Source organism: Bacillus sp. JJ675 (assembly GCF_036963165.1).
Taxonomy (GTDB): domain Bacteria; phylum Bacillota; class Bacilli; order Bacillales; family Bacillaceae; genus Bacillus; species Bacillus glycinifermentans.
This window is the reverse complement of sequence record NZ_JBALMR010000084.1, coordinates 20,535-78,205: the sequence shown is the minus strand read 5'-3', so window position 1 is coordinate 78,205 and position 57,671 is coordinate 20,535. Positions and strand designations below refer to the sequence as shown.

Genomic DNA, 57,671 nt, shown 5'->3' with positions numbered 1-57,671 from the left:
CCGAACAGCGGCACCTTGCCGAGAATGTTTTGGATCATGGCAATCGCTTCAGGTACGTCCTTCGGATCCCCAGGTCCGTTTGACAGCATGACGCCGTCAGGCTTGAGCTGCATGATTTCTTCAGCGGTTACATGGTGGGGGACGACGATACAATCGCATTTGCGCTTGTTCAATTCCCTTAAGATGCCATGTTTCATGCCGAAATCAACAAGCACGATCCGCTTGCCTCTTCCAGGGCTCGGATAGGCGGTTTTCGTTGACACTTGACTGACCTGATCCCGCGGAAGCTCCGTTTCTTTCATTTTTCTGATCAAAGCGTCCGCGTCCTCATCAGGACCGGCGAACATCCCTTTCAGCGTCCCTGCCGTACGGATCATTCTCGTCAGCTTTCTCGTATCGATTCCCGACAAGCCCGGAATGTTCTTCATTTTCAAATAGTCATCCAGCGTATATGCCGAACGCCAGTTTGAAGGAAGTTGACATAACTCTTTTACTATAAACCCTTTGACATAAGGTGTAATCGATTCAAAATCGTCTCTGTTGATGCCGTAGTTTCCGATCAGAGGATAGGTTAATGTGACAATCTGCCCGCAGTAGGAAGGGTCTGAGAGAATTTCCTGATAGCCCGTCATCCCCGTGTTGAACACGACTTCCCCCATTGTGTTCTCCAGGCTGCCGAAGGCCTTCCCTTCAAATATCGTTCCGTTTTCAAGCACTAGACGTCTTTTCATTTTACGAGTCTCCCCTCTTTGTAAGCGACTTTTCCGGCAGCCATCGTCAATACAGGCCAGCCGAAGCAGTTGATGCCGTCAAACGGCGTATTTTTTCCTTTGGAAAGAAAGCGGTTTTTATCGATTTTGTCTTCTTTTTCAAGATCGATCAGCGTGATGTCCGCCGGTCGTCCGGCTTCAAGCCTTCCGTATGGCAGTCCGAATGCTTCACAAGGCTTAACCGTCATATAATCGACAAGCTGTTTTAATGTCCAGGCACCGTTTTTGACAAAGTGCGTGTACAGAAGCGGAAAAGCCGTTTCCAAGCCGACGATTCCAAACGGGGCGAGGCTCATCGTCTGCTGTTTTTCCGCTTCCGTATGCGGGGCATGGTCTGTTGCGATAAAATCGATCGTTCCATCGAGAAGCCCTTCCAAAAGCGCTTCCCTGTCTTCTTTGCTTCTGAGAGGCGGATTCATTTTGTAATTCGTATCAAGCCCCGGTATATCTGTGTCGCAAAGCAGCAAATGGTGCGGCGTTACTTCCGCAGTGACGCGGATTCCGGCCTTTTTAGCGTCGCGGACGGCCCTGACCGATTCCTTCGTGCTGATATGGCAGACGTGATAATGGCAGCCTGCCGCTTCCGCCAGCAGCACGTCTCTTGCAATATGAACCGCTTCACAGATCGAAGGAATTCCGTTTAGACCGTGTTTTTTTGCAAATTCCCCGTCGTGCACGCTTCCCCCGTAGATCAGCGAATTGTCTTCACAGTGGGCGACGATCGCTTTGTTGATCGAGGCCGCCTTTTTCATCGCCTCAAACATCATTCCGGCAGTTTGGACGCCGACTCCGTCGTCTGTAAAGGCGAATGCGCCTGCTTCGGACAATTCGTCGAAATCGGTCATGTCTTTGCCGGTCTGTCTGACCGTAATCGAGGCGTACGGAAGGACCCTGACAGATGCCGTTTCCTGAATGCGATTTGTCAGCCAATCCATTTGTTCTTTCGTATCAGGGACAGGTCGTGTGTTCGGCATCGCAGCTACCGTCGTGAAACCGCCTCTTGCCGCTGCTTGTGCACCCGTTTCAATCGTCTCCTTTTTCTCTCCGCCCGGCTCTCTGAAATGGACGTGAAGGTCGATGAGTCCGGGAGAGACGAACAGTCCTTCAGCATCAATGACCGATTCGCCCGGTTCGGCCTCAAGGGTGCCGATCTCGCTTATGACTTCCCCTTCTATCCTGATGTCACGCTTTATTTTTTCGCCGTTTTCATCCAGCATGAAGCCGTTTTTAATTAAATAAGACATAAGCCTGATCTCCCCTTTTTTCGTTTTCGCGTTTCTCAAGCGCTCTTTTTAAAACCGCCATTCTGATGTAGACCCCGTTTTCCATTTGTTTAAAAATCCTTGATTGCGCCGATTCCACAAGCGCGCTGTCGATTTCGACGCCGCGATTGACCGGGGCCGGGTGCATAATGATCGCGTCCTTTTTCAAACGCTTCGCCCGCTCCAGCGACAATCCGAATGTTTGCAAAAACCCGCGATCGGCCGTTTTCGTCTGATGGCGCTCGTGCTGAATCCGAAGCAGCATCACGACGTCTGAATTGGCGACCGCTTCGTCCGCCGGCACATAAGTCCCGTACGGATTATCCGCATCCCGCCACTCGTCCGGTCCTGAGAAAAGAACCGCGGCCCCGAGCCTTGAGAGCACTTCGGCGTTCGAGCGTGCCACTCTGCTGTGCTTGATGTCGCCGTGAATCGATACGGTCAGTCCGTCAAATTTGCCGAATTCCTCGTGAATCGTCATTAAGTCGAGCAGAGATTGCGTCGGATGCTGGCCGCAGCCGTCTCCGGCATTGATTACCGGAATGCCGACACGCCCGACCAATTCCTTGTAATAATCATCCTCCGAGTGCCTGATCACGCAAACATCTGCGCCGATGGATTCAAGCGTTCGTACCGTATCGTACAATGACTCCCCTTTTTGAACGCTTGTCGATACACCGTCCAGATTCAAAACATTCATGCCGAGCTTCTTCTCTGCGACTTCAAAGCTGAAGCGCGTCCGTGTACTCGGCTCAAAGAACAAGTTGGCAGCAAACTTTCCGGAGAGAACGCGATCAGATTTGCCTTTTTTCAGCGCTTCCGCCTCTTCAATCAGACCGAAAATCTCCTCAAGACTCAGCTCGTTCATTGCGGTCAAATGTTTCAATGTTTACCCCTCCGCTTTCATTGAATGTTTTTATAAAAAAACCCCAAGCCGTATGGCTTGGGGTATAGTGAATCAGAGAATGCGCTTATGCACTTCCCTTTCAACAACCCTTTCAAGCCTCTCTGGACTTCATTTAAAAGGTCTTCCGTATGCGTTTTTTAAGCTTCTGTCCCACCCTGATCTTCTTTTGATTCCGGCAGAACAAGGTTTAAGATCACGCCGACGATTGCGGCAAGCGCCATGCTGGACAGCTCAAATCCGGAGATTTTGATGAATGCGCCGCCGACCCCGATGACGAGAATGACGGATGAAATGATCAAGTTTCGTTTGTTTTCCAAATCGATTTTATTGTCAATCAGCATGCGGAGCCCGCTTGATGCGATGATGCCGAAGAGCAGGAAGGACACGCCTCCCATGACGGCTGAAGGAACCGAGCTGATCAGCGCGGAAATTTTGCCGACGAAACCGAAGCACAATGCAATGACGGCGGCTCCGCCGATGACGAACACGCTGAAGACCCTCGTGATCGCCAAAACGCCGATGTTTTCTCCGTATGTCGTTGTCGGCGGCCCGCCGATGCAAGAAGCGATCATCGTCGCGACGCTGTCTCCTAAGATGGAGCGATGGAGCCCGGGCTTCTTAATGAAATCCCGGCCGACGACTTTGCTTAGAACCATCTGGTGTCCGATATGCTCGGACATGGTTACGAATGCGACGGGCACCATGGCCAGTCCGATGACGGCAGCTGCGGTGGTCGGCGTATAATCAACAAACGGCAGAACGAAATCCGGAACCGCGAACCATTTGGCATCCGCCACCATTTGAAAGTCGACGATTCCTTGCGTGAGGGCGAACAAGTATCCGCAGATGATTCCTATAAGTACCGGTATCAGGCTGAAAAAACCGCGCAGGAAGATTGCGCATACGATCGTCACGGCAAGCGTAAACCCGGCTACGCCGAAGTGTTTTGCGCTGTATACGAGCGTTTCGGCATTCGGATTTTCGTACATCGCCATATTAACCGCCGTGCTCGCCAGTCCGAGCCCGATGACGATGATGACCGGTCCGATGACAATCGGCGGCAGAAGCTTCATCAGCCAGCCCGTGCCGAGCCGCTGAATGAATAAGGCGATCAGCCCGTAGACAATCCCGGCCATAAACGCGCCGATCATGGCTGCTCCAGGGCCGCCGGCAGCTTTAGCCGCAAGGATCGGGGCGATAAACGCGAACGATGATCCTAAGTAAGCGGGAATCTGTCCTTTTGTAATCAACAGGTATGCGAGTGTCCCGAGTCCGCTCGTAATCAGCGCGACACCCGGGCTCAAGCCGACCAGTTTCGGCACGAGGATGGTCGATCCGAACATGGCGAACAAATGCTGAAGACTGAATGAAAGCCAATTCAGCGGTTTTGGCACTTCTCTTACATCTAAGTTAACGTTTTTCTGACTCATAATTTTTCCTCCTGATGATCGACTCATTTTCTATGATGTCTTAAATCCGGTAAAGATAACGACCATTAAAAAAGCCTCTTTGCATATGCGCAAAGAGGCAGACCAAAATCGTCACTGCTATGAAGTGACTGTCCCGTCTAATCCCTCTTTGCAAACTCTCTGGAATGCACTTAAAAAAGGATATAATCATTCATTTTTTATAAATCGCCGCAAGGTCGCGGCCGTCAACTTCTTCGAGCTGAACCATGACCTTTTCGGATTTTGAAGTCGGAATGTTTTTTCCGATGAAGTCAGCCCTGATCGGCAGCTCCCTATGACCTCGGTCAACGAGGACGGCGAGCTGTATTGCAGAAGGCCGTCCGACGTCTACTAGCGCGTCCATCGCCGCTCTGACCGTCCGTCCCGTGTAGAGGACATCATCGACGACGATCACCTTTTGATCGGTAATGTCAACCGGAATATCCGCGCCTTTGACCAGCGGTTCCTCATTGGCCGTTTTTTTGGACAGATCGTCTCTGTACAGCGTAATGTCGAGTTCTCCGACGGTCACTTTGTTTCCTTCAATTTGTTCGATTCGTTCGGCAAGGCGCTTTGCCAAATAAATCCCTCTCGTCTTGATTCCGACGAGGATGCAGTTGTTCATTCCCTTGTTTCGTTCGATCATTTCGTGGGCGATTCTTGTCAGCGCCCTTCTGATCGCCTGTTCGTCAAGTACAACAGCCTTTTCCTGTCCTTCCATGACAGATGCACCTCATCTCTTGATAAAAGGATAAAACAAAAACCCCTTCTGGCAGGCAGAGAGGGGTCTTTAAAGCGAATATACCCATTCACTTGTCCGATATCCTTCTCAGCCTCTCTGGACTGTGTTAAAGAATCTGTTCTAACTTCGTTTATTATTTCAAAAAAGAAATCGTCTGTCAATGATTATTTCGAAGTTTGTCGAGAAGATTTTTCATATCGTCTGGCAGGGGCGCCTTAAATTCGATATATTCCCCTGTCCGAGGATGATCAAATCCTAAAACACCGGCATGCAGAGCCTGTCCGTTGAAATCGATCGTTTTCTTCGGTCCGTATTTCGGGTCTCCGGCAAGCGGAAAGCCGATGTATTTCATATGCACCCGAATCTGATGGGTTCTTCCAGTCTCCAGCCGGCATTCAACCACGGTAAAATCGTCAAACCGCTCTTTCACTTCAAAATGAGTCACCGCATGCTTTCCGTTTTCCCTTGTGACCGTCATGCTCTGCCGGTCTTTTTTATCTCTTCCGATCGGCGCATCGATCGTTCCGTGGTCATGGGGAATAACCCCATGAACGAGCGCCGTATAGATTCTTGTCACCGTCTTATTGACAAGCTGGGATACAAGGGACTCATGGGCCATATCGTTTTTGGCAACCATCAAAAGCCCTGACGTATCTTTATCAATCCGGTGGACGATCCCCGGACGCATGACGCCGTTGATGCCTGACAGATCATCGCAATGCGCCATCAAGCCGTTGACAAGCGTTCCCGTCAGATGGCCGGGAGCCGGATGGACGACCATCCCGCGCGGTTTGTTGACGACAAGGACATCCTGGTCTTCATAATAAATATCGAGATCCATCGGTTCAGCCAAAACGTCGAGCGGTTCAGGGTCAGGGACATCGACTTTCACGACATCGCCCGGCTGAACTTTGTAGTTTGCTTTGACAGCCTTTTCGTTCACATGAACGCGGTCTTCTTTAATCCACTGCTGAACTTGTGTCCGCGACCAGTCCGATTCCATCGCGGTCAAGTATTTATCAATCCGTTCGCCTTTGTGGCCGTTTTGAACGGTCATCTCGTATTGCTCCATGTTACAGCTCCTTCTTCTTCTTTCCGTCTAACAGCATTTGCACAAACAAAAGCAGGACGCCGATGCATAAAGACGAATCGGCAACATTAAAAATCGGATAATGATAGTTGACGATCGTTACATGTATAAAATCGACAACCTCTTGTCTGAACACGCGGTCGATAAAATTGCCGATTGCACCGCCGAGCATCAAACCGAGCGAGATGCCGAGCAGTTTTTGCCCTTTTGCATGCTTTTGGATGTAGTAGATGATGCCGATTATCACAACCGTTGTAATGATGTAAAAAAACCACATCTGACCGGCGAGAATTCCCCATGCCGCGCCGGTATTCCGATGTGACGTGATCTGCAGGAAGCTGCCGATGACCGGAATGCTTTCCCCGTATACCATGTTGCTCACGACAAGCCATTTCGTTAATTGATCGATGCCGATAATAAACAATGCAAGTATGTAATAAGGCACAAACCGTTCCTCCAGTTTCTGTTTCTCTTCATTTAAGCATTTTATCAAGAAAAAGAAAAGGAGTAAAGGAATAATCATTGACATCCTTAAAAGAGGGCGGACCGCCTGCCCTCTTTCCAACATTACGAATAAAGCGCCTCATCGTACGTTTCATCTGTTTCAGCCCAAATAGGAAGCGTCTTTTTCTCAAACTGGATATGGTACAAAAAGTCATCCGCCGTCCTTGCCGTCGGCAAAACGGCCATCTTTGAATACGGGATCACCTTTCCTGTTTCTTCGCAAATCCCATACGTTCCGTTTTCTATTTTTGAAAGGGCTAAAAGCACATCCTGGAGTTCTTCTTTCACATGGTATATAAGAGTCGCCTGCTGATAGGACCGGTTTACCTGAGAACCTTGCTGAAAAAATGAATACTCAAACAACCGTGATTCAAGTTCCTGCTTCATTTGAAGAAGTTCGTCTTGTATGTTTGCCAGCTGATCGTTCACTCCTGCATCAACTCCTGCTTTTATCGTTGTGCTTTTAGTGTTACCGACAATGCAGATCTCAAAGCCCATAAGATTTTTCCTGACGTTCAAAACAGTGTCAGGTTTGGGAAAGCGCCGCTGTTTTGCCGGCAAAAAAAAGCGGCCCGGATGTCCGAACCGCTTTGGGTAATGTTAATAATACGTTTTGACGATCTCTGCACAGCGAGGGCAAAGCTCAGGATGGTCAGGATCATGGCCGATTTCTTTAGAAACCATGCGGCACCGTTCGCAAGTCTCGCCTTCCGCCTGTTTAACGACGATTTTACCCGTCTCAAACGTTTGCGCATCTTCCGGAACTTCCGTTTCGGCGATGGTCAATTCGGAAACGATGAAGAGCTGTTTCAAATCTTCGTTGATCGAAGAAAGCAGCGCCCTTGACTGTTCAGTTGGATACAGCGTCAGGCTTGCAACGGAAGATTTTCCGATCACCTTTTCGTTCCGCGCTGTTTCAAGCGCCTTTAACACATCGTCGCGAAGGTTCATGAAGCGGTCGAATTTCTCTTCCGTCTCTTTCGCATTCGGGATTTCTTTCGTTTCAGGCATATCGGTAAGCTGCACGCTTTTTTCCGTTACAAATGTGAAGTGGCTCCACATTTCTTCTGCCGTATGCGGCAGGATCGGCGTAACGAGCTTAACGAGTGCGACCAATGTTTCGTAGAACACGGTCTGCATTGAGCGGCGGTCTTTTTGATCAGCATGCTCAATATAGACGACATCTTTAGCGAAATCCATATAGAACGAGCTGAGCTCGATCGCGCAGAAGTTGTGGATCGTATGGTAGATCACGGCAAATTCGTATTCTTCGTACGCTTTTTTGACTTTTTCGATGACGTTGTTCAGCTTGATCAGCATGTACTGATCCACTTCACGGAGATCCTTTACAGGAACCGCATCTTTTGCCGGATCAAAATCGGCAATGTTCCCGTGAAGGAAGCGGAACGTGTTGCGGATTTTCCGGTACACTTCAGCGACTTGCTTCAAAATCGCGTCAGATACGCGGACGTCTGCTTGATAGTCTACAGATGCCACCCACAGCCTCAAAATATCGGCGCCGAACTGGTTCATGATTTTAGCCGGAACGACGACATTGCCGAGCGACTTGCTCATTTTGCGACCTTCTCCGTCGAGCGCAAATCCGTGAGACAGGACGCCTTTATACGGCGCTTTTCCGGTTACGGCGACCGCTGTTGAAACCGATGAGTTGAACCAGCCGCGGTATTGGTCAGAGCCTTCAAGATATAAGTCGGCAGGCCTTACCAGTTCTTCCCGTTCTACTAACACGGCCTGGTGGGATGAACCTGAATCAAACCAGACATCCATGATATCCTGCTCTTTCGTGAACTTGCCATTCGGGCTTCCAGGGTGTGTAAAGCCTTCAGGAAGCAGCTCATTCGCCTCTTTTTCAAACCAAATGTTTGATCCGTGCTCCCTGAACAATTCAGAAACGTGTTCGATCGTTTCATCGGTAATGATCGGTTCACCGTTTTCGGCGTAGAATACCGGAATCGGCACGCCCCATGCGCGCTGTCTTGAAATACACCAGTCGCCGCGATCGCGAATCATATTGTAAAGGCGCGTTTCGCCCCATTCAGGCATCCATTTTGTTTCCTTAACGGCTTCAAGCAGCTCGTCTCTAAAGTCTTTGATTGACGCAAACCATTGCGCAGTCGCGCGGAAAATCGTCGGTTTTTTCGTTCTCCAGTCGTGCGGATAAGAGTGGGTGATGAAATCAAGCTTCATCAAAGCGCCGTTTTCTTCAAGCTTTTCCGTAATCGCCTTGTTGGCCTGATCGTAAAACAGTCCTTCAAATCCCGGCGCCTCGCTTGTCATGTTTCCTTTCTCATCGACAGGGCACAAAACGTCAAGGCCGTATTTCTGGCCGATGATAAAGTCGTCTTCCCCGTGTCCGGGAGCGGTATGAACGCACCCTGTACCGGCGTCTGTCGTCACGTGCTCGCCGAGCATGACGAGCGAGTCTCTGCCGTATAACGGATGGATGGCTGTGATGTGTTCCAAATCTTTTCCTTTTACCGTCTTGACGACTTCCGGATTTTCAAAGCCGAGCGTTTGTGCCGTGCTGTCGACCAATGCGCTTGCGATGACATAGCGTGAGCCGCCTGAAGCGACGACGCTGTATTCCAAATCCGGATGCACGGCGATTCCAAGGTTTGCCGGGATCGTCCAAGGCGTTGTCGTCCAGATGATGAATTTTTCGCCGTTTGTCAAAACGCCTTTTCCGTCTTTTACGTCAAACGCAACATAGATCGACGGTGAGCGTTTGTCGTAATATTCGATTTCCGCTTCAGCCAAAGCGGATTCGCTTGAAGGGGACCAGTAAACAGGCTTTAAGCCTTTGTAAATATAGCCTTTTTTCGCCATTTCGCCGAACACTTTAATTTGCTGCGCTTCAAACTCAGGTTTTAGCGTCACATACGGATTTTTCCAATCCCCTCTGACGCCGAGGCGCTTAAATTGCGCTTTTTGGCCTTCGATCTGCTGCCACGCATACTCTTCGCAAAGCTTGCGGAATTCGGCTACAGACATTTCTTTGCGCTTTACTTTTTTGTTTTTCGTAAGGGCTGTTTCAATCGGCAGCCCGTGAGTGTCCCAGCCGGGCACATATGGCGCATGATAGCCGTTCATCGATTTGGAACGGACGATGATATCCTTCATGATTTTATTGAGGGCATGCCCCATATGGATGTCGCCGTTCGCATACGGAGGTCCGTCATGCAGGACAAACAGCGGTCTGCCTTCCGTCCGTTGCTGAACGAGGCGGTAGATGTCCATGTCCTCCCATTTTTCCTGAATCTCAGGCTCCCGCTTCGGCAGGTTTCCCCTCATTGGAAAATCCGTCTTCGGCATCAAGAGCGTATCTTTGTAATCCATTCCCATTCCTCCAAACCATTTTTCTAAAACAAAAAAAGCCTTTTCATCCCATAAGGGACGAGAAGGCTTTGATCTCGCGGTACCACCCTTTTAGATAAGCCCGGTTTCGGCTTATCCGCTCAAACATCGTAACGTGATGGGACGTCCTTTCCTACTGCAAGGTTCAGAAAGGAAACTTGAGGGCTGATTCGCAAAAACTCCGGCAATCCCGGGCTCACACCGCCCCCGGGTCGCTTCGATTGCTTTATTGGAATTGATGCCGATCCCTCTCAAACGTTTTTCATCTCGATTTTATGAACGTATTATATGCGAATTGGCACAAACATGTCAAGATTGAACGGAAAATCTATTCCCTTTCATCCATGACAGCGTCCACTTCGTATTCGAGCAAATGATCCCAATCATCGTTTTTCAGAAGGTCAAGCTGTGCTTCGATCAGCATTTGGAAGCGGGTTCTGAATACTTTTGACTGTTTTTTCAGCTCTTCGATTTCCATGGCGATCTTTCTCGATTTGGACAATGCTTCATTGATGATCCGGTCTGCGTTCTTCTCAGCTTCGCGGACGATGAGCTTCGCTTCTTTTTCAGAGCTGCGCTTTACGTCCTCTGCTGCTTCCTGTGCGACAAGAATCGATTTATTCAACGTCTCTTCAATCGTTGAAAAGTGTCCGAGACGCTCATCAAGCTCATTTACCTTTGCTTCAAGCTCAGTTTTTTTGCGGAGAACGATTTCGTAGTCTTTTCTCACCTGGTTCAGAAATTCGTTCACTTCGTCTTCATCATAGCCGCGGAACGCTTTGGTAAATGTCTTATTATGAATATCATTTGGCGTCAAAGGCATTCTGCCCACCTCCATTATTTTTCTGTATGTACAAACGTCCTATTCAACATTATAAAGCAAAATTCGACCGGACGGAGAAAAAAACTGTAAAACGGCTTATTTTTGTTTTGCAAACGTTACTCTCCACTTGCCCTTTTTCGTTTTCCCGTCAATGCTTTTCAGCGTGAAACGGCCGAATCCGCGGACAGACAGCATGTCCCCTTCCGCGAGCGAATAAGAAGGATCATCGACCACCTTCCAGTTCACTTTCACAAGACCGTTTTTGACAAGCGTCTGCGCTTTTTGCCGGGATTGTCTGCTCACCGACGAGCAAAGTGCATCAAGCCTCAAGGATGAAACTGTGTCATCTCTTATTTCGACATCTTGTTCAGGGACTTTAATCTTTGAAAGCGGAATTTTTTCAAGAGACACCTTCACCCTCCCGACATGAGTCAGCTGGGAAAAAACGAAATCGGCAACTTCCTCTGAACAAATAAACTGCCGCGTTTCTCCCGAAAAGATGAGGTCGCCGAATTTTTGCCTTTTCAGCCCGATCCCCATCAGCGACCCGAGAAGCTCGCGATGCTCAATCGAAGCAAACTTCTCCGGATACGCCACTTCCCAGGCCTGAAGCTGAAAGTCTTCCGCATCAGGCTCTATATATTCCGGATAAAGCACGGCACGTTTCCGCTCTGCTTCGGGATAGCCGCCGCAAAAAGCCAGCTTGACTTCGTCCGACCGGCCGATGACGGATGTTACGATGACCTGTTCCCGAGGATCGAGAAAATCGGACAGCTTCATCCGGTATTGTTCTGTCACGATTCTTTTCCATTCGAGCACCTGGTCGATGAATGGCTCTTCGTCTTTTCTGAAATGCTGGTAAATATCGCTCATCGTCTTCCCTTTCTATGTAAAGAGGCCCGGCTTTTAAAGGCCAAGCCCAAAGCTTGCCCGCTCATCCCGATGGCGGCGCTCAAGATGCTGCAAGTCTTAATTCCGCAGTCCTTACTGGACAAGCGCTTAAATCGAAGAAAGCATCCTGAAAACCGCAGCAAGCCCAGTTTTTGCAAAATTCAGGACGAAAATCGCCACGATCGGAGAAATGTCAATCATGCCGATCGGCGGAATGATTTTTCTGAACGGCTCAAGATACGGTTCGCATAAAGATGCCAGCACCCTGCCGATCGATGTTTCCCGGGCGTTCGGCACCCAGGACATAAAGATGTAAATGATCAGCGCAAAGGAATAAACGGTCAAAAGCGAGCTTAAAATGTTATAAAGTAGGATCATCTGCGATTTACCACCTCTGATGTTCTTCTTCTATGAGCTCGGAAATCGTGCCGGATACATCGACGTTTTCAGGCGTGCATAAAAAGATGTCAGATCCGATCCGCTGAATATCGCCGCCGAGGGCGTAGACCGTTCCGCTTAAGAAATCGACGATTCTTTTGGCCTGGTCGTGCTGAATGCGCTGCAAGTTGACGACGACGGAGCGGCGGTTTTTCACGTGGTCTGCTATTTCCTGGGCTTCCGCGTACACCCGAGGCTCACTTAACACTACTTTAGAAGATTTTTGCACGCTTTGCAAACTTACGACATTCTGCTTCCCAGCCGCTTTTGACTGGTAGGCGGTTCTGTCTTTTGATTCCTCTTCTTCAGGGATTTCCTCCCTGTCTGTTTCAATATATTCGTATTCATATTCCTCATCATCCAAGGAAAAAAAGTTTTTGAACTTGTTTTTAAGACTCATGATTGTCCACCTCCAGTTTCATTTCCGACTAAGGAAGATCCGATTCTGACGAATGTCGCGCCTTCCTCGGCAGCGATTGTAAAATCATTCGACATTCCCATCGACAGCTCGCTGCAAGGCGCGTTCCATTGATCCAGCTTCCGAACCTCGTCGCGCAGCTCTCTCAGCTGGCGAAAACAGTTTCTGATTTCCGCCTCGTCGTCCGTATACGGCGCCATCGTCATCAGCCCGACGATTCTGATGTTTTCATACGCGGACAGTTTTTTCACAAAAGGAAGAACCTCTTCTTTCGCCATGCCGTGTTTTGAAGGCTCAAGGGACGTATTGACCTGCACGAAACAGTCAACCGGTTTTCCCGCCCTTTTTTGGATTTCATCCGCAAGCGAAAGCCTGTCCAAAGAATGAATATATGAAACGTGATCGATAACCGCTTTTACTTTTCTCGTTTGCAGCGTTCCGATAAAATGCCATACCGGACCGTCGTCCTTCAGCATCTCATGCTTATGAAGCAGCCCGGAATCCCGGTTTTCACCCAAATGCTTGATCCCTGCATCAAGCGCCTCCCGCGCTCTCTCGGGCGAGACGTATTTGGTAACAGCGATGATGGATACCTCGCCGGGCGATCTTCCCGCCCTTTTACACGCTTCGTCTATTCTATCCTGTATATGTCGTAGATTGCTTTTTACATCCACCTGTTAGCTATACCTCCTTTAACCCGATGAAGGACATCATCCGTCCCGTCTTTCCCCGGTCTCTGCGGTGGGAGAAAAACAGGGAACGCTCGCAGCTTGTGCACAGCGAACTGACTTTAATTTGCGCGTCGGGAATTCCCGCATGTATAAGAAGCTGCCTGTTCACTTCTTTCAGTTCCAGGCTGTACTCCCCTTCTTCAGCCGGCAAAAAAGCTTTGTCTACCTCTTGAAGCGGAAGCTGTTTCACTTTGTTGATGACACGGTCGTCCACCGTATAACAGCAAGCGCCGATCGAAGGGCCGATCACGGCTTGGATATCCCCTGGATTAGACCCTTCACGGGTGACCCAGGTTTCAACCATTTTCCCGGCAATTCCCTTGACGGTTCCTTTCCATCCCGCGTGGGCGACACCGGCAAGCGAGCGCACAGGGTCGTAAAAATAAACAGGAACGCAATCTGCAAAACAGAGCGCTAAAAATAGATTTTTCTCGTTTGTATACAGCCCGTCTGTTGCCTCTAAAGCCGTGTCATATTGGAAAGCGCCTCTGCCTTCATGTTCGCGCGTCACTTTTTGAATGCGGTCTTCGTGCGTCTGGTCCGCAAACACCCAGTTACGCAGATCTGTTTGCAGAAAGCCGGCAATCTTTTTTCGGTTCTTTTCGACATGCCGTTCATCATCCTGAACGTGCAGCCCTGTATTTAATGATTGAAAAGGCGGCTTACTTTCCCCGCCGTTTTTTGTCGTAAATCCCGCTGTAATCGCTCCGCCGGCTTCCGCCGGCTGATCCCAATCCTCGATCAAAAGCAATGACGGAGCATCAAGACGAAAGGGTTTATATGTACTCATGCTGATCAGCCTTTCGACAAACGTCTTATTCTTACATCATATCGCTCCTATTTTAACACAACTTTCCGCTTTCGTTTAGTTTCGTTTCAAAAAACTAAACGAAATGTATTTTTTGAAATATGATTAGCTTAAACGAACTAAAATGACGTCTTCCCCAATTTTAACTATATTTCGCCACGGAATGACAATCTCCTCTTCTTTTCCGAAAAATCCGAATACTTTCCCCGTTCCCCCGATCACGATCGCCTGGATTTTCCCTGTTGTAACATTGATGTCAATGTCGCCGATGCTGCCGAGCTTTTTTCCGTTTGATACATTGACAACATCCTTCACCTGGAATTCGGAAATGTTCATCATCTTTTTTAAGCGCGCCTCCCTTATCATCAGCTGTCCTTTTCTATTTATATGAAAGGCAGTCTCTTATTTAGACTGCCTTTTCGGTTACTTTATTCAGCTTTTTTTCCGCCGATTAAAATATCAAGGTGAACGGTAATGGAAGCCGATTCTTTTTTTGCAAAGGATGCGATTCGTTCCTTCTCTGCGTTCCAGGATAAAGGCGTCATTTTGATGAGCGGCAGGAGCTGCTGCCGGTCTAAAACAGTGCGGTAAATAGTCCGTCCTGTCTTTCAGGTCAAAGTGCGCGCGGAATCGGTCTGCCGGGTCGGACCGGGACGGCTTTTCCGGGGCATCGTAGAAGGCTTCCCTTAATTCCTTCAGATGGCCGCCCTTTGGAATCGCTTTGATGACGATGCCGTCGTCTGATAACAGCCTCTTAAATTCCGCATAATTGGAAGGCGACAAAATATTGAGGATCACATCGATTGAACGGTTCCGAAACGGGGCGTTTGCCAGATCGGCGACACACCAAATCGCCTCTCTTTCATGCTTGGCCGCCGCCAAAATCCCCGTTTTCGACAAATCCATTCCGACGCCAAGAAGGGACAGCCCTGAGCGCGATTGAAGTTTTTCGGTAATTCTCGCCAAATGAGAGCCTTCTCCGCAGCCTGCATCAAGGATTGTAACGGTTTTGCCGGACGGCAGGCCTGCTTGTTTCATCCGGTCTGTGACCATTCTTTCGAGCGGTTCAAAAAAGCCGCCGGCGGCTATTGCTCTCCTTGCTTCAAACAAATCTTTGTCATATTTGACAGCGGAAGAATGCTGCACGACATTCAAATACCCCGCTTTTGCAATGTCAAATGTATGCCTGTTTCTGCAAATTAAACTTTTTAAATCGATAACGGTCATATCTGCGGCGCAAAGCGGGCATTGAAACATCATCTCATGCCTCTTCATAAGCGCTGCGCTTTTCAACTTCTTATTCATCATGCTGCACCTCATTCATTCGTTTGTTAGATAAATGAAAAAGACATAGACAAATAAACCCGCTCCATCGGATTGTTAAAAAACCGACAGTGTGGGTGCCGTTCTCTTGTCTATACCTTTCATTATCTGTAACGAATGAATTGGATGATCATGATGGTGAACTCCTTTATTAATGACGTTCTTCTATATCTTAACAGGTCATTGCCGATCTGGAAAGCGGCATTTGTTTGATACAGACTCAGAGAAGGCGGCTTCCGCTTTCATCAGCCGCCGTTCCTTGAATCTATCCGTTCACATTGGCGGGCTTTTTCTTTGATAAATACGGCCTGCCATCCGTCCAGACGGCTTTTACAGGCGTTTCAAAGAAGGCTGATAAAACATCGTCACACATCATTTCTCCCGTTTTCCCTTTAGCAAATACTTCCCCTTTTTTTAGCAGCAGCGTTTTGCCGAAAACCGGAAGAATTTCTTCGGCGTGGTGAGTGACATACAGCATCGATGGCGCGCCTTCTTTTTTCGCTATGCTTTCGATCGTTTCCAGCACCTGTTCCCTTGCGATGAAATCAAGGCCTGTGACAGGCTCATCAAGAATCAGGAGCTCGGGGTCGGACATTAGCGCCCGTGAGATCAGCACTTTTTGCTTTTCTCCCTGTGACAGCGTTTCATACCTTCTGTCCGCATAATCGATCGACCCGAATTCTTCCAAAAAGGAAATGGCTTTTTCCCTGATGTCCTGTGTCGGTGTCTGGTACAGTCCGATCGAAGCAAATGCGCCGCTGAGGACGATTTCAAAGGCTGAGTCCTCAGGGTAGAGCTTTTGCTGCAATACTGCTGAGACAAGCCCGATCTTGCGGCGGAGCTTTTCGCCGAGCTCCGATTTGCCGAACTCATGCCCGAGTACGTTCACCCTCCCTGCTGTAGGAAAATAGTATGCGCACAGCATATTGAGCAAAGCCGTTTTGCCGGCGCCGTTTAAACCGTACAGCGCCCAGTGCTCTCCACCCTTTACGGTCCAGTCCACCCCCTTTAGTATCCATTTTCCGTTTCGCTTTAATGACGCTTGTTCAAGCTGTAAAACCATGGTTATGCCCCTCTCTAATTATGTAAATATTCTGATAAATGAAAATATAATTCTTTTATTATAGCTTATAAAGACGGCAATGTGAATGATCATTTTCCTCTTGTGAACGTGTAAAAGCCGCAGGGTGTCTGCGGCTTTAATGGATATTCTTATTCATTTGTTTAATTGCTGCTTTTTCGAGCCGTGATACCTGGGCCTGGGAAATTCCGATCTCCTCGGCGACTTCCATTTGCGTCTTCCCTTGAAAGAAGCGCTTTCTGAGGATCATTTTTTCGCGCTCATTGAGCCGTCTCATGCCCTCTTTTAAAGCAAGCTCTTCAATCCATTGCGAATCTTTGTTCCGCTCATCGCTGATTTGATCCATTACATAGATCGGATCTCCTCCATCATTATAGATCGGCTCAAACAGCGATACGGGATCCTGAATGGCATCAAGGGCAAAGACGATTTCTTCGTGAGGGACTTCCAGTACTTTGGCGATTTCTTCGGCTGTCGGCTCCCTGCTTGTCTCACTGATGAGACGCTCCCTGACCTGAAGCGCTTTGTACGCGATATCCCTGAGTGACCGCGATACGCGGATCGGATTGTTGTCGCGCAAATATCTGCGGATTTCTCCAATGATCATCGGTACAGCGTATGTTGAAAACTTAACATTGTGGCTCAGATCAAAATTATCAATTGATTTCATTAGTCCGATACAGCCGACTTGAAATAAGTCATCAACATATTCTCCTCTGTTGTTAAACCTTTGAATGACGCTTAAGACAAGGCGCAAATTGCCGTTAACAAGCTTTTCTCTTGCTGAGCGGTCTCCTTCTTCCTGCATTTGCTTGAATAACTTTCTCATCTCTTCATTCTTGAGCACGGGCAGTTTTGATGTATCAACCCCGCAGATTTCAACTTTATTTCTCGACACTTTTTTCCCTCCCTACAGGAGCTGCTGTACAAAGTTCAGTATCTCCTCGGGTGGGAAAAATATGCATCGCGAATTCCCAAAAATAAGCAGGCGATCAGACAAACCCTTTGCTGCCAAAGCTTCAATTTTTTTAAAAAAATTACACCATTTTGTTGAATTCTTTCCTCAATCTTTTGATGATCCTTTTTTCAAGCCGGGAAATATACGATTGCGAAATACCGAGCATATCCGCCACATCTTTTTGCGTTTTTTCTTCTCCTCCGACAAGGCCAAATCGCAGCTCCATGATTTGCTTTTCCCTGTCGTTCAGCTGCTCGAGCGCTTTTTTCAGCAGCTTTTTGTCGACGTTTGCTTCGATATCTTTGGTGATGATGTCGTTTTCCGTGCCGAGTACATCCGAAAGCAAAAGTTCGTTTCCGTCCCAGTCGATGTTCAGCGGTTCATCAAATGATACTTCCGAACGGATTTTATTGTTCCGCCGCAAGTACATTAATATTTCGTTTTCTATGCACCTTGAAGCATATGTAGCCAGCTTGATTTTCTTCTCGGGGTTAAACGTGTTCACCGCCTTGATGAGGCCGATCGTGCCGATCGAAATTAAATCCTCGATGTTGATGCCCGTATTTTCAAATTTTCTGGCGATATATACGACAAGCCGCAAATTGCGTTCGATCAAAATTGCCCGCGCCGCCTGATCGCCGTCAGGCAGCTTATGGAGAAGCACCTGTTCCTCGTCTTTCGATAATGGAGGCGGCAGTGCTTCGCTTCCTCCGATATAGTAAATTTCATCGCTTTTTAAACCGAGCTTCATTAAAAGTTTATACCATAAATAGGTCAGCCTTAATTTTAGTTTTTTCATTTTCCTCCCCCTTCTAAATAAGCGTCCCCGGGAGTATGATAGTGTAACGGGGCCCGAGGTTTTACGAAACGCGTTTGACAGGATGGCCGGACATCATTTTCGGGTGGACGATCGCATCGAATTCATCGTCGGCCGAAAGCGGCGACGTATTGATGCCGATCAGGCATTTGGGCGCTTCAAGAACCTCCTTTTTCGTATAAATGAGCACATGATCCGGCTTTACACACAGCAAAAACTGATGCTGATGGCCGACGCCTCTGTATGGGATCAAGCGGATTCGGCCGAAGTGCGGAAACCGGTCATCGAGCAGGCCGACGGCGTCAAGCGGGCTGTTTTCCAAGATGACCGTGCTTGCTTCTTCGCCAAGCATGCTTTTCAGCTTTCCGATATTGACAATCATGACAGGCGTTTTTGTAATCGGGTCGTAGAGCTGGTTGCCGGAATCGATCAGTCCATGAAAATGAAGCGTATGCCCCTCGACATCCACCTCCAGCAAAACGCGTTCTTCGTATTGGATCTTTTTCGCCTCCACGTCCTCAAAACGCTTTTTGGAAAACAGCCAGACAGCCGGAAATCCCGCAGCAACAAACAGCCAGCTGACAGGGTCGCCAAATCCGGACCAATTGGTCATAAAGACGCCGTTTTCCAAGATCGAGTCCGTCTCCATCAAAGAATGAACTCCGATGATTCCCCCTCCCATTAAAAAAGTGACAAAATAAAAAGAAAACAAATGCTGCAAAAAAAAGCGAAACCGTTTAAACCCGAAAGTCGAAAGAACGATTACGATGGAAAAAGACAGCTTGCCGGCCGGATGGAGGACATACGGCGAAAAAGGAGTAAACATGAACAGAACGATGCTTGACGCGATAAGCGCTCCTAAGATCAGCCTCCGCTTTTTAACCCTCCGCTTCAGCATAAATGCGGTCAACAGTAAAAGCAGCAAGTCAAAACAAAAATTCAACAGCCAAATCGCATCCAAATAAACTTCCACATCCGTCCCCTTTCGGTTCGTATTCTCTTTCCTGCATAGTTGTTTTCATAAGTATAAATCAAGCCCAAAGGGAAAGTCTGTCAATTAATGTTGCGCAGATGGTACATTTTTTGAGAAATTCATACCGAATTTGTCGATGACAAAAAGAAGAAGCGCTGTCGTCATCCGACAGCGCTTCACATTTAATTTAAGGTTTTTCATTTATATACAGCTTGCCCTTTGCCGTTTTTCTTGCTTCATTCCCGTAATCATCGCGGACGATGACTTCGATTTCCGCTCCCTTTGCTTTTGAAGCCGAGGTGGCGGTCCAATAGCCTTCATACTTGCCCTTCGACACTTCTCTCAGCGGAAGTTCAGTCACGTTTTGCGCGGCTGTTTTTACGTTGGTCAGCGGCATCCTGATGACAAACACGGCATCCAAATCGGCGCTGCTTTCAAACTCGATTTTTACAGTTTCTCCCGTTTTCAGCTGCCGATCTTCATCCGGCTTTAAATTTGCAATGTTCGGCGCTTCAAAGTTTACATCGATCGTCCGTTTTTTGGTCGTTTTATTTCCCGCCGTGTCAGCCGCTGTCACTTTGATTTCGTTTTTCCCGTTGTCCAGGAGAATCCGGGCCGAATATTGGCCGTTTTCAACTGTTGCTTTTTTGCCGTTCACTTTCACCGAATCCAAATTATCGTCTGAGACGGTGCCTTTTACAGTTACGGTTTCTTTGTTAAGCTTCGATCCGTCTTCAGGCGAATCAATGGAAAGCCGCGGTTTTGTCTGGTCAAGTATGATCCGCACCGGAGATGAGGCATCCGTCGTTCCCGAAGCCGCGGAAGCTTTGGCGGTTATGACGTTTTCCCCTTTTTGAAGCTCGATTTCTGTTGAAAATGTACCGTCTCCTGTTGTTTCTGCAGTTCCGATTTCTTCCTTGCCGTTAAACAGATGCACGGTCGTTGTCGGAGAAGACGTTCCTTCGATGACGACTTTTTTCTGATTGGTGACCAGTCCGTCTTTCGGCGATGTGATAACCGGGACTGATACCTCGTAGTCGACGAGGGCACGGATCATGAAATTGCCTTGTTCTGCAGGCGTTTTCGACCAGGCGCCGTCCGTAAATTGAAAGCTCCGTCCAGAGTATTCCCCGTCTTCGTCAGTGGCGAGGCCAGGGGAATGATCCATATCGTTCGTTTGGACATATACGAGATAAAAATCCTTCCCGACGATAATGCCCTCTTCGCTCAGATCAACCTCGGTCCAATCGCCGTTCCGCAGCGCTTCACCCTTGAACGGGCCGGCGATTTTTTTGCCCGGAGATCCTTTGTCGCCTGACGCATCATAGACTTCGACCGCAAAATCGGTGCCGCCCGGATCCGGAAAATCGGCTCCCCAAAATTTAAATCTACCGCCTTTCAGCATCGCTTTTTCCTGTCCTTTGTCGAGCGTCATTTTGACGGCGAACGCATTGCCTTTGTCATAAAAAGCATAAGCGTTTTCTGCGGTTCCGTCATCATAGCCGATTTCTCCCGGATAGCCGAGATAAGGGTCGAGCTCAATGTCTTTTGTGACATCGCCTTTTAAGTCAACCGTAAATTCGCTGCTGTAATACCCTTTCGCCCCGACTTTTACCGTGTAGGAATTTTCGTAGGCCGTTATTGAATACTTGCCGTTTTCATCGGTTTGCACCGGTTTGACGGCCGCATCTTCAAGGATGTACAACTTTGCGTTTCGAACGGGTTCTCCGGTTTTTTTGTTTTTCACAGTCCCCGTGATCGTGCCTTTTTTCAATTCCTTCAGCACGAAGTCGGCGGCTGTCGTCTTATCAGCCTCAATGGTTACGGTTTGAGCGCTTGACTCATATCCGTACGCCTCGGCTTTCATCGTATACGTTCCCGGCGAATGAGCCATGCTGTATGATCCGTCAGCTTGGCTTGAGTATGTCGATTTTCCCGTTTCGAGCACGCTCACCTTTGCCCTGAGCGGAAGCACAGCCGGTAACGCTTTTCCGTTCTGCTGCCCGCGCACGATGGCATCAGCAGGTTTCGCTTTTTTCGGATCGATCGTCTGCTTTTTCGAATTTCTGTCCTTCATGCCCGCTGAACGTTTTTCAACGCCTAAGCGGCTTTTCTTGCCGACGCCTTTCGGTTCCTTGATGAGTTCGACATCATCGATGTAAAGGCCGTCTTTTGAAATGCTGTCGTCAGATTGAAGGTTAAACATGATTTTGATCTTCTGCCCCGCGTATTGTGACAGATCGATTTCTTCATCCATCCAATCAGGCGTCACGCCATTGAATTGAATGACCTGCACCCATTCTTCTTTACCTTCAGGCTGTATGAAAACGAAGCCGTAGTCAAAGTCCTCTTCAAATTCATGCCAGTACTTAAAATGAAGAAACAGCTTTTGATTTTTTGGCACGTAGACCGGAGGCATCAAAAGATTCATATTGGCTGAATCGTCATACGGCCCTGTCAAGTTTGTCGCGTATACCTGCTTGCCTGAGGCGGCTGATTTCGGACCTGACTCCGGGACTCCCTGCTGCCACGAGTTTTTTTCGCCGTAGCTTGACCATCCGAGCGCAGGCTTTTCAAAATCTTGTTTATAGCCGGTTGACACCGCCGGGGATATCGGTACTTCATATACGTCAGATTCCGTTTGATTTCCGCCGAAGTCCGTAACGATCCACTTATAGGTGAGGACTTTTCCTTCCAAAGAAGGAATGACCGCTTCATACGAACCTTTTTTATGGTCGCCGCTGATTCGCTTCGCATCTACCGTCTTCCAATCGGAAGAATCCGTTTTATAGCTCAGTTTGACCGAGATGATGCTGACGTCATCTTCTGCTTCAGCCGTAAACGGAATATCGGCGCCTGCAAATACCTCTTTTTGCGCTTCATGGCTTACGGACGGCGGCTTTTGGTCTTCCCCTTCTTTTCCGACTTTGCCTTCGGCTTTGCCGAGTCCTACCGTGACGGCTGATACCGCTTCATACGCATTGACGAGCCCGTGGCCGTACCCGTTGTTCGGTGATTCGGTAAATTTGCTGTCAGTCAAAGGTGTTGCCGTATCCATTAAAATCTGCTCAATTTCATCGACGGAAAGCGATGAATCTGCTTGTTTTAAAAGTGCTGCAACCGCCGAGACATGCGGCCCGGCCATTGAAGTGCCGTCCCAGCCGTCTTGATATCCGCTTCCCGGAACCGATGAACGAATGTTTACGCCGGGGGCGGTGATTTCGGGTTTTGTCTCATCATAAGGGGACGGACCAAGCAAAGAAAAGTCGCCCAGTTTCTTGTTGATGTCTGTCGCACCCGTTGCAAACGCCTCCGGATAGTTTGCCGGGTTTGCGATTGAAGCCGGGCCTCCCGGGTTAAAGAAATCGACATTGCCTGCGGAAAATTCAGGGAAAATGTCGGCGGCTCTCCACGCTTTAACCATGTCCCTGTACCATTCATCAAGACCGGCATTGCCTGCCCAGGAATTATTGACGACATCCGGAGCCATTTCAGGGTGCGGATTCCCGTCTTTGTCCTTAGGCGCCAAAATCCATTCCCCCGCCTCGAGGAGATCCTCATCTGTTCCGCCATCCTCGGAAAAAGCTTTCACCGCAATCCAGGCGCAACTCCGATCTGATTTTTGCCGCCGGGCTCTGAGCCGACCATTGTGCCTGTTACATGCGTTCCATGCTCAAGGTCGTCGTAAGGCTCTGATCTTCCGGCTGTTGCGTCAAACCAGTTGAATTCGTGATCTGGACTGTCAGGATGCGCCGGATCGTATCCGCGGTACTTTTCTTTAAGCGCCGGGTGATCCCACTGAACGCCCGTATCGATGGAAGCGACGACGGTTCCACTTCCGTCATACCCTGCCTCCCATGCTTTCGGAGCGCCGATTTGATCAATGTTCCATTCGATACCGTCACTGGCCTGGACCGATTTTTTGCTGACGGACTTGTTGACCGGTTTAATCAGGTGCCTCGTTTCATTCGGAAGCACTTTTTCGACTTCCGGAAAGGAAGCCACCTGCTCCATCACGTCTTTTGTCGCCTTGACCGCCATTCCGTTCACGATGTAAAATGAGCGAATATCTTTTGCTTTGCCTTTTTTCGCTTGCTTTTTTAAATAGCTTTGAAGATGGCTTTGCGTCTCATCCGCTTTGATTCTTAATGACGAAACAATTGCTGAGCGTTTTTGATATTCCGCTTTCACCGAGCTCAAAGATTTCGATTTTGCTTTCTTTTCCGCCTGTTTCGCGACTTTTTGCGTGTCGACTTGATCTTTCATTTTAATCAAAAACGTGACTTGATCTTCTTTTTTGAATTGTTTGACAAGAGATGACGAAATTTTTTTCTTGGTGGAAGCATTTTGTTTTGCTTGTTCTTTGTAAGAAGTGAGCGGTGATGCCGATTCTGCGGCAGAAGCGGCGGGCATCAGCATAGATGCGGCCAGAAGCCCGCTTAACATGGAGCAGAAGGCCTTCTTTTTCAGCTTTCTTTTCAAATGAAATCCCCCTTTTTCAATTAAAATGCGTAAAAGCAGACATCCCCCTCTCGTTTGTAATGTTTTGTCTGACCGGGTTGTTCATTTAAATATAGTAAATATTGGTTTATTTTTTTGTCGTTATTTGTCATGGCTTTTTAAAATTAGTTAAAAAAAGACAAAACCGGTAAAAGGTTTTGTCTTTTTTGAGAAGATATTTATTTCTTGGCCTCTTTGAACGCTTTTAGCGCATCGACCAATCCGTATCCATACCCGTTGTTTGGCGAACTTTTAAACGTTTTGTCCGTCAGAGGCTTCGCCGTTTTCCGCAAAATGCGCTCGATTTCATCAACGGTGATGTTCGGATCGGCTTGCCTCATTAATGCAACAACGCCTGAAACATGCGGAGTTGCCATCGATGTGCCGTCCATCGTTGCGTATCTGTGTCCCGGATAAGCTGAGCGGATGCTCACGCCGGGAGCGGAAAGGTCCGGTTTGACTTCATCGTATGGAGATGGCCCCTGCAATGAAAAATCGGCTAAAGCATTCGTACTGTCAACCGCTCCGATTGCAAAAGATTCCGGATAGTTGGAAGGATTTTCGACAGATCCAGGTCCGCCCGGCTCGGTTTCGCTCACATTCCCAGCTGCAAATACCGGGAAAATATCCGCCGCACGCCAAGCCTTCACCATGTCGCGATACCATTCATTAAGCCCGCGTTCGCCGGCCCAGGAATTATTGACGACATCCGGAGCTTTTTCAGGGTGCGGTTTCCCTTTTGCATCTTTCGGCGCCAAAATCCATTCGCCCGCTTCTAAAAGGTCTTTTTCACTTCCGCCCTCTTGTGAAAAAGCTTTGACAGCGATCCATTTCGCAGTAGGTGCAACACCGATCTGGTTTTTTCCGCCTGATTCTGATCCGACCATCGTTCCGGTCACGTGTGTGCCGTGGCCGAGATCGTCGTATGGCGTTTTTTTATTGCTTGTGGCGTCAAACCAGTTATATTCGTTGTTCGGGCTGTTCGGCTTTGAAGGATTATATCCGCGGTATTTTTTCTTTAATGCCGGATGATCCCATTCAACGCCGGTATCGATCGATGCGACGACAGTTCCTTTGCCTTTATACCGTTTTTTCCAGACATCAGGTGCATGCACTTGCTTGATGTTTGCCGCTGCCTCGGAAGATGAAGCTTTCGACGTTGTATCGATTGCGGCTTTTTCCGTTTCGCTCAATTTGATCGTTTGATTTGGAAGCACCTTCTCCACTTCTGGAAACGCCGCTATTTTTTCCATCACTTCTTTTGTGGCCGTCACCGCCATTCCATTTACGATATAAAATGATTCCACCTGCGATGCGGCACCTTTTTTCGTTTGTGTCTGCAAATACGTTTTCAAGTCTTTTTGCGTGTTTTCGGCTTTTGTCTTTAAAGAGGTGAGAACCGCCGAACGTTTGAGCTCTTTTACCCTTTTCTTAGTCATAATGCTCGCCTTGGCATTCGTCTCTGCCACTCGTGCGGTATGCTGCGGATTGGCCTGATCTTTCATTTTAATTAAAAATGTGACCTTTTCGTTTGATTCAAAGTCCTTGTAAAGAGAGTCTGATATTTTATTATGTCCTTTCACGTCTTTCCCCGCTGTGCCGCCGTCGGCTTGAACAGCCCCGGGCACCAGCAGTGCACCGATAATTGCCGCGCACGTCAATGTGCGATATATTGGCTTTTTCTTCAACTGGCATCCTCCTTTTACATTGCGAATCTAGTCGCGATTTGCCGCTTCTTGCATTTCTATGTCTAGAAAAAAGAAGGCATCTATAATGTAAAAGAAAAAGCTCGTAGATTTTGTCGGTTTTTGTCACCGTGCTGCAATTGATCGATAAATTGATACTTTTTACGCATCCGCATTTTTACGGTATAGTCCGCCGTACTTGCCGGCGTCGCGTGATTTTAGGCAGAAAGGCAGTGTTGAGCGGCAAGCCTTTTGTTCTGGTTGTTTCGGGGGAATTCAATGGAGTTTCAATTTTAAAAGGCTGCTGAACGGATCAGCAGCCTCTCGTTTATTCATTAGCGTTTATTGCGGTTTCTCAAGAAAGTCGGGATGTCAAGCGTATCCTCAGCAGGCTGGGATTGGCTGCGGTGAGGCATGCTGACCTGTTCGTCGCGCTTCGGTTCGCGCTTCGGAGCTGGCTGATGCTGTTTAAAGCCTTGGTTTAAAGGTCTGTTCTGCGGCTTTGCTGAATCCGGCTCCTGTTCGATAAACCCGGTCGCAATAACGGTTACGACAATCTCGTCTTTTAAGTTTTCATTGATGACAGATCCGAAGATCATGTTGACGTCCTGATCTGACGCAGCAGCGACGATATCAGCTGCTTCCTGCACTTCATACAGGCTCAGGTTCGTTCCGCCCGTAATGTTCATGAGGACGCCTTGTGCGCCGTCAATCGCCGTTTCAAGAAGCGGGCTGGAAACGGCTTTTTTAGCGGCTTCGGCAGCGCGGTTTTCGCCTGTGGCGATACCGATACCCATCAGTGCAGATCCCTTGTTTGACATGATCGTTTTGACATCGGCGAAGTCAAGGTTGATCAGTCCCGGTGTTGCAATCAGGTCTGAAATGCCCTGAACACCTTGGCGCAGGACGTTATCCGCTTCGCGGAACGCTTCAAGCATCGGTGTATTTTTATCAACGATCTCAAGAAGTCTGTCATTCGGGATGACAATCAATGTGTCGACAGATTCCTTCATTGCCGAAATGCCGCCTGCAGCTTGAAGCTGTCTTTTTCTTCCTTCAAACGTAAACGGTCTTGTCACGACGCCGACAGTCAGAGCGCCGAGGTCTTTGGCGATTTGAGCGATAACCGGTGCGGCTCCTGTTCCTGTTCCTCCGCCCATTCCGGCTGTAACGAACACCATGTCAGCGCCTTTTAACGCTTCTTCGATCTGTTCTTTGCTTTCCTCTGCCGCTTTTTTGCCGACTTCCGGATTGGCACCGGCGCCGAGGCCGCGCGTCAGCTTCGCGCCGATCTGCATTTTCGTTTCCGCTTTTGAAAGGTTAAGGGCTTGAGCATCGGTGTTGACCGCGATAAACTCGACTCCCTGAACGTCATTTTCGATCATCCGATTGACGGCATTGTTTCCGCCGCCACCTACTCCAATTACTTTAATCGATGCTAAGCCGTCTATATTTGTTTCAAACTCTAACATGCTATATCCTCCTAATCCGTCGAATGACTAATCTCTATTCCCAAAAGAAGTTAAATATTTTCTTCATTTTGCTTTGCTTTTTCTCAGGTTGAGCCTGCTGCTTGGATTTTGGCTTCGGACGCTGCTGCACTTCTTTCTGGTGAGTTGCCGCGACTTCCTGAACCGCTTCCGCCGGCATTTTAAAGCCTACTTTTCTGCCTTGGATTTTTGCGTTCCGGTATGCGAATTGGATGAGCCCGACCCCTGTCATGTATTGGGGCTCCCTCACGCCGATATAATTCGGGCTAGCCACTCTGACGTTGTTTTGAAGAACTTCCTGTGCGAGGCTGAGGACACCCGGCATTCCCGCCTGTCCGCCCGTAAGGACGAACCCGCCGGGCAATTCTTTAATCCCCATGCTCCGAAGCTCTTCCGCCACAAACAAAAAGATTTCCTCGAGCCTGGCTTCGATGATGTCAGCCACTTCCCGCTGGGTAAACGTCTGTTTTTGGTCTGTCCCGATCACGGCGACCTCGAATGCTTCCTCGTCTGACGCCTCTTCGTAGAAAGCATGTCCAAACTGTTTTTTCACCCTCTCAGCCTCATCCGTAGACGTGCGGAGACCGATCGAAATGTCCTTCGTAATGTTTTCGCCCCCGAGCGGAACGACGCGGGTTGCGAGCAGATGGCCGTTTTCAAATACGGCAACCGTCGTCGAGCCGCCGCCGATATCGATTAAAGCCACCCCGAGGTTTTTTTCGTCCTTCGATAAAGCGACAGATCCGGCAGCCAGCGGCTGCAGGCATATATCCGTAATTTCAATTCCCGCCCGTTCCACGCAGCGGAGCAGGTTATGTAGAATCGTTTTTGAACCGGTGATCAGCGAGCCTTCAACTTCAAGGCGGACGCCGAGCATCTTCTTCGGATCCGTTATGTCGCCTCTTCCGTCAACGATAAATTGCCGCGGAATCACATCGACAATCAGCTGTTCTGGAGGGATGGAAACGACTTGGGCCGCCTCCATGACCCGGCGTACATCTTCAACGTGTATCTCCTTGTTTTCGCTTGAAACCGCCACAACCCCGTTCGTATCCTGGATATGGATGTAGTTGCCGTTAACGCCGACAATGGCGTGTCTCAGCGGAAAACCTATCATTCTTTCAGCTTGTTCAAACGCTTTTTTTATAGAATGAACCGTTTCATCTATATCAACGATTGATCCTTTTTTCAGCCCCTCTGAGGGAACATTTCCGACTCCGATAATGTTAAGCGATTCATCTGACATTTCACCGACGATCACTTTTATATTGGACGTACCGATGTCTAGACTGACGTAAAGTTCATTGTTGTTCATTCTATGGCACCTCCTCACATTTCAGTCAATTCTATTCTATTATTTGCCGAACAACAATACAATGAATCTGGTTTTACAAGTGTGTAACAATAAATAACGAACCAACACGCTTCTGTTTAGTTTTTAGGATTACTGTGAATATTCGTTATATCCTATGTATATCCTCTTTTAAATCCGATTTTTTTTATTTTTTTCTCCTTGTGGCCGTCCATTTGGCGAGCAATATTCTTCTGATGACCGCTATGTTTTGAAACAGTCTGACGCCAAATGCGAACATGCCGACTAAATACAAGTCTACACCAAGATGAACGCCCAGAAAAGCCAAACTTATCGCGAGAATGATGTTAAAAAAAAAGCCCGACACAAAAACTAGTTCATCGTATACACATTGTAAATGGGCCCTTATTCCCCCGATCAGCGTATCAAGCGATGCGAGAATGGCTAAAGACAAATAATTCGAGTACTCTTCCGGAATTGTTAAGTTCGTGCTGAACCCGATGGCAATTCCGAGCAAAAGCCCTAAAACCGGAAGCCACATTAGGAATTCTCTCCTTTTGATTTTTCGAGCGGTTTCAATGGTGCCACTTGCATTTGACCGTCGTAAGCCTTGATTTTGATGCGTTTTTCAGGTCTGTTGATTTGCAAATCCAGATTTTCTCCCGCAAACAGATCTTGAAGGGATGAAGCATTCATTCGGCTATATAGTTTATCGGCGTCTTTCCCAATGACTTTTACTGTTATCGGATAGTTGTCCAATGGATAACCGTCTATTTTCGTCGTTCCATTGATGTCTCTGATCACGGTCGTATTGACAACCCTCCTGTCATTGATGGAAATGTCCTCCGCCTCATACATGTTTAATTCATTGATCAGCTTTTTCAAAAGATCAGGGGGCGGGTTTTTGAGGGGCTCTCCCGTTAATTCATCGGAGAACAGCCGGGAGATCGTGATCGTGATGCCGCTGCCGGTGACATCGGTGAAGCCGGCCTGTTTTTTTAAGTGCTGAAGGGTGTCATTCAGCGCTTTTGTCCGCGAATGGTCTTCCTCCCGGCTGTACGTGCCGAGCATGTTTTCGTATTTGTCGATTTCGCCGATCAATTCAAGCTGCTTTTTCTGTTCCTTTTTTAAATCCTCGCGAAGCTGCCAAATATCCCTTGTGTCGCGGACTTCGGGCTCCTTCAAGGAATTAAACTGTACGGCCAGCATGATCCCGAATATGAGCATCAAAGCGCTTAAACTGACGGAACGATCGTGTTTTTTCAAGATCCGCCCACCAACTTTTCTTCTTCATTCTCCTTGTTTCAAAAGAGGCTCCATCTCGATTTTATCTTTTTTCTCGATGCTGACTGAAACATGGTCCCGGGTCAGCTGGTCGACGATGCCTCCCTCTATGTTTAGCGCAGAGAACAGCACGTCTGCCTCCCCGATGGCCGAAACGACAAACGGAGCCGGATGCTGGGTGCCGTCAACCGTGATGACCGGTCCGTTGCAGGAAATATAGGAATGATGCGTCACGCGCTGTCCGTTAATCGATACAGCGGCCGCGCCTGAGATCCACAATTCATTCAGCAGGCGGAAAATGTGGCTTTCATGAACAATATAATTGTTTACATTCTCCCCTTCCGGCACATATGATGAATCTTTCAGCGTGACTTCAATGCCTTTTCCCTGAACGCCGATTTCGCCGACAAACATTCTGTATCTTTCAACATCTTCAACAATGTTGTAGTATTCCTTTTTCTCGTTTTTGAGCGATGCCTCTGTTTTTTGTACTTCCTGCTGTTTCTTGTATAATTCCTTTTCCAGCGCTTTGTTCTGCTTTTCCTCCGTTATCAGCCGGTCGCGGAGGGAATATTCCGTTTTCCAGTCTTCTGCGGCTTCTCCGCGGCCTTTGTTTTCTTTTGTGAACTGGTAGGAAAAAGACAAAAGGAAACCCAATACGAGCATGGCAAGTGAGAGGTTGACCGTATGTCTCTTCAACGTCCGTCTTCCTTCTTGCTGTCTTTGGATTTCTTTTGCAGAGATTCGAAGTATGCCGCAACTTCCAAATGGATGATGCCTTTTTCTCCTTTTGGAAGCTGGCTGACGATGGCGGGATAGTTCTTCATATTCTTCGCAAACGTTTTAATTGAAGCCGTGACGATGTAGCCGTCATTCATATAAAGCCTGACAAGCCAAGGGTTTGATTTTTGAGGGGCGTAGTCGATCTCAGAAATCGAATCCTTTACTGAATCAGGGAGTTTGTCAAGCTGTTTGGCCATTTGAACGAGCTTTTTGTCCTCCGTCCAGCCGTTCAATATCGGTCCGTTGTCAGTCGGCGTCACTTCTTCAGGGAGGACCGTCCCGTTTTCAAGCACCGAGTAATACACATTATGCTTTTGCAAAAACGCGATACTCTTATATTCTTCGATCGAGATTGCGATTTTGTTGGGCAGCTTTTTTGATACTTCGGCTTTTTTTATTAATTTATTTTCCTCCAGCCTTTTTTCGGTTTTTTCTTTACTGAGGCTCCAGAATTCCGTCTGCCCTTTATAGATTTGGGACTGTGAAATGACGTCGTCTGCCGGAACGTTTTGATTGCCTTTGATCTCGACTTCGGACACCTTGCTGATCGGGGTCTGAAGGTAGATGATGATCAGCATCATCGTAAAAAAAAGCAGAATAAATGTGATCAGCCGGCGGTTCGCCTTTTGCTTTCTCTGTTCTTTGATTTTTGGAATCCGCTCTTCTATATTTACTACTTTTTCCTTATCAATACCGGGTTTCACGTTGGGCTCACCTCAGGTTCAATCAAGCAGACAAAAAAACTTTTATTTGCTTATATTTATTCGGGAAGAAGACGCTAAGTCTCCAAACCTTGAAAATGAAAAACTTCCGTTAGCGAAACAAACGACATACTAAAGATGCCGTTTGTTTTTGTTACATTATATCATAAGGCGGTCTTGTCGTTTACCGTTTTTCTCCGACGATTTCAACTTCCGTGTGCATGTCGATATCGTATTTTTCTTTAATCGTTTTTTGGATAAACGCAATCAAATCAAGAACGTCTTTTGCGGTTGCGCCGCCTGCGTTGACGATGAAGTTGCCGTGCATTTCGGAAACCTTTGCTCCGCCGATCTGATGCCCTTTCAGCCCGGCCTGTTCAACGAGCCTTCCGGCGTGATCCGGGAGGGGATTTCTGAAGATGCTTCCCGCGCAAGGGTTTGAGACAGGCTGCGTTTCCTTCCGGTAGTCTTTGTTTTTTTGCATTTGTGCGACGATCGCATCGCGCTCTTTTTGTTCGAGCTGCAGAACCGCTTCAAGGCAAATGCCCGGCCGCTTGTTCTGCAGGATTGATGTGCGGTAGCTGAATTCCATCTCTTCGTTCGTCAGCCATTCCATCGTCCCGTCTTCAAAGAGAATCAAAGCTTTAACCAAAATCCGGCTGATATCGGAGCCGTGGGCGCCGGCATTCATGTATACCGCTCCCCCGACAGATCCCGGAATGCCTGAAGCAAATTCAAGGCCTGAAAGCCCTTTTTTGCTGATGCCAGTAGACAGCCGCACGACGGAATAGCCTCCGCCGACCGTCACCTGCTCGCCGTCGATTTCCATATGATCGAGCCCTGCTCCAAGCTTGATGACGACGCCCCTAATGCCTTCATCAAGAACGAGAAGGTTTGAGCCTCTGCCGATCGCCCTCCATTGGACGCCATGCTTTTTCACGACTTCCATCGTATCGCGGACTGCCTGAATGTCCTTTGGAATGACGAGACAATCGGCAGGGCCGCCGATTTTAATCGTCGTATGATTTGCGAGCGGTTCATTTTCCAGAACTTTGCCGACTTGAAGATCTTTTAATTCTTGTATCACCTTATCCATCGAAAAACCTCCAAAAACTCTTATAAACTTATTTCGCTTGCTTTAGTTCATTCAATACTTGATACAAACGCTGGGCAGCGTCTGGAACACCGAGGGACTTTGTACGCTCGCTCATCTCTTGTAACGTTTCTTCGTCTTGTAAAATATGATCGATCGCCTGAATGAGCCGCTGTCCATTAAGCTCTGATTCTTTCAAAACGACTGCGGCGTTCCGGTCGCCGAGCGAGCGCGCATTGACTTCCTGGTGGTTGGCGGTAACATACGGGCTCGGAATCAGGACGCTCGGAATGCCGAGCGCGGTGATTTCGGCGATGGTCGTCGCACCGGCCCGCGCCACGATGACATCCAGCGCTTTTAAATATTCCGGCATTTGATGCAAAAACGGTTTGACGGCCATATTTTCGGCCGCGCCCTGTTTATTTAGCTCTTCCGTTACTTTATCATAGTGAACTTCCCCTGTAACATAAAGAACTTGATAATCCCGTGTTTTGAGCTCCTGCTGCATGCCGATCACAGCTTTGTTGATCGGAGCGGCGCCGCGGCTTCCTCCGAAAATGAGAACCGTTTTCTTGTTTTCCTGAAGCCCGAGGGACTTGAGAGACTGGGCCCCTTTTATTGAGACGACTTCAGAGGCCCTCGGGTTTCCGGTGAATACAACTTTTTCAGCCGGAAAATGTGCTTTTGCCTCTTCAAAACAAATGGCTACCTTATCAACATATTTGGATAAAAATTTATTGGTGAGTCCCGGAAGGCTGTTCTGCTCGTGTATGATCGTCGGAATTCCCAATTTCGAAGCGGCATACACGACCGGTCCGCACACGTAGCCGCCCGTTCCGATCACCGCATCGGGCTTAAAGCGTTTTAGCTCCTTCTTGCACTCCTTGACTCCTTTTAAAAACCGCATCACCGTTTTGACGTTTTCAAATGAAAGCTTTCGTTTAAAGCCCGTGATATCAATCGCTTTAAAAGGGATGTTTTCCCGCTCGACGATATTTTTCTCAAGGCCCTTCTCTGTTCCGATGTACAAAAACTCCACGTCGGGATGGTGCTGTTTGACTTCTTTAATAAATGCGAGGGCGGGATAGATATGTCCGCCCGTTCCGCCTCCGCTTACAACGATCCGCATCTGGTTTCCCCCTCATTTCTTATGTACATGACGATAACCCTGCTTTTTCGAACAGGGTTATCCGGCAAAACGATGTTGACGCTAATATCTTGAATACCTGCTGACATTGAGCAGCACGCCGACCGCCATCAGCATCAGGGTAAGCGATGACCCTCCGTAGCTTAAGAACGGGAGGGTAATGCCTGTTACAGGAATCAATCCGGTGACGACTCCGATATTGATCATCACCTGGATCGCGATCATCGAAATGACTCCGACAGCGACGAAGCTGCCGTATAAATCGGGCGCGCCCAACGCGATTCTGATGCCTCTCCATAAAAGGACGCTGAAGAGCAGCAGAATGAGCGATCCTCCGATAAATCCGAGCTCTTCCGACAGAATCGCAAAAATAAAGTCCGTCTGCGGCTCAGGGAGATAAAAGAATTTCTGTCTGCTCTGGCCGAGTCCGAGGCCAAAAAGTCCGCCCGGGCCGACCGCGTAAAGCGACTGAATGATCTGAAAGCCGCTTCCTAAAGGGTCTTCCCACGGGTTTAAGTAAGACGTAATCCTTTTGATCCGGTATGGGGCCGACAGGACGAGGGCGGCAAAGCCGCTGAGGCCGATCAGACCGAGAAACACAAAGTGCGAAATCCTCGCCCCGGCCACAAAGATCATGACGATGCACGTGCCGACCATGACCGTTCCCGTTCCGAGGTCAGGCTGCATCATGATGATGAGAAACGCGGAAAAGACAATCCCGAGCGCCGGCACAAAGCCTTTTCTGAACGATGTGATGTTCTTTTGCCTTTCCGATAAAAACTTGGCTAAAAACGCGATCATCGCAAGCTTCATAAATTCGGACGGCTGAATGCTGAACGCGCCGACGCCGATCCAGCTCCGCGATCCGTTTCGCTCCATGCCGATCCCCGGAATGAGAACGATGACCAAGAGAAAAAAACAAACGATAATCAGGATTTTCGCATACGTCCTCCACGTCCAGTAGTCGACGTTCATAATGAAAAACATGGCGATGATCCCGATGCCGGCAAACAACAGCTGCCGTTTGGCAAAGAAAAAGGAATCGTCATATTTGTATGTCGCCCATACCGCGCTGGCGCTGTATACCATGATGAGCCCGATTGTTAACAGTAATAACGTAATGATAACCAGTAAAAAATCCGGTGACGTTTTTTTTGTTTGCAAAGCCGAACACCCCAAGCTTCATTTCTTTGGGCTTTCAGACTAAAAGACAAGCCCTTATTTAAGCATATGCACGGCGTTTACAAACATGTCACCACGTTCTTCAAATGTTTTGTACTGATCCCAGCTTGCGCATGCCGGTGACAGAAGAATGACATCTCCTTCGTCTGACAGGCTGAACGCCGCAGATGCTGCTTGTTCAACATTATCGACACGTTTAACCTGTTGTATTCCCAAATCCTCAGCCAGCTTCTCAAACTTCGGCGCTGTTTCGCCGAATGTGATGATCGCTTTAACCGAGGACATGTGCGGCTTTAATTCGTCAAATTCGTTTCCGCGGTCAAGCCCCCCCGCAAGCAAAATCACCGGTTTTTCAAAGGAAGATAGCGCCTTTTTCGTCGCGAGGATGTTCGTCGCTTTGCTGTCATTGTAAAACGTTCTGTTTTGAATCGTGGCCACGTACTGCATTCTGTGCTTAACCCCTGTAAAGCTCGTCAGCACCCGGCGGATCGCCTCATTGGAAACTCCCGCCGTTTTGACGATGCACACTGCGGCCAAAATGTTCTCAAGATTGTGCTCGCCCGGCAGCACGACATCTTTCAGCGGCATGACCTGCTGATCGTTAAACATGATGATTCCGTCTTTGACACATGCTCCGTGTTCGAGCTCTTGTCTGACAGAGAAGCAGACCTTTTCCGCTTTTGAACACTCGGCGAGCCTCACAACGGTATCATCGTCCAAATTGACAACGGCAACGTCTGTTTCCGATTGATTTCGGTATATCTGCTGCTTGGCAAGCTCGTAATTCTCCCGTGAATGGTGATAATCAAGGTGGGCGTCAAATACGTTTAATAATAAACCGATTTTCGGCCTGAATTGATGCGTCCCCATCAATTGAAAAGAGGAAAGCTCTGTAACGATCCATTCGTCCCCTTTCGCCCGGTTAGCCACATCGCTCGCAGCCGTTCCGATATTTCCCGCAACAAGCGCTTTTTTGGAATCGGCTTTCAGCATTTCATAAACAAGCGTTGTCGTTGTCGTTTTTCCGTTTGAACCTGTAATGCCGATGAACGGCGCATCGGTCAGATGATAGGCGAGCTCGACTTCCGTCCAGACGGGAATGTTTCTTTTCATCGCTTCCTCGACCATCGGGTTTTCATAGCGAATGCCCGGATTTTTGATCAGGATGCTGATGGAATGGAGGTCGAACAGCTCCGTCGGATGGGAGCCGCAGATGACTTCGACCCCTTTTTCGGCAAGAATCTGGGCCTCCTCGTTTTCTTCAAAAGGCTTTTGGTCGTTCACCACAACGTGTGCGCCTCTTTCATGCAGGATCGAAGCAGCCGCATATCCGCTTTTTGCCAGTCCCAAAACAAGGACGTTTTTATTTTGTAATAAATCTTGAGTATCCACTTATAACCACACCTCGATGTATATTCCTAAGACGGCAAGCAGAAGACCCGCTGTCCAAAATGTGACGACAACTCTCCACTCCGACCAGCCCACAAGCTCATAGTGATGATGAAGCGGGCTCATTTTAAAGATTCGTTTACCTGTCGTTTTAAACGAGATTACCTGCAAGATGACAGAAAGGGTTTCGATGACGAATACACCGCCGATGATCACGAGCAGAATTTCGAGCTTCGTTAAAATCGCAACCGTCACGATCGCGCCCCCAAGGGCAAGCGATCCCGTATCTCCCATGAAGACCTTCGCAGGATGTGCGTTGAAGACAAGGAAGCCTAAAACAGCCCCGACGACGGCAACCGAGAAAATCGCGACATCGTATTGCGACTGATTCCATGCCAAAATTGCAAATGCTCCGAAAGCAATCGCCGCTGTCCCGGACAAAAGCCCGTCAAGCCCGTCTGTCAAGTTGACGGCGTTTGAGCCGCCCACAAGCATAAAGATCACAAGGATCGGATAAACAAAGCCGAGATCAAACGATACGTCCGTGCCCGGAATGCGGATGTCCGTCGGCAGCCCTTGAGCATAGTAGACGGCGTAGAACACGGCGGCAATCACGATTTGCCCGATGAGCTTTTGCTTTGACGTAAGGCCGAGGTTCCGCTTCATCGCAACTTTTATATAATCATCCAAAAAGCCGAGCAGTCCGTACCCAACCGTAACGAACAGCAGCATGAACATATTCATGCTGACTTCGGAAAATTTGATCGTCATGGCAATCGTTGTGATGATGATCGATATGATGATCATCACGCCGCCCATCGTCGGCGTACCCGATTTTTTCTGGTGGGACTTCGGCCCTTCCTCGCGGATGCTCTGACCGAATTTCAGCCTTCTTAAAAACGGGATGAACACCGGAGACAAAACAACGCTGATTAAAAAGCCGATGATGATCGTAAACAAAATCACTTGTTCAAGCATTGTTTTCCTCTCCTTCCCCGATTTTTAAGAAACAGCATACGCATTTATCATATTCACCGTTTTTTTTCATATGTTGATTTATTTTGAACGCATCCATCACTTTAACAACTCTTTCCTCTAGATCTTTTTCGTTTTATTTCAGCTCAAGAACAGCTCGTTTCGCCACTTCGGCATCGTCAAAGTCGAAGGTCTCGCCGCCGATTTGCTGATAGGTTTCATGGCCTTTGCCGGCGATGAGGACTACGTCGCCTTTTTTGGCGTTTGCGATTGCGAAAAAGATCGCCTGCTCGCGGTTGACGATGCTGTGATAATAAGCGCCTTTGACCCCTTCTTCCATGTCTCGCAAAATCGCGAGCGGATCCTCGCTTCTCGGGTTATCGGCTGTAAAGACCGGCTCATCCGCCAATTCAGCCGCGATTTTCGCCATTTTCGGGCGCTTTGTCTTATCGCGGTCCGCCCCCGCAGCCGACGACGACAAACAGCTTCCCTTCCGTCAGGCCCCTGCACGTGTTCAGGACGTTTTCAAGGCTGTCCGGCGTATGGGCGTAGTCGACGATCACCGGAAAGTCCTGTCCGGCATCAACGAGTTCAAATCTTCCTCTCACGCCCTTCAAACCCTTAATCGCTTCGACAATCACGGAAAACGGAATATCCGCGGCAAAGCCGATCGCTGCCGCCGTCAGCACGTTATACACGTTAAACCGGCCGACGAGCGGGATCGTCACCCGTTCCGTCCCTTTCGGCGTCACGAGATCAAAGGTTGTCCCTTTCGGGGCCATCTCGATATTGTCTGCCATGATATCGGCACGATTGGAGATTCCGTAAGTCAGAAGATGGGCTGACGTGACCTGGGCAAAGTATTCTGAAGCAGGATCATCTGCATTTAAAACGGCCCACTTCGGATGTTCGTGGTTAAAAGAACCGCCGAGCTGTGAAAAAAGAAGGCTTTTCGCATGCTTGTATTCGTCCATTGTCTGATGATAATCGAGGTGATCCTGCGTCAGGTTGGTAAAAGCGGCGATATCGTAATCACAGCCGTGCACCCGGCCCATATGAAGAGCGTGTGAAGAAACTTCCATAATGGCTGTATCCACTTCGCGGTCAACCATTTTTTTGAACGTTTTTTGGAGAGTTACGCTTTCAGGCGTCGTATTTTTCACATCGAATGTCTCATCGTTGATCTTCGTGTACATCGTGCCGATCAGACCCGTCTTGCAGCCCGCTTTCCTGAAGATTTCTTCAGCCATGTGGGACGTCGACGTCTTCCCGTTCGTGCCGGTGATGCCGACGAGTCTGAGCCGCTTGGTCGGCTGGCCGTAGAAGGCATCGGAAAGCACGGCAAGCGCCCTTTTCGAACGGCGGACGATAATCACGGGAACATCGGCATCGACCTGCCTTTCGGCCACGATCGCCACCGCTCCTTTTTCAGCCGCCTGCCGGGCGTAATCGTGCCCGTCGACTGTATATCCTTTTATACAAACAAAAAGACTTCCTGTCTTGACTTCCCTTGAATCCATTTCGATCGAAGTAATGTCAGGGTCTTCTTGTCCTTTATAGGAAGGTTCGTTTTTTAAGTATGTAAGAAGCTTCGTTAATTTCATTGTATCAAACCTCTCGCGTTCTATTGGATCTCATTCGCTGTCCCGTTTTTTTACGGTTTGCGCCCACTTAAGGTGCGCCAGACATACAGTTCATATTTTAGCGCAAAAAAGAGGAGACATCCAGCTAATCCTTTAAAATCTATGCATTTTTTGAAAAACGGGCAACCGCTGAGAAAGCCGGCTGCCGTTTTTGTCTATCGTTATATCAATCTTGGTCGTCAAGATATATGCGGATGGTCGAACCCTCTTTTACCTTCTCGCCCGGTTTCGGGGATTGCTGAACGACGACGTCCCCTTTCCCCGACGCTTTCAGGTTGAGATTGATAAGCAGCGGTTCAAGCTCTGTCACAGACAGCCCTATAAGGTTCGGGACTTCCACAAGTTTTTTGTCCAGCCACTGGTACTTGCGTTCGATTTGGTCTTTCCGCTTTTCAATGCCGAGCTGCGGAAGGCTGTCTCTCATAATATTGCCGACGATCGGAGCCGCGACGGTACCCCCGAATTGAATCGTTCCTTTCGGATTATCGACGGCAACGTAGACGACGATGCTCGGATCGTCAGAAGGCGCAGCGCCGATAAATGAAACGATATGGTTGTTTTTCAAGTATTTTCCGTCTTTTACTTTTTGCGCGGTACCCGTTTTGCCGCCGACGCGGTAGCCGTCGACAAACGCATTCCGCCCCGTCCCTTGGGCGACGACGCTCTCGAGCGCATAGCGGATTTGTTTGGACGTTTCTTCAGAGATGACCTTCTTTTTCGGCATCGGCGTCTGTTTTTTGACGGTTTGTTTTGTGACTGGATCGATCCATTCTTTCGCGATGTACGGCGTATACAGTGTTCCTCCGTTGACCGCCGCTGATACGGCTGCCACCTGCTGAATCGGCGTCACTGATACACCCTGCCCGAAGGCTGTTGTCGCCTGTTCGACGGGGCCGACGCGGTCAAGCGGGAACAAAATGCCTGTACCTTCCCCCTGAAGGTCGATCCCGGTTTTTTTGCCAAAGCCGAAATCTTTAATGTAGCTGAACAGTTTTTCCTTGCCGAGCCGCTGGCCCAGCTCGACAAAGCCCGGGTTGCACGAATTTTGGACGACTTCGAGAAACGACTGCGATCCGTGCCCGCCCCGCTTCCAGCATTTCAGCCTCGCCCCGTCGACTTCAACAGATCCCTTATCATAGAAATGATCTTTCTGCAGATTGACCTTTTGTTCTTCAAGGGCTGCCGCAAGCGTAATGATCTTGAATGTCGACCCCGGTTCGTATGTGCTCCATACCGGCAAATTCCGGTTATAGATTTTCGGATCGACAGATTTATAGTTTGCCGGATCAAAATCCGGCCTGCTCACCATCGCCAAAATCTCGCCGTTTTTCGGATTCATCGCCACGCCGACCATCCCGTCCGGGTTGTATTTGGCTTCAGCGATGTCAAACTCGCGCTCCATGATCGTCTGCACCCGCGAATCGATCGTCAGCTTCATATCGAGACCGTCTTTTGGCGGCGTATAGTCATCAGCTTCGCCCGGCATTCTTTTTCCCTTTGCATCAGAATAAAACTTCACATAGCCTTTTTCGCCCTTCAGATCGTCATCGTAAAACGCTTCAAGTCCAAGCAGCCCCTGGTTGTCGATCCCCGCAAAACCGAGGACATGGGACAGATAGCTGCCGAACGGGTAATGACGGATGCTGTCTTCTGCGATATAAACGCCTTTTAAATTCAAATCCCTGACTTCTTTTGCTTTTTCGTGGGATATTTTCCGCCCTTCCGGATTGATCCTTTCAATGGAAGTTTTTTTCGTCACGTGTTTGTACGCTTTTTCCTCTGACATATTCAATACATTGGCCAGCAGTTTGCTCGTTCTGATGGGGTTGTCGACCTGCTTCGGGACGACCAAAACAGACGGCGCGCTTTGATTTGTCGCAAGCTTGACCCCGTTCCGGTCAAGAATTTCCCCGCGTTCCGGTTCAAAGGGGAGATTCCGGCTCCACGAATCCTTTGCCAAAGACGTCAGCTTATCTCCCAGCACAAATTGAACATATCCAAGCCTTGTATCGATAATCAAAAAGATGATCACGCCAAAAATCAGAACAAAGATTAAACGTTTTCTGACAGTCACATTAGAAACGCGCAAGAGACCGTTCACTCCTTATTTAGGCTTGTTTCATTTTATGCCTTGGAGCGTTTTGATAGAACGGCCTCGTTTTCTCTATTTTCAGGCCAGGTGCCGCCTCTTGCAATATAGAAGGCTATCGACCTTAGCCGACAGCCTTTTAGATTTGCTTTAAGAGTTTTTTAAAGTCACTTTTATGACTGTTTTCGTTTTTAATGTCTTGCCTTTTTTCACGCTTTGACCTGTCACATACCCCTGTCCGCTCGTTTCGAAGTGAATCCCCGAAACCGAAGCGAAGCGGAGGACGTCGCGTTTTGACCAGCCCGTCATGTCAGGCATGGTGATCTTCCCGTCTGCTCTTAAGAATACCCGTTCATTCGGGAGCACTTCTTCGCCTGCTTTCGGGTACTGTTCTTTCACGGCCGTTCCGTCGCCGATCACAACCGGATCAAGGCCTTCCTCTTTCGCCTCTTTTACCGCAGACTCTGTTCGTTTGCCTGTCAGCTCAGGCATCGATATTTCCTTGTCCTGGTCTTTTTCGCCGTCCTTCTTGCTGCTCGACGGCGTGATATTTAAGTAGTGAAGACTGTTTTTCATAACCGGATTGAAAATCTTTGCAACAGGTGCTGATCCCGTTTCGGTATTTTTCAGCTTCGGCTGCTGGACCGCGACATAGATCAACAGTTTCGGATCGTCCTTCGGCGCCATTCCCATGAAGGAGAACACGTAGTTGTCCTTTCCGGTTAAATATTTGCCGTCAGGGCCTGCGATCTGCGCCGTTCCGGTTTTTCCGGCGACGTCAAACCCTTCGATCTGATACGGCTGCCCCGTTCCTTTTTTGGAGGTGACGACTTTACCGAGAAGATCGCGCACTTCTTTCGCCGTTTTTGCGGAAATCGGCTGGCCGACCTGCTTCGGTTTATTTTGCAGAACCGTTTTCTTGTCATCCGGATCAACGATATGATCGATCACATACGGCTTCATCATCTTTCCGTTGTTGGCGATCGCTGTCGCAGCCTGGAGCTGCTGAATCGGCGTTACCGCTGAACTTTGACCAAAAGCAGTTGATACTTTATCCCGCAAATATTCAAAGTTGATTTTGCTGGACGCTTCTCCAGGCAAATCGATGCCTGTTTTATCATAAAAATGAAACTTCCTTAAATACTGGTTGAAACGGTCGGTTCCGAGCTTTTCGTTGGCAAGGATCGCAAAGGCGACGTTTGAAGAGCGTTCAACACCTTCATTAAACGTGATCGTTCCCCAGCCGTTGCCGTTGTTGTGGTCTTTAATCGGCTTATCCTTTTTGGAGACCGAATAGCTGCCCGACTTGTACCAGTCCCCTCCGTTATAGACGCCTTCTTCGATCGCGGCCGCCAGGGTGAACATCTTCATCGTCGATCCCGGCTCAAAGCTGTAGGAGATCAGGTCGTTGTAATAGTTGGTGACATCCCGCTTGTTCGGGTCAAAGCTCGGCCTTTGCCCCATCGCAAGCACCTTGCCCGTTTTCGGGTCGACGACCGCCGCCATGATTTTCTTAGGCTGATACTCCTTCTGAACCGTCGTCATGCTGTCTTCCAAAAAGGCTTGAATCTTCTGGTCGACCGTCAAGTACACGTTGTCTCCGTTATTAGGCGCTGTCACTTTTTCGCCGCTGTTCGGCAGGCGCCATCCAGACCTGTCCGTGTCATATGTGACATAGCCGTCCGTGTCCTTCAAATAGTCGTTCAGCGTTTTTTCGAGGCCCATCATGCCTTTCATTTCGCCCGTTTTTTCATTCACCTGAGAGTAGCCGATCAGGTTGGAAGCGAAAATTCCGTTCGGATAATATCGTTTTGTATCGCGGATAAAGGCGATGCCCGGGAGGTTGAGCTTTTCGATTTTTTCTTTTTGGCTGTACGAAATGTCGCGGCCAGCTGCGCCGAATTCGACCTGGAACCCTTTTTTATTGAGGATGTCGAGTATTTTCCCTTCATCCATTCCTAGGATCGGCGCGAGCTTTTTCGCCGTTTCTTCCTTGTTGACGACATGTTGAGGGTGTTTTATATCCACTGTCATCTTTTTATCCAAAATCGCGATCACCTTATAGGTCGAGGTGTCCTCTGCCAGCACTTTTCCGTTTTGGTCAAGGATCGATCCTCTATGCGCTTCGATCATCCGTTTTTTTTCATACTTTTCTTTCGCCTTGACGGCAAGAACTTCCCCGTTGACTTTGCCTGTCGCTTGAATAAAGGCGAATCTTCCTAAAATGACAAAGAAAAAGAGGGCAAAACAAATACTGAGTATTGCCGCTCCTCTGTTCATAAATTTATTCTTTTTCGGCATTTTGCATCATTCCTGTATGTTTTTCACTTTTTTGTCTGTTAAATGAAGGCCTTTTTTCCGTGCGATTTTCATGATCCGTTCAGGTTCCTTCAGCTCATCTGCCGTCTTTTTGAGGTCATCAACTCTATTGCCTTCCGTTTCAACCTTTTTTTCGAGTTTTTGGATTTCGATATTCGTCTGATACGCAGCGAACGCTCTTGAAATCATAAAGAGCGAACCGCCGAGAACAGCCAGGGCGAACAGGACGATCAGCACCTTTTCCCCCAATGTAATCGATGCCCTTCTCCGGATGACAACGGATTTTTCAGGGCTTTGCTGTGTCTGTCTTTGCTGTTTTTCCGCTTGATAAGCTAAATTGCTCATAGACTGATGACCTCCTTTTTATTCATCGCTCATTCTCGTGCTTTTTCCGCGATGCGCAGCTTCGCTGAACGGGCGCGGTTATTGTTTTCAAGCTCCTCTTTCGATGGAGTGATCGGCTTTTTATTGACTAATTTTAATTTCGGTTCAAACTCCTCTGGAATCACCGGCAATCCGTGAGGCAGTTCAGGCAGTGAAGACATTTCTTTAAACGTCGTTTTGCAGATCCGGTCCTCCAGCGAGTGGAATGTGATGACAGACACCCTTCCTCCCGGTTTGAGAATGTCAACCGCCTGTATAAGCGCTTCTTCAAATACCTTCAGCTCATCGTTTACCGCAATCCGGATCGCCTGGAAAATCCGCTTGGCGGGATGGCCGCCGCTGCGTCTTGCGGGTGCCGGAATTGCTTCCTTAATGATATCGACAAGCTGACCTGTCGTTTGAATAGGCGATTTGTCTCTTGCCTCTTCGATTTTTCTGGCAATCTGTTTGCTGAACTTTTCTTCGCCGTATTTGAAGAAAATTCTGACCAGATCCTCGTAGCGCCACTCATTGACGACTTCTTTCGCCGAAAGGCTTGCGGATTGATCCATACGCATATCGAGCGGGGCATCATGATGATAGCTGAATCCCCTTTCAGGCGTGTCCAGCTGAGGAGATGAGACGCCCAAATCAAATAAAACACCGTCCACCTTTGTGATGCCGATTTCGTTTAGACGGTCTTTTAAATACCGAAAATTACTTTTTATGAAAGTCACTTTCCCTTCATCATCCGCCAGTTTTTCCTGCGCATGGCGGAGCGCTGTATCATCCTGATCAAAAGCGATTAATCTGCCGTCTTTTGACAGTTTGGAAAGCAAATATGCGCTGTGTCCTGCACCGCCTAACGTGCAGTCTACATATGTACCGTCCTCTTTTACGTTTAAACCGTCAACTGTTTCCTTTAATAGTACTGTTGTATGCTGAAACATTTCTAACTTGTCCCACCTTTTTTTCAAATGAACTGGCTGTGAGCGTTGCTTTTATCTCGCAAAGATTCATTATATATCAAAGCCGATCATGTTTTCAGCAATTTCGGCAAATGAATCTTCCTGCTCTTCTACGTATTGTTCCCAAATCTCTCTGCTCCACAATTCAATTCGATTTGAAACCCCGATGACCACGCATTCCTTTTCAAGCTTCGCGTAGCTTAACAGCGGAGAGGCAATGTTAATTCTGCCCTGCTTGTCAAGCTCGCATTCCGTGGCGCCGGAGAAAAAAAAGCGGGTAAACGCGCGTGCATCTTTCTTCGTGAGAGGAAGAGCCTTCAATTTTTCTTCGATGAGTTTCCATTCGGACATGGGATAGCCAAACAGGCACTGATCAAGCCCTCTCGTCAGTACAAACTGCTCGCCGAGGCCTTCTCTGAACTTTGCCGGAACGATCATGCGGCCTTTTGCATCTATCGTATGCTGATATTCACCCATAAACATGATCTCGGCCCCCATTTTCGTTCCTCAACTCACCACTATCCACCACTTCCCTCCACAAATTCATTTTACACTGTTTTAGAACAAAAAAAAACCCTGAACTAGTCAAGGTTTTTTAAAAAATTATTTCAAAGTTTGACAACTTGGTGCATATTCTGAAAAGAATATGGCAATTTTTTGTAGTTTTCCAAGAAATCAGGACCGTATTTGTTCAAATAATACATGATATTCCAAATTCTCTCTTGCGGAGCACCCAACGGCCTGATGCTCGTTTGAATTTTGTCAAAATCGCGCAGAATGTTGTTTTCCCTTTCTTCAATCCTTCTGATGACCGCTCTTTCGACGAATGATAGCTGATCCTGAATAAAGCCGGCGTTTTTCTCAAGAAGAGGCTCAAGGCTGCGGTCAATGTCGAGCGCTTCTTTCCGGATGCCGGAATGAATGCTTTCGATTTCTTCTTTCGCCCGTTTGACGGCGTCAGTAAACCCGCTTGGCACCCTGCTTTCGAAAAACTGCTCTTTTTTGGCGGCAGATCCCTGTTCCAGCGCTTCCTTGATGTCAATGTCCCGCTCAGCCAGCTTTTTTTCGATATGCCGTTCCAAAAACGTGATGTTCAGCCTCGGCACAACAGGCGGCATTTTAAAGCCCATCACTTGAAAAGCGCTTTTCAGCTCTCCCCAGTAATTGATTTCGCCCGGCCCTGCGATAAATGCCAGAGTCGGAAGGAGAAATTCCTGCATTAACGGTCTTGTGACAACATTGTTGCTGAAAGCTTCAGGTTGTTCGCCCATCAGCTGATGAAGCTCTGCCTGCGTCCACTCGAGTTCAAGCTCTTTTACGAAAAAAGCGCCGTCCTTTTTTTCGATCAAAAACCGCTCTCCATCGTGTTCGTAAAAAAGGTTCGCATGCTCAGCCGCCCCTTCGATGATCGGGGAATAGCCCAGTTCCTCCATGTGCGCCTGCTGTTGTTTCACGGCTTGGGCGAGTTCATCGTTTTTCTCAAGCAATTCCTGAAAAAAACGAACCTCAAGAGACCTTAGTCCAGGATCGCCCGAATTCAGCAAGACGAGTCCGTCATTCTCGAACAGATCGGCGATGATATATTCAAAAAACTCGGCAAAGGAAGAAGATTGCCGCAAACATCGCTTCAGCTTTGAGAGAAGTCCGTTCGTGTACTCGGTTTCTTCAAAGGAAGCGAACACCCTGTTCAGCCATTGCTCGGCTTTATCGGAATCAAGCGCCGTTTTTGCGGCCTGGCTTTTCTTCCAATGAGCTTGAGCGAGCTTGTGCTTTTTCACATGTCCGCCGTCTGATACATACAGATGATTGATTTCGTCCAAGTCGTGGTCTTCCCCCGCCACCCAAAAAACAGGAACGACCGGAACGTTCAGCTCTTGTTCTTTCTCTTGTGCAAACACTAGGATCGATACGATTTTATGTATGGTGTATAGGGGCCCTGTCAAAAGACCGGCCTGCTGTCCCCCGACGACTGCGACGCTCGCGTGGTCGCGCAGCCGCTCGATTGCCTCATTCATCTTTTTTGACCGGAATTTGCTGTGGTAGCTGAGCAGATAATCGGCTAAGGCGCTGCGGTCATATGTCCTTGAGGAAAGATCGCACAACCGGACTTCCCAATCTTCTCTGTTTAAACCGTAATCAAAAAATGGAGTTGTCTCCTCTTTTCCATCTAGATAGTCTCGTACAAACGGGTTTTGACTTTTTATGGAAAGTTCAGTAAGCTGCATCTTTCGAACTTCCTTTCTCCAGTAAATAGTTAGCTTTCCGAAAAGAGTATAGCACGTTCGGCGTTTTGGTCAAAAGATTTAGCTTCATCCCTTTTCCAGCGCCTTGATGCTGTCGTATAAAAAGGCGAGATGGGGAGCGGATTCCCCAGCTTCCTTCGCCCGTTTCAGCAAATAGCCCATAATCGCATCAGCTTCCGTTTTCCTTCCTGCCGCGACATCCGCAAGCATCGAAGACGTGTTCCGTTTTGTGTTTCGGCAAACCGACAGAACGTTTTCCCAAGACGCTTCCGGATCTTCAATAGCTAAAATCCGGCTCGCTTCTTCAAAAACGAGCTTCATATATGAAAAATATGCCTGCTCTTCGACGAGCTTGCCGTTTTTCACCCGCAAAAGTGCAGTCATCGGATTGATGCACGCGTTGACGATCAATTTGCCGGCAAGCATGTCGTACCAGTCTTCCTGCCACAAGAAAGGAAACGCTTCATGAACGGATGCCAGCTCTTTAATAAGCGCCTCCGGAGCCGAATTCCCTGTAAACGCGCTCCATTTGACGGCCCCTTTTCCGGTATGGCGGACCGTATAGTCATTTTCTTTAACGGCTCCGTGCTCCACGGCCCCGACAAAAACGCGGTGTCCGGCATCCCATTTCTCAAGTTCGGGAATGTGGCCCATACCGTTTTGCAAAAACATGATATTCCGGGGAGCCGCCTTATCCAATTGCGGCAAAACGGATTCGAGCTGATGCGCCTTTACCGCGACAAACAGAAGGTCGTATGCCGCATCAGGTTTTACGGTTGCTTCCGTTTTGGCGGTCCCCTCTTTTCCGTCCGCTATAAGGCGGATGCCGTTTTGCCGGATCGCGTCCGCCTGTTCCCGCCTTCTTGTGATCACCGTCACTTCATGGCGGAACGAAAAATAATACGCAAAAAGGAGCCCGACCGATCCTCCTCCAATTACTCCGATTTTCAAACTCTCACATCCTGCCCGTTTTTTATATACTGTATATCATAGCAAAAATTTAAACGGTTGACTTCATGGGCGTTTCAAATTTTCAGAAAATCGTTTTGCGCGTTTATTTAGAAAATTTATTATCATTTGGATTTTTCCAATAAAGCGATTACAATATAGATAGACCACAAACAAGGGGGTAACAAAATGGTCAAAGTCGAACGTTTGCGGATCAATTATAAAACGCTTGAGGAATTTAAAAAATTCCGGGAATACGGGATTCAAGAGCTTTCCATGCTGGAGGACCTTGAAAGCAATATGATCGAAAACGACAGCGACTCGCCGTTTTACGGCATCTATTACGGGGATCGGCTCGTGGCAAGGATGAGCCTGTATAAAGTGGATGGGAAATACAATCAATATTTCGATGAAGGAGAAGATTACCTTGAGCTGTGGAAGCTCGAAGTATTGCCGGGCTATCAGCGCAACGGGTACGGGACAATGCTGGTGGAATTCGCTAAATCGTTCGGGCTCCCGATTCGCACAAGTCCGCGCGTGAAATCTTCAGACTTCTGGAACAAAATGGGCTTCCAATCAGTCAAATACGACATGGCCCGCGACAAAGGGGAAAATCCGCTGGTTTGGCATCCTGACAGCGAAACTAAACAAAGCTCTGAATCCGCTTAAGCAAAAAACCGGCCGAAAACAATGGCCGGTTCTCTACTTTTCCATTTTTTCGAAACTCCCGTTCGGTTCCATTTGAATTTTGGCTTTTTTGTTCCGTTCGTCCTCCTGAAGAACCACCATTTTTCTGGCCCGCTCCATGATTTCGATCAGCGCTTTATAATCCTCCTCTGTCAGTTCAAGCTGTTTCTTCAGCGATTCGTTTTCACTCTTGAGTTTTTCAACCTCTTCCTTCAAGGCGTTGACTTCTTCGATAAGCCGCTCTTTTTCATCGCTCGCATCTTTGTGGCCGGGTGCATGTTTCAATTTTTCCAAAAAGCGGATGACGTCGTCAATCGTCAGGCCGTCCGCCGCGCCTCCGGAAATGCTTTTTACCGTATTCGGCATGTTGGCCGAGTGGACCCCTATTTTTTTCCGCAATTCTTTGCGCTGTTTTTTTGCCAGCTCGATGCCCGACTGGTATTGCTTTCTGACAAAGGAATTCCAGCGGAAGCCGCAGGCAGCAGCCGTCCTGCTCAGCGCTTTGCCGACTTCCTCAAATGCCGACAGCTGTGTGCCGCCTTCCCTGATGTGCCGCAATACGACCTCAGCCAGCAATATATCTTCATCCTGCGTCCATGCATCCTGTCTTGTAACCGTCAAAAGTTATCCCCCTCCATGACTTTATGAATTTAATTCATACATATGCGGCTAATAGAGTAGATAGACTATTTTCTTTTTAGAAGGGGATTTCGCGCAAAAAAACACAAGACAGGAAGTCTTGTGTTTTCGTTTCTTATGGATTAGTTGCTTTTTACGTCTTTTCCTTTGTATGATCCACATGCTTTGCAGACGCGGTGTGAAAGTTTCATCTCACCGCAGTTTGGGCATTCTACCATACCAGGCACTTGCAATTTAAAGTGAGTACGACGAAGTCTTTTTTTCATTTTAGAAGTTCTTCTAAAAGGTACAGCCATTATTCCCACCTCCTTAAAGAGCGTTAAGATTCATCTTCTTGTTTTAAGAGCTTCCCAAGACCGGCAAGTCTGGGATCGATTTGATTTTTCCGGTCATCTTCTGTAATGACTTTCCAATCCTTGCCTTCCTGTGGAGCACCTTCTTCGTTTTGAACAGATTCACAAAAGATTTGCATAGGGATCTCAAGAAGGATTTCTTCTTTTACGACCGGCGTCAAATCGATCAGATCATCCTCAACGATGTGGACGTCTTCATCCTCCATTTCGTCGGTCTTATGAAATATAAACAGTTCTTTTGTTGAAATACTGAATGGATAACGAACATCAACAAGCGTTCTGGAGCAAGGCAAGATCATCTCGCCCGAAATGGTAAAATCAAATGCAGCCTGCTTTGATCCGATCTCCGCATTTCCTTTCACCCGCACCGGTGAAATGCTGCGTATATCCGAGTGTTGAGAGAGTTCGCTCAGATCAACTGTTTCATCAAATTCAAAGCCCGTCTTCGGCATTTGATTCAGCTGATGTATCGTCCATTTCATTGTATCACCTCTAAGAGAGCAACAAACATGATTATAGCTTTCATCATGTTTTTTGTCAATATTTTTTCTTTACAGATCACAGGCCCGCTTCAGTCATTCGTTGACATCGTGAACAACAATTCATACACTTAGAAAAAACACCGCTGACAGCGGGCATCTGTACATTCCTTGTGTAAATGTATCACAACTATTTCAAGAGATGCAAGAGAGGTGGAAAAATGAAAGCGGTCGGCGTTGTCGTCGAATATAACCCTTTTCACAACGGTCACTTATACCATATAAAAGAGGCAAAGGCACAGACTCACAGCGATGTTGCGATCGCGGTGATGAGCGGCTTCTTTTTGCAGCGGGGCGAACCCGCCATCGTCTCCAAGTGGGCGAGGACGAAGATGGCGCTCAGGTCCCATGCTGATATCGTCGTTGAGCTTCCGTACGCTTTCGCCGTCCAAAAGGCCGAAACGTTTGCCGAAGGCGCCGTTTCGATCCTTGGCGAACTGAAGTGCACTTCCCTGTTTTTCGGAAGCGAAAACGGCGATATTGATTCGTTTCTTGACACAGCAACATATACGATTAAGCATAAAGATGAGCTCGACGAAGAAGTGAAGCGGCACATATCAACAGGAATGAGCTATCCCGCTGCGATGGCAAAAGCGTTTCATAACGTGTCAGACGGAAGGCGCGCGCTCGACTTGTCAAAACCGAACAATATTCTCGGATTTCACTATGTCAAAGCGATCCTTCAGGATGATATCGGGATGAAACCTGCAACCTTAACGCGCCTTTCGTCCGACTATCATGATATCGATCTCCCCGAAGGACCAAGCCAAATCGCAAGCGCGACATCAATCCGCAAATCGATCCTGGAAACGATGAGCCTTTCAGACAGCAGCTCCTTTCTCCCTGAAGCATCGGCCGAGGAGCTCAAGGAATACGCCGGAACCTTCGGCCTTTGGCACTCGCCGGAAGATTACTTTCCGTTTTTGAAATACAGCATCCATACGATGGATACAAAAGAGCTGGAGGGGATTTATGAGGTTGAAGAAGGCCTTGAGCACCGCATTGCGAAAGCAATCCGCACTGCCCGTTCTTATTCGGAGTACATGGAGCAGCTAAAAACGAAACGGTACACATGGACGAGGCTGCAGCGAATGAACACACACATTTTAACGAGGGCAAAAAAAGCCGATATCCGCTCCATCCTTGCCGAAAATCGCCCTTCCTACATCAGGCTTCTCGGAATGACAAAAAAAGGGCAGGCGTATCTTTCGAAAAAGAAAAAGGAGCTGCGCGTTCCGCTCATCACCAAAATCGGAGCCTTTTCCCACCCGTCCCTCGACCTGGACATCAAAGCCGGACGGGTTTACAGCGCACCGCTGAAGGAGCCCGCACAAACGATGCTGACCGGGCAGGAGTATTCGCTGTCACCAGTCATATATGATGAAGAAAACCGGACATTTTTGCGAACATAAAAAAACGCCTGTCATTCATTCAGGCGCTTTTTACTTTTTTGTTCAAATATTCGATCGCGTCATCCATCGTATCCACGGGGACGATTTTCATGTCGCTGTTAATATCTTTCGCCGTTTTGACCGCTTCCTCATAGTTTGACCCTTTTCTGCCTCCTTCATTCGGCGCAAAAAAGATATCGGCTCCCGCCCGGTCTGCGGCAACGATTTTTTGGCTGATTCCTCCGATCGGTCCGACTTTGCCTTCATCGTCGATCGTTCCCGTTCCGGCAATGTGATGCCCCTTTGTTTCATCTTGTTTTGTGAGCTGATTGTAGATTTCCATGGACATCATAAGCCCTGCTGACGGTCCGCCGATGTTTTCGATATCCATCTTAACAGCCGGTTTTACTTTCACTTTCCGGTCCGTTATGAGGGAAACGCCCAGTCCCGCTCTGTTCGGATCATCCTTGAACGTTTTCAGCTTCATGTCGTATGTCGCGTCTTTGTTATCCCGTTCAATGACGACTTTGACTGTGTCCCCGGCTTTTTTCGTTTCGATATAGCGGACAAAGCGCTCCGCCGACTGAAACGTTTTTCCGTCAACTTTTTTGATTTTGTCTCCGACCTTTATCTTTCCTTTGGCAGGCATGCCGTCAACAACAGCCATGGCATAAACGCCGTCCGATGTGTAGCTGACGCTTTTCCCCGCCCGCTTATAGGCGGCGATCATCGCATTCTCCTGGGAATCCCTCATCATCTGCAGCTGTCTTTTCATATATTCCTCATCAGATTCGCCCTTTTGTTTAAAATTGTCTTCAGGAAGAATTTCATGATAAGGGCGCACCTTTGCCCATAGGTATGTAATCGGATTTGCGGGCCCTACTTTTACGGTCATCAAAGAAAAGCTGCCTTTTTCGGAATACCCGCCGTCCACCTTGATTAACGGATTGAGCTCCGTCGCTTCGCCGGGCTCTGTAATGTAATACGGCAGCTTGACAAATGTCAGGGCGGCCCCGATGATCATGATCAATAATGCGATACGGATAAATCTTCTTTTTAACATGAATATGTAACCCTCCATCTTTAAATTAACGTGCTGACAGCTGACCGGGATCGCGCCCGCCTGCTTGAATGTCCGAATACCTTCTATTGACTTCATTTCAAGAGAAGGGCTTTTCTGGTTTAGTATGGTCAAGACGTTCAGCTTTTTGTCAAAAAACGGGAGAGAATCTGATGGTCTAAAATGTAGACCAAGCCTCGTATAATGATAAAGAAGTTTCTTGGGAGGATTCTTCGCTCCCGTTTATTTTACCATGATCCGGTTCTTTTAGGTGTGTAGTTAGCCGTAAGGAGGGATAGAAATGGACATGTCAAAGATAAAGACTATACTTTTTGCCGGTGTGCTGCTTATGTTTACCGCTGCCGTCATCACCCACCCGCAGGAATCGCTTAATGCTTCAAAAAGCGGGCTTGCCATGTGGTGGGAAGTCGTTTTCCCTTCCTTATTGCCCTTTTTCATTTTATCAGAGCTCTTGATCGGGTTCGGGATCGTCAAGTTTGTCGGACTCCTCCTCGAGCCTTTTATGAGACCCGTCTTCCGGGTTCCCGGCGTCGGCGGATTCGTTCTCGCGATGGGCATGGCTTCCGGAAACCCTGCAGGCGCAAAGCTCACCTCAAGGCTCAGACAGGAACGGCAGATTTCCCGGGTTGAAGCCGAGCGGCTCGTTTCATTTACGAATTCGTCGAACCCGCTCTTTATTTTCGGGGCTGTCGCGGTCGGCTTTTTTCATAATCCGTCGCTTGGCATCTTGCTTGCAGCGGCTCACTATTTAGGCAATTTGGCTGTCGGGCTGACAATGCGATCCTATGGAAGAAAAGAAGAAATCCTCCACGCCAGAAAAAAGAAGCTTCCCCTGCCTTCCATGAAAGAAGCCTTCAAAGCCCTTCACCAGGCAAGGCTTCAAGAAAAAAGACCGCTTGGAAAACTATTGAGCGATGCTGTTATTTCTTCCGTACAGACGCTTCTCATGGTCGGCGGTTTCATCATTCTCTTTTCTGTCTTCAACAACATTCTTTCCGCCGTGAAAATTGCCGACGTTCTTTCTTATGCCACCCGTTCGATCATGACAGCGCTCCATTTTCCCGCAAGCTTTGACAAACCCTTACTGTCAGGCTTGTTTGAGATCACGCTCGGAAGCAAGCTGGTCAGCGCAACAGATGCCGACCTGCTGCAAAAAGCCGTTGTTGTCAGCTTCATTTTAGGCTTCAGCGGGTTTAGTGTACAGGCGCAGGTCGCCGGCATTTTGGCCGAAACGGACATTCGTTTCAAACCGTTTTTTTTCGCGCGGCTCCTGCAGGGAATCTATGCTGCCGTTTTTGCCCTTATCCTTTGGAAGCCTCTTTACACAGCCTTCCATTACCCGAATCAGCCGGCTTTCTCATTTTTGCGGGACGGGAACCCTGAAACGCTTTTTACACAGACGTGGAATGCCATCGTCCAAACGGGCCCGCTTCTTACGATTGCAACCCTGTTGCTTTACATCGTTCTTTACACAAAACGCTTGTCAACTGCGAAAAAATGAGCAGCCGTTTTAGGCCGCTCATTCTTTTGCAAACTTTTTTTCAAGCGCAGCTTCGACCGCTTCCGGCACGAGTTCTGCTACTGATCCTTTGTATTTCGCCACCTCTTTGACGATGCTTGAACTCAAAAATGAATACTGGTTGTTTGTCATCATGAAAAACGTTTCAATATTTTCGTCAAGCACCTTGTTCATCGAGGTCCCCTGCATCTCATATTCGAAATCGGAGACAGCTCTCAACCCCCGCAAGATGACGTTCGCATCCTTGCTTTTCGCATATTCGATCAAAAGCCCCTGAAATGAGTCAACATGGACATTCGGGATGTCCTGCGTGACTTCACGCAGCAGATCACAGCGCTCCTCGACCGTAAACAGCGGCTGTTTTGAAGAATTGTTTAAAACGCATACATAGACCCGGTCAAACACTTTCGCTCCGCGTCTGATAATATCCAAATGTCCAAAGGTCACCGGATCAAAACTTCCGGGACAAACGGCAATGCTAGCCATCCCCATTCCCTCTCTTTCTGTAGATCGTCACTCCTGTTACACCGTACAATTCCTGACGTGTTCTCAGGAGTTCGCCCACTTGTTCCGGCAGCACCACTTCTTTTGCGTGCTCCGTCAGGATAAACCCTTTATCAGTCAACATATTGGCTTTGTCAACGATCGAAAGAAGCGCTTCCAGTTTTTGCTCCCGATATGGCGGATCCAAAAAAATCGCATCGAACGTCAAGCCCCTTTTCACCAATGCGTGCAAAGCCCGTTCAGCGTCGTTTCTGTAGACCTCTGCGCGCTTTTGGAGCCCCAATGTTTGCAGGTTGTTTTTTACGGTTTGAATCGCTTTAAAATCCCGGTCAACGAAAACGATCCGGTCAAAGCCTCTGGAGAGCGCTTCGATGCCTAATCCGCCGCTTCCTGCATACAGATCAAGGCCGTCTCCGCCGTCAAAATAAGGGCCGACCATATTAAAAATGGATTCTTTCACTTTGTCAGTCGTCGGCCTTGTTGACGTGCCGGGAACCGCCTTTAATGCACGCCCTTTATAAGTCCCAGAAATCACTCTCATATTTCCACCACTTTTTCCTTAAAACTCGAAAAAAATCATCACTATCTTATCATAAAGTGTTTTTTGGCACAAACAGCCAAAGTGTGATTTCTTATGTATAGGAGACTGAACACCTGGTGATACTAGTAGCAACAGCATCGATTGATGTTGTTGCCAACCGCGGAGAAGACTTACGTTTCCCCATAAGTTCTTCCTCCGGTTTCTCCTCTCCCTTTGCCTTCTCCTTAAATCGTTAAGGAATAGAAGGACCCCGCAGGGTTTTCTGCGGGGATTTTTTTAACAAAATATTAGATTCCTGCTTTATAATCGTACTCTTTTGCCTTATCGAGCTTAGATTCAAATTCCACTTTTAAAAACGGTCTATAGGACAGATCCACCTGTTTGACAAAAGAATACGAGCGAATCTTGGCCGCGATTCTTTCAGCTTCATCCATATTGCAGTAAACAACTACATATTTCAAACGTTTTGAGACGTAGTGAACGTTCCCGAATTTCCTGAGCATTTTCGCCTGCTTTAAGGAATGGAGCCAGACGATTAAACCTTGACGCCTATCTTCCATATTTTTCACCTGCCTGTCGCTATGTCACGTTCTAAGAAAAAGGACGAGACTAAAAAGGGTCTCGTCAGGATACTTTACAGCCGCAGCTTCCGCCTGATCCGCAGCCGCCGCTGCAGGATGAAAGATTGTCAAAATAAGGATTTCCGGTCGGTACTTTGATATGTTCTGACACCGCCCGGCCGATCTCTACACTGACCTCATCAAGTATGCTTTGCAGCTCGGTTTCCGCCTTTTTAAAATCGGCGACCGTATCATGAAGGTCCAGCTTTCGTTTGATATCCCTCATTTTTTTTGAAATCTCTTTATAATCAGGATGATACTTTCCAAAACGCTGTACATCCTCGTATTGTTCTTTTACTTTTGTGAATGAAGCGATGATACGCCCGGCCTCTTCATCTTCTTGGAGACGCTTGTAGCACATTCTGTAATGTTCAGCCGCCTCTGATTGAAGAATCATGTTGGCCAAAACATCCGCTTCGTTTTGAAGCCGCAAGGATTCCGTTGTGGCATACATTGACATGCACCTCCGAATATTAGTGTATCATAAAACGGCATTTTTCAAAATGTCTATTGCCTTTGATACATCGAAAGCTTTTAGCGCATCTTCTTGTGTGATGCCTTTAGGCTTCGGCTTATATGTCGTGCAGCCGGCCAAAAGCAGGCAAACGCAGGCAATCAGACACCTTTTCTTCATGTAGATCAACTCCCTTACCGGCTAGTCTTGACTGATGAGGGATGTTTTATGATCACAAAAAAAGACTCAGGGGTCCGATTAGTCCTGAGTTCGCATGGCCTGAAACATTTGAATCATCATTTGGGCCATCTGTAGGCTGCTTGAAAACTGGCTTACACGGTGGGGAATCGTTTTTTCGTAAAAATTCATCATATCAAGCTGAAACTCTGACAAATCATCCGGACGGCGCGAAAGCCTGCGGTACCAGATCGGCTGCTCACGGATAAAGCGGCGGCGCTCCTCGCTTGCGAACACATATTCCTGCACTTCTTTACGCATGACAAACTCCTTTGTTAATCTTTTCGGAAAGAAAACGGATGCTGTCCCCCGCTATGGTTCACATTTTTTTGGCCGCTTCCGGAAAACTGACTGAGCAAGCTTTGCAGTGAAGAAATAGACTGGCTCACTTTATTGATTTGTTCATTCATTTGGTCGGCGTCCATTCTTTTGACGGCCGTCACCATTTTCGAAATGAAATCGTTTTTCCCGCCCCCGTCGGACGGCTTTTCTTTCATCTCTTTTTCCTCTCTGTACGGCTCCCAAACCGCGTCGTTTTCCCCTAGCAAAACCCAGTTCTCATACACTTCCTGCCAGCTTTTTTCCTCCTTCCGCACCGCGGAAATCAGCTTAGGATGCCGTTTAATAAACCGCTTGAATTCATCGATTGATGATTTTGCGTTTTGATTTGCCAACGTCTACACCCCCTCCGAAAAACAAGTGCCTACTATAATGTATCCTGATCAGCCGAAATGTGTTCGCCTAAAATTCACCCATTACACGTCTTCCCTTGAAAGGGGAAGCGTCGAACAGTGAATGCCGCCTCCCATTTTTCGAATCTCTGAAACGTCGACCGGAATCGTCTCAATGCCGTTTTTCTCCAAAACCTCCATCGTCCGCGGCGCATCGGCGGAAAATAGTACCTTCCCCGGCGAAACGGCTAAACAATTAACGGATAGGATCGGGTCGTCGGGATCGGCAAAGATCAGCCTGAGCCCGCGTGCGCGCATCTCTTCCATAAACCAGTACGGCAGCCTTGCCGGATCAACGAGGGCAGCGTCTGTGTCCACCATCAGAAAGACTTCATCAAGATGGATCTTGTCAGCCGGCAAATCAACTGCGATCAGCTCGATTCCCTGCCATGAGAGAATTTGCGCGAGCTGGTCAATCCCATCCTGATTGACGCGTACCGAGCGCCCGATGAAAGCAGTCTTCCGATCAAACATGCAGAAGCTGCCTCCTTCGATAAAACCGGTCCCCTGAATCGTTCCCAAAATCGGAACGCCCATTTTCGCAAAGGTTTGATAAGCGGAGGCCTCCTCCCCTTCACGCATTCTCAATGCGAACCTGGTCAAAATCACTCCCCCGGGAACAGCGAGGCCGATGTCCCTCGTATAAATTGACTTCGTATGAAACGGACTTGTCTCCGCCAAATCGACGACCTCGGCACCGGCGTCCAAAAGCGCGCTGCGCAAGCCGTCGTGCTGGCGCCTGACGAGCTCCGGGTTGATCGATTCAGAGCCGTACGTATAGCCCCGAATTTGCGACTCCCGGTCCCTGAGCACCATGGCATCGATCTGCTCTTCGTACGTTCCCGTCCGGAGCAGTTCAAGCTCTTTTCCCGGGCGGTGCAGCAAAACGGTTTGTATGGCGC

Annotated in this window: 55 protein-coding genes, 2 pseudogenes and 1 other annotated feature (1 of these 58 only partly in view); of the genes and pseudogenes, 3 read left to right on the top strand and 54 right to left on the bottom strand. The window is 48.2% G+C overall.

The window, feature by feature from the left end; genetic code table 11:
• The 42 genes and pseudogenes from V7126_RS20490 to V7126_RS20285 all read right to left on the bottom strand — a co-directional run.
• On the bottom strand, window positions 1-731 hold the 5' portion of the coding sequence (locus V7126_RS20490) for a carbamoyl phosphate synthase small subunit (RefSeq protein ID WP_046130704.1). The gene continues 364 nt to the left of window position 1, outside the view; 731 of the gene's 1,095 nt are visible here — the first part of the coding sequence; its start codon is at window positions 729-731; its stop codon lies beyond the left edge, outside the window.
• Window positions 728-2,014, bottom strand: coding sequence for a dihydroorotase (locus tag V7126_RS20485; RefSeq protein WP_175076827.1), 1,287 nt, complete (start codon window positions 2,012-2,014; stop codon window positions 728-730). Before V7126_RS20485 ends, V7126_RS20490 begins: the two co-directional genes overlap by 4 nt.
• On the bottom strand, window positions 1,998-2,918 hold the full coding sequence (locus tag V7126_RS20480) for an aspartate carbamoyltransferase catalytic subunit (RefSeq protein ID WP_046130706.1): 921 nt from the start codon (window positions 2,916-2,918) through the stop codon (window positions 1,998-2,000). The genes V7126_RS20485 and V7126_RS20480 overlap by 17 nt, the downstream gene beginning before the upstream one ends.
• Window positions 2,919-3,076: 158 nt before the next feature.
• Complete coding sequence (gene pyrP, locus V7126_RS20475) at window positions 3,077-4,369, bottom strand: uracil permease PyrP (protein ID WP_046130707.1); 1,293 nt, start codon at window positions 4,367-4,369, stop codon at window positions 3,077-3,079.
• 190 nt (window positions 4,370-4,559) lie between these two features.
• Window positions 4,560-5,108, bottom strand: coding sequence for a bifunctional pyr operon transcriptional regulator/uracil phosphoribosyltransferase PyrR (pyrR, locus tag V7126_RS20470; protein WP_046130708.1), 549 nt, complete (start codon window positions 5,106-5,108; stop codon window positions 4,560-4,562).
• 178 nt (window positions 5,109-5,286) lie between these two features.
• The gene (locus V7126_RS20465) at window positions 5,287-6,201 is read right to left on the bottom strand and encodes an RluA family pseudouridine synthase (protein ID WP_175076829.1); all 915 of its coding nucleotides are present in this window, start codon (window positions 6,199-6,201) and stop codon (window positions 5,287-5,289) included.
• A gap of 1 nt (window position 6,202) precedes the next feature.
• The gene (gene lspA / locus V7126_RS20460) at window positions 6,203-6,742 is read right to left on the bottom strand and encodes a signal peptidase II (RefSeq protein WP_236809822.1); all 540 of its coding nucleotides are present in this window, start codon (window positions 6,740-6,742) and stop codon (window positions 6,203-6,205) included.
• 44 nt (window positions 6,743-6,786) lie between these two features.
• Window positions 6,787-7,152 (bottom strand): TraR/DksA family transcriptional regulator, encoded by a 366-nt coding sequence (locus tag V7126_RS20455; protein ID WP_175076830.1) that lies wholly within the window; start codon window positions 7,150-7,152, stop codon window positions 6,787-6,789.
• Between the two features lie 171 nt (window positions 7,153-7,323).
• A complete protein-coding gene (gene ileS / locus V7126_RS20450) occupies window positions 7,324-10,080 on the bottom strand; it encodes an isoleucine--tRNA ligase (protein WP_335498624.1) in 2,757 nt (918 codons plus the stop codon).
• 50 nt (window positions 10,081-10,130) lie between these two features.
• Window positions 10,131-10,363: a binding site (T-box leader), on the bottom strand.
• 63 nt (window positions 10,364-10,426) lie between these two features.
• Window positions 10,427-10,921, bottom strand: coding sequence for a DivIVA domain-containing protein (locus V7126_RS20445; RefSeq protein ID WP_046130711.1), 495 nt, complete (start codon window positions 10,919-10,921; stop codon window positions 10,427-10,429).
• A gap of 96 nt (window positions 10,922-11,017) precedes the next feature.
• Window positions 11,018-11,794 carry an RNA-binding protein gene (locus V7126_RS20440; RefSeq protein WP_335498621.1) on the bottom strand — a complete coding sequence of 259 codons (777 nt, stop codon included), beginning with the start codon at window positions 11,792-11,794 and terminating at the stop codon, window positions 11,018-11,020.
• Window positions 11,795-11,920: 126 nt separating this feature from the next.
• A complete protein-coding gene (locus V7126_RS20435) occupies window positions 11,921-12,190 on the bottom strand; it encodes a YggT family protein (protein ID WP_046130713.1) in 270 nt (89 codons plus the stop codon).
• Between the two features lie 7 nt (window positions 12,191-12,197).
• Entirely contained in the window at window positions 12,198-12,650 is a 453-nt protein-coding gene (gene sepF, locus V7126_RS20430) for a cell division protein SepF (RefSeq protein ID WP_046130714.1), read from the bottom strand.
• Window positions 12,647-13,342, bottom strand: coding sequence for a YggS family pyridoxal phosphate-dependent enzyme (locus V7126_RS20425; RefSeq protein ID WP_175076833.1), 696 nt, complete (start codon window positions 13,340-13,342; stop codon window positions 12,647-12,649). The genes sepF and V7126_RS20425 overlap by 4 nt, the downstream gene beginning before the upstream one ends.
• A 7-nt stretch (window positions 13,343-13,349) precedes the next feature.
• A complete protein-coding gene (gene pgeF, locus V7126_RS20420; protein WP_175076834.1) occupies window positions 13,350-14,189 on the bottom strand; it encodes a peptidoglycan editing factor PgeF in 840 nt (279 codons plus the stop codon).
• 123 nt (window positions 14,190-14,312) lie between these two features.
• Window positions 14,313-14,546, bottom strand: coding sequence for a YlmC/YmxH family sporulation protein (locus tag V7126_RS20415; RefSeq protein WP_046130773.1), 234 nt, complete (start codon window positions 14,544-14,546; stop codon window positions 14,313-14,315).
• A gap of 120 nt (window positions 14,547-14,666) precedes the next feature.
• Window positions 14,667-15,512, bottom strand: a complete 846-nt coding sequence (locus V7126_RS20410) for a putative RNA methyltransferase (RefSeq protein WP_335498617.1) — start codon at window positions 15,510-15,512, stop codon at window positions 14,667-14,669.
• A gap of 283 nt (window positions 15,513-15,795) precedes the next feature.
• The gene (locus V7126_RS20405; RefSeq protein WP_175076836.1) at window positions 15,796-16,593 is read right to left on the bottom strand and encodes an ABC transporter ATP-binding protein; all 798 of its coding nucleotides are present in this window, start codon (window positions 16,591-16,593) and stop codon (window positions 15,796-15,798) included.
• A 136-nt stretch (window positions 16,594-16,729) separates the two neighbouring features.
• A complete protein-coding gene (gene sigG, locus V7126_RS20400) occupies window positions 16,730-17,509 on the bottom strand; it encodes an RNA polymerase sporulation sigma factor SigG (protein WP_046130718.1) in 780 nt (259 codons plus the stop codon).
• Window positions 17,510-17,648: 139 nt separating this feature from the next.
• Window positions 17,649-18,368 (bottom strand): RNA polymerase sporulation sigma factor SigE, encoded by a 720-nt coding sequence (sigE, locus tag V7126_RS20395; RefSeq protein WP_003181573.1) that lies wholly within the window; start codon window positions 18,366-18,368, stop codon window positions 17,649-17,651.
• A 61-nt stretch (window positions 18,369-18,429) separates the two neighbouring features.
• A complete protein-coding gene (gene spoIIGA, locus V7126_RS20390) occupies window positions 18,430-19,359 on the bottom strand; it encodes a sigma-E processing peptidase SpoIIGA (RefSeq protein WP_046130719.1) in 930 nt (309 codons plus the stop codon).
• A gap of 187 nt (window positions 19,360-19,546) precedes the next feature.
• Window positions 19,547-23,841 (bottom strand): annotated as a pseudogene (locus V7126_RS20385) (S8 family serine peptidase).
• Between the two features lie 197 nt (window positions 23,842-24,038).
• On the bottom strand, window positions 24,039-25,547 hold the full coding sequence (locus tag V7126_RS20380; protein ID WP_175076838.1) for a S8 family serine peptidase: 1,509 nt from the start codon (window positions 25,545-25,547) through the stop codon (window positions 24,039-24,041).
• 332 nt (window positions 25,548-25,879) lie between these two features.
• The gene (ftsZ, locus tag V7126_RS20375) at window positions 25,880-27,016 is read right to left on the bottom strand and encodes a cell division protein FtsZ (RefSeq protein ID WP_046130721.1); all 1,137 of its coding nucleotides are present in this window, start codon (window positions 27,014-27,016) and stop codon (window positions 25,880-25,882) included.
• A gap of 34 nt (window positions 27,017-27,050) precedes the next feature.
• Entirely contained in the window at window positions 27,051-28,349 is a 1,299-nt protein-coding gene (gene ftsA, locus V7126_RS20370) for a cell division protein FtsA (RefSeq protein WP_046130722.1), read from the bottom strand.
• Window positions 28,350-28,533: 184 nt separating this feature from the next.
• Window positions 28,534-28,887, bottom strand: a complete 354-nt coding sequence (locus V7126_RS20365) for a small basic family protein (RefSeq protein WP_046130723.1) — start codon at window positions 28,885-28,887, stop codon at window positions 28,534-28,536.
• Window positions 28,887-29,612 (bottom strand): DUF881 domain-containing protein, encoded by a 726-nt coding sequence (locus V7126_RS20360; RefSeq protein ID WP_175076839.1) that lies wholly within the window; start codon window positions 29,610-29,612, stop codon window positions 28,887-28,889. The genes V7126_RS20365 and V7126_RS20360 overlap by 1 nt, the downstream gene beginning before the upstream one ends.
• Window positions 29,613-29,636: 24 nt before the next feature.
• Window positions 29,637-30,296, bottom strand: a complete 660-nt coding sequence (locus V7126_RS20355) for a DUF881 domain-containing protein (RefSeq protein WP_396335469.1) — start codon at window positions 30,294-30,296, stop codon at window positions 29,637-29,639.
• A gap of 29 nt (window positions 30,297-30,325) precedes the next feature.
• Window positions 30,326-31,117 carry a cell division protein FtsQ/DivIB gene (locus V7126_RS20350; RefSeq protein ID WP_046130726.1) on the bottom strand — a complete coding sequence of 264 codons (792 nt, stop codon included), beginning with the start codon at window positions 31,115-31,117 and terminating at the stop codon, window positions 30,326-30,328.
• 181 nt (window positions 31,118-31,298) lie between these two features.
• A complete protein-coding gene (gene murB / locus V7126_RS20345) occupies window positions 31,299-32,210 on the bottom strand; it encodes a UDP-N-acetylmuramate dehydrogenase (protein WP_046130727.1) in 912 nt (303 codons plus the stop codon).
• Between the two features lie 28 nt (window positions 32,211-32,238).
• The gene (murG, locus tag V7126_RS20340) at window positions 32,239-33,336 is read right to left on the bottom strand and encodes an undecaprenyldiphospho-muramoylpentapeptide beta-N-acetylglucosaminyltransferase (protein WP_175076841.1); all 1,098 of its coding nucleotides are present in this window, start codon (window positions 33,334-33,336) and stop codon (window positions 32,239-32,241) included.
• 81 nt (window positions 33,337-33,417) lie between these two features.
• Window positions 33,418-34,518, bottom strand: a complete 1,101-nt coding sequence (gene spoVE, locus V7126_RS20335; protein ID WP_046130729.1) for a stage V sporulation protein E — start codon at window positions 34,516-34,518, stop codon at window positions 33,418-33,420.
• 54 nt (window positions 34,519-34,572) lie between these two features.
• Entirely contained in the window at window positions 34,573-35,928 is a 1,356-nt protein-coding gene (gene murD / locus V7126_RS20330; protein WP_175076842.1) for a UDP-N-acetylmuramoyl-L-alanine--D-glutamate ligase, read from the bottom strand.
• The gene (mraY, locus tag V7126_RS20325; RefSeq protein WP_046130731.1) at window positions 35,929-36,903 is read right to left on the bottom strand and encodes a phospho-N-acetylmuramoyl-pentapeptide-transferase; all 975 of its coding nucleotides are present in this window, start codon (window positions 36,901-36,903) and stop codon (window positions 35,929-35,931) included. It lies immediately after the preceding gene.
• 133 nt (window positions 36,904-37,036) lie between these two features.
• Window positions 37,037-38,504: pseudogene (locus V7126_RS20320) on the bottom strand (UDP-N-acetylmuramoyl-L-alanyl-D-glutamate--2,6-diaminopimelate ligase).
• A 205-nt stretch (window positions 38,505-38,709) separates the two neighbouring features.
• Window positions 38,710-40,632, bottom strand: a complete 1,923-nt coding sequence (locus V7126_RS20315; protein WP_175076844.1) for a stage V sporulation protein D — start codon at window positions 40,630-40,632, stop codon at window positions 38,710-38,712.
• A 150-nt stretch (window positions 40,633-40,782) separates the two neighbouring features.
• Complete coding sequence (locus V7126_RS20310; protein ID WP_175076845.1) at window positions 40,783-42,933, bottom strand: penicillin-binding protein; 2,151 nt, start codon at window positions 42,931-42,933, stop codon at window positions 40,783-40,785.
• 6 nt (window positions 42,934-42,939) lie between these two features.
• A complete protein-coding gene (ftsL, locus tag V7126_RS20305; protein WP_175076846.1) occupies window positions 42,940-43,296 on the bottom strand; it encodes a cell division protein FtsL in 357 nt (118 codons plus the stop codon).
• Between the two features lie 29 nt (window positions 43,297-43,325).
• The gene (gene rsmH / locus V7126_RS20300; protein ID WP_175076847.1) at window positions 43,326-44,264 is read right to left on the bottom strand and encodes a 16S rRNA (cytosine(1402)-N(4))-methyltransferase RsmH; all 939 of its coding nucleotides are present in this window, start codon (window positions 44,262-44,264) and stop codon (window positions 43,326-43,328) included.
• Between the two features lie 69 nt (window positions 44,265-44,333).
• A complete protein-coding gene (gene mraZ, locus V7126_RS20295; RefSeq protein WP_046130737.1) occupies window positions 44,334-44,765 on the bottom strand; it encodes a division/cell wall cluster transcriptional repressor MraZ in 432 nt (143 codons plus the stop codon).
• A 125-nt stretch (window positions 44,766-44,890) separates the two neighbouring features.
• Window positions 44,891-46,507, bottom strand: a complete 1,617-nt coding sequence (gene bshC / locus V7126_RS20290; RefSeq protein WP_175076848.1) for a bacillithiol biosynthesis cysteine-adding enzyme BshC — start codon at window positions 46,505-46,507, stop codon at window positions 44,891-44,893.
• A gap of 84 nt (window positions 46,508-46,591) precedes the next feature.
• A complete protein-coding gene (locus tag V7126_RS20285) occupies window positions 46,592-47,476 on the bottom strand; it encodes a 2-dehydropantoate 2-reductase (RefSeq protein WP_175076849.1) in 885 nt (294 codons plus the stop codon).
• A 186-nt stretch (window positions 47,477-47,662) separates the two neighbouring features.
• On the opposite strand from V7126_RS20285, the gene V7126_RS20280 reads away from it, so the two are divergent.
• Complete coding sequence (locus V7126_RS20280) at window positions 47,663-48,142, top strand: N-acetyltransferase (protein WP_175076850.1); 480 nt, start codon at window positions 47,663-47,665, stop codon at window positions 48,140-48,142.
• Window positions 48,143-48,175: 33 nt separating this feature from the next.
• Here V7126_RS20280 and gerR read toward each other — a convergent pair whose 3' ends face one another.
• From gerR to V7126_RS20265, 3 genes are all read right to left on the bottom strand, one after another.
• Window positions 48,176-48,781: a sporulation-specific transcriptional regulator GerR gene (gene gerR, locus V7126_RS20275; protein WP_046130741.1), complete on the bottom strand. Its 606-nt coding sequence runs from the start codon at window positions 48,779-48,781 to the stop codon at window positions 48,176-48,178.
• Window positions 48,782-48,921: 140 nt separating this feature from the next.
• On the bottom strand, window positions 48,922-49,095 hold the full coding sequence (gene rpmF / locus V7126_RS20270; protein WP_046130742.1) for a 50S ribosomal protein L32: 174 nt from the start codon (window positions 49,093-49,095) through the stop codon (window positions 48,922-48,924).
• Between the two features lie 23 nt (window positions 49,096-49,118).
• Window positions 49,119-49,634 carry a YceD family protein gene (locus V7126_RS20265; RefSeq protein WP_046130743.1) on the bottom strand — a complete coding sequence of 172 codons (516 nt, stop codon included), beginning with the start codon at window positions 49,632-49,634 and terminating at the stop codon, window positions 49,119-49,121.
• Between the two features lie 218 nt (window positions 49,635-49,852).
• Here V7126_RS20265 and V7126_RS20260 point away from each other — a divergent pair, with 218 nt between their 5' ends.
• Complete coding sequence (locus V7126_RS20260; RefSeq protein ID WP_175076851.1) at window positions 49,853-51,103, top strand: nucleotidyltransferase; 1,251 nt, start codon at window positions 49,853-49,855, stop codon at window positions 51,101-51,103.
• A 19-nt stretch (window positions 51,104-51,122) separates the two neighbouring features.
• On the opposite strand, the gene V7126_RS20255 is transcribed toward V7126_RS20260, so the two are convergent.
• Entirely contained in the window at window positions 51,123-52,145 is a 1,023-nt protein-coding gene (locus V7126_RS20255) for a SepM family pheromone-processing serine protease (protein ID WP_046130745.1), read from the bottom strand.
• Window positions 52,146-52,443: 298 nt separating this feature from the next.
• Here V7126_RS20255 and ylbJ point away from each other — a divergent pair, with 298 nt between their 5' ends.
• Window positions 52,444-53,664, top strand: a complete 1,221-nt coding sequence (gene ylbJ / locus V7126_RS20250) for a sporulation integral membrane protein YlbJ (protein ID WP_175076852.1) — start codon at window positions 52,444-52,446, stop codon at window positions 53,662-53,664.
• A gap of 18 nt (window positions 53,665-53,682) precedes the next feature.
• Here the strand turns inward: ylbJ and coaD are convergent, their stop codons facing one another.
• From coaD to V7126_RS20210, 8 genes are all read right to left on the bottom strand, one after another.
• A complete protein-coding gene (gene coaD / locus V7126_RS20245) occupies window positions 53,683-54,168 on the bottom strand; it encodes a pantetheine-phosphate adenylyltransferase (RefSeq protein ID WP_046130747.1) in 486 nt (161 codons plus the stop codon).
• Entirely contained in the window at window positions 54,161-54,727 is a 567-nt protein-coding gene (gene rsmD, locus V7126_RS20240; protein ID WP_046130748.1) for a 16S rRNA (guanine(966)-N(2))-methyltransferase RsmD, read from the bottom strand. Before rsmD ends, coaD begins: the two co-directional genes overlap by 8 nt.
• A 287-nt stretch (window positions 54,728-55,014) precedes the next feature.
• Window positions 55,015-55,287, bottom strand: coding sequence for a YlbG family protein (locus V7126_RS20235; RefSeq protein WP_046130749.1), 273 nt, complete (start codon window positions 55,285-55,287; stop codon window positions 55,015-55,017).
• 64 nt (window positions 55,288-55,351) lie between these two features.
• Window positions 55,352-55,801 carry a YlbF family regulator gene (locus V7126_RS20230; protein WP_046130750.1) on the bottom strand — a complete coding sequence of 150 codons (450 nt, stop codon included), beginning with the start codon at window positions 55,799-55,801 and terminating at the stop codon, window positions 55,352-55,354.
• 27 nt (window positions 55,802-55,828) lie between these two features.
• Window positions 55,829-55,981: a hypothetical protein gene (locus V7126_RS20225; protein WP_175076853.1), complete on the bottom strand. Its 153-nt coding sequence runs from the start codon at window positions 55,979-55,981 to the stop codon at window positions 55,829-55,831.
• Between the two features lie 78 nt (window positions 55,982-56,059).
• Complete coding sequence (locus V7126_RS20220; RefSeq protein ID WP_046130751.1) at window positions 56,060-56,299, bottom strand: YlbE-like family protein; 240 nt, start codon at window positions 56,297-56,299, stop codon at window positions 56,060-56,062.
• Between the two features lie 14 nt (window positions 56,300-56,313).
• Window positions 56,314-56,712 carry a YlbD family protein gene (gene ylbD / locus V7126_RS20215; RefSeq protein ID WP_175076854.1) on the bottom strand — a complete coding sequence of 133 codons (399 nt, stop codon included), beginning with the start codon at window positions 56,710-56,712 and terminating at the stop codon, window positions 56,314-56,316.
• 81 nt (window positions 56,713-56,793) lie between these two features.
• A partial coding sequence (locus V7126_RS20210) for a dimethylarginine dimethylaminohydrolase family protein (protein ID WP_335498575.1) occupies window positions 56,794-57,671 on the bottom strand: 878 nt, incomplete at its 5' end.

Excerpts from the sequence above, each read along its gene's own strand:
- V7126_RS20355 (WP_396335469.1), bottom strand. The coding sequence starts at position 30,296 with ATGCTCGTATTGGGTTTCCTTTTGTCTTTTTCCTACCAGTTCACAAAA.
- V7126_RS20230 (WP_046130750.1), bottom strand. The coding sequence starts at position 55,801 with ATGTATGCCACAACGGAATCCTTGCGGCTTCAAAACGAAGCGGATGTT.
- V7126_RS20485 (WP_175076827.1), bottom strand. The coding sequence starts at position 2,014 with ATGTCTTATTTAATTAAAAACGGCTTCATGCTGGATGAAAACGGCGAA.
- V7126_RS20440 (WP_335498621.1), bottom strand. The coding sequence starts at position 11,794 with ATGAGCGATATTTACCAGCATTTCAGAAAAGACGAAGAGCCATTCATC.
- sepF (WP_046130714.1), bottom strand. The coding sequence starts at position 12,650 with ATGAGTCTTAAAAACAAGTTCAAAAACTTTTTTTCCTTGGATGATGAG.
- ftsL (WP_175076846.1), bottom strand. The coding sequence starts at position 43,296 with ATGAGCAATTTAGCTTATCAAGCGGAAAAACAGCAAAGACAGACACAG.
- rpmF (WP_046130742.1), bottom strand. The coding sequence starts at position 49,095 with ATGGCTGTACCTTTTAGAAGAACTTCTAAAATGAAAAAAAGACTTCGT.
- V7126_RS20255 (WP_046130745.1), bottom strand. The coding sequence starts at position 52,145 with ATGTTAAAAAGAAGATTTATCCGTATCGCATTATTGATCATGATCATC.
- V7126_RS20445 (WP_046130711.1), bottom strand. The coding sequence starts at position 10,921 with ATGCCTTTGACGCCAAATGATATTCATAATAAGACATTTACCAAAGCG.
- V7126_RS20260 (WP_175076851.1), top strand. The coding sequence starts at position 49,853 with ATGAAAGCGGTCGGCGTTGTCGTCGAATATAACCCTTTTCACAACGGT.
- mraZ (WP_046130737.1), bottom strand. The coding sequence starts at position 44,765 with ATGTTTATGGGTGAATATCAGCATACGATAGATGCAAAAGGCCGCATG.
- pyrP (WP_046130707.1), bottom strand. The coding sequence starts at position 4,369 with ATGAGTCAGAAAAACGTTAACTTAGATGTAAGAGAAGTGCCAAAACCG.
- sigE (WP_003181573.1), bottom strand. The coding sequence starts at position 18,368 with ATGAAAAAACTAAAATTAAGGCTGACCTATTTATGGTATAAACTTTTA.
- V7126_RS20220 (WP_046130751.1), bottom strand. The coding sequence starts at position 56,299 with ATGCGTAAAGAAGTGCAGGAATATGTGTTCGCAAGCGAGGAGCGCCGC.
- V7126_RS20235 (WP_046130749.1), bottom strand. The coding sequence starts at position 55,287 with ATGGAAGATAGGCGTCAAGGTTTAATCGTCTGGCTCCATTCCTTAAAG.
- V7126_RS20410 (WP_335498617.1), bottom strand. The coding sequence starts at position 15,512 with ATGAATAAGAAGTTGAAAAGCGCAGCGCTTATGAAGAGGCATGAGATG.
- lspA (WP_236809822.1), bottom strand. The coding sequence starts at position 6,742 with ATGATTATTCCTTTACTCCTTTTCTTTTTCTTGATAAAATGCTTAAAT.
- V7126_RS20310 (WP_175076845.1), bottom strand. The coding sequence starts at position 42,933 with ATGCCGAAAAAGAATAAATTTATGAACAGAGGAGCGGCAATACTCAGT.
- ileS (WP_335498624.1), bottom strand. The coding sequence starts at position 10,080 with ATGGATTACAAAGATACGCTCTTGATGCCGAAGACGGATTTTCCAATG.
- ylbJ (WP_175076852.1), top strand. The coding sequence starts at position 52,444 with ATGGACATGTCAAAGATAAAGACTATACTTTTTGCCGGTGTGCTGCTT.
- ftsA (WP_046130722.1), bottom strand. The coding sequence starts at position 28,349 with ATGAACAACAATGAACTTTACGTCAGTCTAGACATCGGTACGTCCAAT.
- V7126_RS20405 (WP_175076836.1), bottom strand. The coding sequence starts at position 16,593 with ATGGTTTTACAGCTTGAACAAGCGTCATTAAAGCGAAACGGAAAATGG.
- V7126_RS20280 (WP_175076850.1), top strand. The coding sequence starts at position 47,663 with ATGGTCAAAGTCGAACGTTTGCGGATCAATTATAAAACGCTTGAGGAA.
- V7126_RS20365 (WP_046130723.1), bottom strand. The coding sequence starts at position 28,887 with ATGTGGCTTCCGGTTTTAGGGCTTTTGCTCGGAATTGCCATCGGGTTC.
- V7126_RS20265 (WP_046130743.1), bottom strand. The coding sequence starts at position 49,634 with ATGAAATGGACGATACATCAGCTGAATCAAATGCCGAAGACGGGCTTT.
- V7126_RS20415 (WP_046130773.1), bottom strand. The coding sequence starts at position 14,546 with ATGATGAACATTTCCGAATTCCAGGTGAAGGATGTTGTCAATGTATCA.
- ftsZ (WP_046130721.1), bottom strand. The coding sequence starts at position 27,016 with ATGTTAGAGTTTGAAACAAATATAGACGGCTTAGCATCGATTAAAGTA.
- pgeF (WP_175076834.1), bottom strand. The coding sequence starts at position 14,189 with ATGAGTACATATAAACCCTTTCGTCTTGATGCTCCGTCATTGCTTTTG.
- mraY (WP_046130731.1), bottom strand. The coding sequence starts at position 36,903 with ATGCTTGAACAAGTGATTTTGTTTACGATCATCATCGGCTTTTTAATC.
- coaD (WP_046130747.1), bottom strand. The coding sequence starts at position 54,168 with ATGGCTAGCATTGCCGTTTGTCCCGGAAGTTTTGATCCGGTGACCTTT.
- rsmH (WP_175076847.1), bottom strand. The coding sequence starts at position 44,264 with ATGTTTCAGCATACAACAGTACTATTAAAGGAAACAGTTGACGGTTTA.
- V7126_RS20225 (WP_175076853.1), bottom strand. The coding sequence starts at position 55,981 with ATGAAGAAAAGGTGTCTGATTGCCTGCGTTTGCCTGCTTTTGGCCGGC.
- murB (WP_046130727.1), bottom strand. The coding sequence starts at position 32,210 with ATGGATAAGGTGATACAAGAATTAAAAGATCTTCAAGTCGGCAAAGTT.
- pyrR (WP_046130708.1), bottom strand. The coding sequence starts at position 5,108 with ATGGAAGGACAGGAAAAGGCTGTTGTACTTGACGAACAGGCGATCAGA.
- V7126_RS20465 (WP_175076829.1), bottom strand. The coding sequence starts at position 6,201 with ATGGAGCAATACGAGATGACCGTTCAAAACGGCCACAAAGGCGAACGG.
- V7126_RS20435 (WP_046130713.1), bottom strand. The coding sequence starts at position 12,190 with ATGATCCTACTTTATAACATTTTAAGCTCGCTTTTGACCGTTTATTCC.
- rsmD (WP_046130748.1), bottom strand. The coding sequence starts at position 54,727 with ATGAGAGTGATTTCTGGGACTTATAAAGGGCGTGCATTAAAGGCGGTT.
- murG (WP_175076841.1), bottom strand. The coding sequence starts at position 33,336 with ATGCGGATCGTTGTAAGCGGAGGCGGAACGGGCGGACATATCTATCCC.
- bshC (WP_175076848.1), bottom strand. The coding sequence starts at position 46,507 with ATGCAGCTTACTGAACTTTCCATAAAAAGTCAAAACCCGTTTGTACGA.